49 protein-coding genes, 1 tRNA gene and 1 pseudogene (1 of these 51 running past the window's edge) are annotated in these 56,066 nt (G+C 67.9%); 25 read left to right on the top strand and 26 right to left on the bottom strand.

The genetic code is table 11. The annotated features are described in order from the left end of the window. Window positions 1–134: 134 nt before the first annotated feature. The gene (locus AC1DQJ_RS09045) at window positions 135–1,622 is read left to right on the top strand and encodes a methyl-accepting chemotaxis protein (protein WP_477602390.1); all 1,488 of its coding nucleotides are present in this window, start codon (window positions 135–137) and stop codon (window positions 1,620–1,622) included. A gap of 9 nt (window positions 1,623–1,631) precedes the next feature. On the opposite strand, the gene AC1DQJ_RS09040 is transcribed toward AC1DQJ_RS09045, so the two are convergent. From AC1DQJ_RS09040 to AC1DQJ_RS09020, 5 genes are all read right to left on the bottom strand, one after another. Then, window positions 1,632–2,003 (bottom strand): DUF1801 domain-containing protein, encoded by a 372-nt coding sequence (locus AC1DQJ_RS09040; protein ID WP_477602389.1) that lies wholly within the window; start codon window positions 2,001–2,003, stop codon window positions 1,632–1,634. Further along, on the bottom strand, window positions 2,000–2,425 hold the full coding sequence (locus tag AC1DQJ_RS09035; RefSeq protein WP_477602388.1) for a DoxX family protein: 426 nt from the start codon (window positions 2,423–2,425) through the stop codon (window positions 2,000–2,002). Before AC1DQJ_RS09035 ends, AC1DQJ_RS09040 begins: the two co-directional genes overlap by 4 nt. Before the next feature lie 26 nt (window positions 2,426–2,451). Next, the gene (locus tag AC1DQJ_RS09030) at window positions 2,452–2,901 is read right to left on the bottom strand and encodes a VOC family protein (RefSeq protein ID WP_477602387.1); all 450 of its coding nucleotides are present in this window, start codon (window positions 2,899–2,901) and stop codon (window positions 2,452–2,454) included. A gap of 105 nt (window positions 2,902–3,006) precedes the next feature. Next, window positions 3,007–4,263 carry an RNA polymerase sigma factor gene (locus AC1DQJ_RS09025; protein ID WP_477602386.1) on the bottom strand — a complete coding sequence of 419 codons (1,257 nt, stop codon included), beginning with the start codon at window positions 4,261–4,263 and terminating at the stop codon, window positions 3,007–3,009. Next, on the bottom strand, window positions 4,260–4,625 hold the full coding sequence (locus tag AC1DQJ_RS09020) for a YciI family protein (protein ID WP_477602384.1): 366 nt from the start codon (window positions 4,623–4,625) through the stop codon (window positions 4,260–4,262). The genes AC1DQJ_RS09025 and AC1DQJ_RS09020 overlap by 4 nt, the downstream gene beginning before the upstream one ends. 334 nt (window positions 4,626–4,959) lie before the next feature. Here AC1DQJ_RS09020 and AC1DQJ_RS09015 point away from each other — a divergent pair, with 334 nt between their 5' ends. Then, window positions 4,960–5,718, top strand: coding sequence for a MipA/OmpV family protein (locus tag AC1DQJ_RS09015; protein WP_477602382.1), 759 nt, complete (start codon window positions 4,960–4,962; stop codon window positions 5,716–5,718). 67 nt (window positions 5,719–5,785) lie between these two features. Next, window positions 5,786–6,148 (top strand): DUF2200 domain-containing protein, encoded by a 363-nt coding sequence (locus tag AC1DQJ_RS09010; protein ID WP_477602380.1) that lies wholly within the window; start codon window positions 5,786–5,788, stop codon window positions 6,146–6,148. Between the two features lie 9 nt (window positions 6,149–6,157). On the opposite strand, the gene AC1DQJ_RS09005 is transcribed toward AC1DQJ_RS09010, so the two are convergent. Together AC1DQJ_RS09005 and AC1DQJ_RS09000 are read right to left on the bottom strand one after the other, a co-directional pair. Continuing rightward, a complete protein-coding gene (locus AC1DQJ_RS09005) occupies window positions 6,158–6,910 on the bottom strand; it encodes a LytR/AlgR family response regulator transcription factor (protein WP_477602378.1) in 753 nt (250 codons plus the stop codon). Beyond that, window positions 6,907–8,031, bottom strand: a complete 1,125-nt coding sequence (locus tag AC1DQJ_RS09000) for a sensor histidine kinase (protein ID WP_477602376.1) — start codon at window positions 8,029–8,031, stop codon at window positions 6,907–6,909. The genes AC1DQJ_RS09005 and AC1DQJ_RS09000 overlap by 4 nt, the downstream gene beginning before the upstream one ends. A 222-nt stretch (window positions 8,032–8,253) precedes the next feature. On the opposite strand from AC1DQJ_RS09000, the gene AC1DQJ_RS08995 reads away from it, so the two are divergent. Next, on the top strand, window positions 8,254–10,008 hold the full coding sequence (locus tag AC1DQJ_RS08995; protein WP_477602374.1) for a tetratricopeptide repeat protein: 1,755 nt from the start codon (window positions 8,254–8,256) through the stop codon (window positions 10,006–10,008). Between the two features lie 6 nt (window positions 10,009–10,014). On the opposite strand, the gene AC1DQJ_RS08990 is transcribed toward AC1DQJ_RS08995, so the two are convergent. The 4 genes from AC1DQJ_RS08990 to AC1DQJ_RS08975 all read right to left on the bottom strand — a co-directional run bounded on the left by AC1DQJ_RS08990 (window position 10,015) and on the right by AC1DQJ_RS08975 (window position 11,952). Beyond that, window positions 10,015–10,380: a hypothetical protein gene (locus AC1DQJ_RS08990; RefSeq protein WP_477602372.1), complete on the bottom strand. Its 366-nt coding sequence runs from the start codon at window positions 10,378–10,380 to the stop codon at window positions 10,015–10,017. 126 nt (window positions 10,381–10,506) lie between these two features. Continuing rightward, a complete protein-coding gene (locus tag AC1DQJ_RS08985; RefSeq protein WP_477602370.1) occupies window positions 10,507–11,193 on the bottom strand; it encodes a Crp/Fnr family transcriptional regulator in 687 nt (228 codons plus the stop codon). Between the two features lie 65 nt (window positions 11,194–11,258). Further along, window positions 11,259–11,582: a UrcA family protein gene (locus AC1DQJ_RS08980; RefSeq protein WP_477602368.1), complete on the bottom strand. Its 324-nt coding sequence runs from the start codon at window positions 11,580–11,582 to the stop codon at window positions 11,259–11,261. A 106-nt stretch (window positions 11,583–11,688) separates the two neighbouring features. Beyond that, window positions 11,689–11,952: a DUF4180 domain-containing protein gene (locus AC1DQJ_RS08975; protein WP_477602366.1), complete on the bottom strand. Its 264-nt coding sequence runs from the start codon at window positions 11,950–11,952 to the stop codon at window positions 11,689–11,691. Window positions 11,953–12,212: 260 nt separating this feature from the next. On the opposite strand from AC1DQJ_RS08975, the gene AC1DQJ_RS08970 reads away from it, so the two are divergent. From AC1DQJ_RS08970 to AC1DQJ_RS08950, 5 genes and pseudogenes are all read left to right on the top strand, one after another. Continuing rightward, window positions 12,213–12,434, top strand: coding sequence for a hypothetical protein (locus tag AC1DQJ_RS08970; protein ID WP_477602364.1), 222 nt, complete (start codon window positions 12,213–12,215; stop codon window positions 12,432–12,434). 60 nt (window positions 12,435–12,494) lie between these two features. Further along, window positions 12,495–13,376: a LysR substrate-binding domain-containing protein gene (locus AC1DQJ_RS08965; RefSeq protein WP_477602362.1), complete on the top strand. Its 882-nt coding sequence runs from the start codon at window positions 12,495–12,497 to the stop codon at window positions 13,374–13,376. Between the two features lie 94 nt (window positions 13,377–13,470). Then, entirely contained in the window at window positions 13,471–13,896 is a 426-nt protein-coding gene (locus AC1DQJ_RS08960) for a hypothetical protein (RefSeq protein ID WP_477602360.1), read from the top strand. Between the two features lie 64 nt (window positions 13,897–13,960). After that, window positions 13,961–14,470, top strand: a complete 510-nt coding sequence (locus tag AC1DQJ_RS08955) for a DUF1993 domain-containing protein (protein WP_477602358.1) — start codon at window positions 13,961–13,963, stop codon at window positions 14,468–14,470. A 743-nt stretch (window positions 14,471–15,213) separates the two neighbouring features. Next, a pseudogene (locus tag AC1DQJ_RS08950) lies at window positions 15,214–15,321 on the top strand (PEPxxWA-CTERM sorting domain-containing protein); the annotation flags it as partial. Window positions 15,322–15,418: 97 nt separating this feature from the next. Here the strand turns inward: AC1DQJ_RS08950 and AC1DQJ_RS08945 are convergent. From AC1DQJ_RS08945 to AC1DQJ_RS08930, 4 genes are all read right to left on the bottom strand, one after another. Then, window positions 15,419–18,739, bottom strand: coding sequence for a Calx-beta domain-containing protein (locus AC1DQJ_RS08945; protein ID WP_477602356.1), 3,321 nt, complete (start codon window positions 18,737–18,739; stop codon window positions 15,419–15,421). A gap of 187 nt (window positions 18,740–18,926) precedes the next feature. Beyond that, a complete protein-coding gene (locus tag AC1DQJ_RS08940) occupies window positions 18,927–19,847 on the bottom strand; it encodes an isopenicillin N synthase family dioxygenase (RefSeq protein WP_477602354.1) in 921 nt (306 codons plus the stop codon). Beyond that, window positions 19,844–20,698 carry a ribokinase gene (locus tag AC1DQJ_RS08935; protein WP_477602352.1) on the bottom strand — a complete coding sequence of 285 codons (855 nt, stop codon included), beginning with the start codon at window positions 20,696–20,698 and terminating at the stop codon, window positions 19,844–19,846. Before AC1DQJ_RS08935 ends, AC1DQJ_RS08940 begins: the two co-directional genes overlap by 4 nt. Further along, window positions 20,695–21,627, bottom strand: a complete 933-nt coding sequence (locus tag AC1DQJ_RS08930; RefSeq protein WP_477602350.1) for a nucleoside hydrolase — start codon at window positions 21,625–21,627, stop codon at window positions 20,695–20,697. Before AC1DQJ_RS08930 ends, AC1DQJ_RS08935 begins: the two co-directional genes overlap by 4 nt. A gap of 90 nt (window positions 21,628–21,717) precedes the next feature. Here AC1DQJ_RS08930 and AC1DQJ_RS08925 point away from each other — a divergent pair, with 90 nt between their 5' ends. Next, on the top strand, window positions 21,718–21,972 hold the full coding sequence (locus AC1DQJ_RS08925; RefSeq protein WP_477602348.1) for a hypothetical protein: 255 nt from the start codon (window positions 21,718–21,720) through the stop codon (window positions 21,970–21,972). A 77-nt stretch (window positions 21,973–22,049) separates the two neighbouring features. On the opposite strand, the gene AC1DQJ_RS08920 is transcribed toward AC1DQJ_RS08925, so the two are convergent. Next, entirely contained in the window at window positions 22,050–23,417 is a 1,368-nt protein-coding gene (locus AC1DQJ_RS08920; protein ID WP_477602346.1) for a spinster family MFS transporter, read from the bottom strand. A gap of 111 nt (window positions 23,418–23,528) precedes the next feature. On the opposite strand from AC1DQJ_RS08920, the gene AC1DQJ_RS08915 reads away from it, so the two are divergent. Then, window positions 23,529–24,164 (top strand): glutathione S-transferase family protein, encoded by a 636-nt coding sequence (locus AC1DQJ_RS08915; protein ID WP_477602344.1) that lies wholly within the window; start codon window positions 23,529–23,531, stop codon window positions 24,162–24,164. Window positions 24,165–24,166: 2 nt separating this feature from the next. Further along, window positions 24,167–24,934 (top strand): M48 family metallopeptidase, encoded by a 768-nt coding sequence (locus tag AC1DQJ_RS08910; RefSeq protein ID WP_477602342.1) that lies wholly within the window; start codon window positions 24,167–24,169, stop codon window positions 24,932–24,934. Window positions 24,935–24,955: 21 nt separating this feature from the next. Here the strand turns inward: AC1DQJ_RS08910 and AC1DQJ_RS08905 are convergent, their stop codons facing one another. The 4 genes from AC1DQJ_RS08905 to AC1DQJ_RS08890 form a co-directional block, all read right to left on the bottom strand. Next, on the bottom strand, window positions 24,956–25,780 hold the full coding sequence (locus AC1DQJ_RS08905; protein ID WP_477602340.1) for a class I SAM-dependent methyltransferase: 825 nt from the start codon (window positions 25,778–25,780) through the stop codon (window positions 24,956–24,958). Beyond that, on the bottom strand, window positions 25,780–26,472 hold the full coding sequence (locus AC1DQJ_RS08900; RefSeq protein ID WP_477602338.1) for a 4'-phosphopantetheinyl transferase family protein: 693 nt from the start codon (window positions 26,470–26,472) through the stop codon (window positions 25,780–25,782). Before AC1DQJ_RS08900 ends, AC1DQJ_RS08905 begins: the two co-directional genes overlap by 1 nt. After that, window positions 26,469–36,752: an amino acid adenylation domain-containing protein gene (locus tag AC1DQJ_RS08895; protein WP_477602336.1), complete on the bottom strand. Its 10,284-nt coding sequence runs from the start codon at window positions 36,750–36,752 to the stop codon at window positions 26,469–26,471. Before AC1DQJ_RS08895 ends, AC1DQJ_RS08900 begins: the two co-directional genes overlap by 4 nt. A 231-nt stretch (window positions 36,753–36,983) precedes the next feature. Beyond that, entirely contained in the window at window positions 36,984–37,904 is a 921-nt protein-coding gene (locus AC1DQJ_RS08890; protein ID WP_477602334.1) for a phytanoyl-CoA dioxygenase family protein, read from the bottom strand. 242 nt (window positions 37,905–38,146) lie between these two features. Between AC1DQJ_RS08890 and AC1DQJ_RS08885 the strand changes: the two genes are divergently transcribed. After that, window positions 38,147–38,234, top strand: a tRNA-Leu gene (locus tag AC1DQJ_RS08885). 27 nt (window positions 38,235–38,261) lie between these two features. Here AC1DQJ_RS08885 and radC read toward each other — a convergent pair. The 3 genes from radC to sfsA form a co-directional block, all read right to left on the bottom strand. After that, window positions 38,262–39,002, bottom strand: a complete 741-nt coding sequence (radC, locus tag AC1DQJ_RS08880; protein ID WP_477602332.1) for a RadC family protein — start codon at window positions 39,000–39,002, stop codon at window positions 38,262–38,264. A 69-nt stretch (window positions 39,003–39,071) separates the two neighbouring features. Next, window positions 39,072–39,884 (bottom strand): type I methionyl aminopeptidase, encoded by an 813-nt coding sequence (gene map / locus AC1DQJ_RS08875; protein WP_477602330.1) that lies wholly within the window; start codon window positions 39,882–39,884, stop codon window positions 39,072–39,074. Continuing rightward, window positions 39,881–40,615: a DNA/RNA nuclease SfsA gene (sfsA, locus tag AC1DQJ_RS08870; RefSeq protein WP_477602328.1), complete on the bottom strand. Its 735-nt coding sequence runs from the start codon at window positions 40,613–40,615 to the stop codon at window positions 39,881–39,883. The genes map and sfsA overlap by 4 nt, the downstream gene beginning before the upstream one ends. 226 nt (window positions 40,616–40,841) lie before the next feature. Between sfsA and AC1DQJ_RS08865 the strand changes: the two genes are divergently transcribed. The 11 genes from AC1DQJ_RS08865 to welK all read left to right on the top strand — a co-directional run bounded on the left by AC1DQJ_RS08865 (window position 40,842) and on the right by welK (window position 52,244). Then, complete coding sequence (locus tag AC1DQJ_RS08865; RefSeq protein WP_477602706.1) at window positions 40,842–42,020, top strand: polysaccharide pyruvyl transferase family protein; 1,179 nt, start codon at window positions 40,842–40,844, stop codon at window positions 42,018–42,020. Next, entirely contained in the window at window positions 42,017–43,228 is a 1,212-nt protein-coding gene (locus AC1DQJ_RS08860; RefSeq protein ID WP_477602326.1) for a Coenzyme F420 hydrogenase/dehydrogenase, beta subunit C-terminal domain, read from the top strand. Before AC1DQJ_RS08865 ends, AC1DQJ_RS08860 begins: the two co-directional genes overlap by 4 nt. Before the next feature lie 189 nt (window positions 43,229–43,417). Next, complete coding sequence (locus tag AC1DQJ_RS08855; protein WP_477602324.1) at window positions 43,418–44,608, top strand: outer membrane beta-barrel protein; 1,191 nt, start codon at window positions 43,418–43,420, stop codon at window positions 44,606–44,608. Window positions 44,609–44,628: 20 nt separating this feature from the next. Beyond that, the gene (locus tag AC1DQJ_RS08850) at window positions 44,629–45,489 is read left to right on the top strand and encodes a polysaccharide biosynthesis/export family protein (protein WP_477602322.1); all 861 of its coding nucleotides are present in this window, start codon (window positions 44,629–44,631) and stop codon (window positions 45,487–45,489) included. 27 nt (window positions 45,490–45,516) lie between these two features. Then, the gene (locus AC1DQJ_RS08845; protein WP_477602320.1) at window positions 45,517–46,890 is read left to right on the top strand and encodes a Wzz/FepE/Etk N-terminal domain-containing protein; all 1,374 of its coding nucleotides are present in this window, start codon (window positions 45,517–45,519) and stop codon (window positions 46,888–46,890) included. A gap of 17 nt (window positions 46,891–46,907) precedes the next feature. Continuing rightward, window positions 46,908–47,606, top strand: coding sequence for a CpsD/CapB family tyrosine-protein kinase (locus AC1DQJ_RS08840; RefSeq protein ID WP_477602318.1), 699 nt, complete (start codon window positions 46,908–46,910; stop codon window positions 47,604–47,606). Window positions 47,607–47,608: 2 nt separating this feature from the next. After that, window positions 47,609–48,490, top strand: a complete 882-nt coding sequence (gene xrtV / locus AC1DQJ_RS08835) for an exosortase V (protein WP_477602316.1) — start codon at window positions 47,609–47,611, stop codon at window positions 48,488–48,490. Further along, entirely contained in the window at window positions 48,487–49,182 is a 696-nt protein-coding gene (epsI, locus tag AC1DQJ_RS08830) for an exosortase-associated protein EpsI, V-type (RefSeq protein ID WP_477602314.1), read from the top strand. Before xrtV ends, epsI begins: the two co-directional genes overlap by 4 nt. Before the next feature lie 71 nt (window positions 49,183–49,253). Beyond that, complete coding sequence (locus AC1DQJ_RS08825; protein ID WP_477602312.1) at window positions 49,254–50,132, top strand: glycosyltransferase family 2 protein; 879 nt, start codon at window positions 49,254–49,256, stop codon at window positions 50,130–50,132. 2 nt (window positions 50,133–50,134) lie between these two features. Further along, window positions 50,135–51,055: a glycosyltransferase family 2 protein gene (locus tag AC1DQJ_RS08820; protein WP_477602704.1), complete on the top strand. Its 921-nt coding sequence runs from the start codon at window positions 50,135–50,137 to the stop codon at window positions 51,053–51,055. Between the two features lie 88 nt (window positions 51,056–51,143). Further along, window positions 51,144–52,244: a beta-1,4-glucuronosyltransferase WelK gene (welK, locus tag AC1DQJ_RS08815; protein WP_477602310.1), complete on the top strand. Its 1,101-nt coding sequence runs from the start codon at window positions 51,144–51,146 to the stop codon at window positions 52,242–52,244. Window positions 52,245–52,252: 8 nt separating this feature from the next. Here welK and AC1DQJ_RS08810 read toward each other — a convergent pair whose 3' ends face one another. Then, window positions 52,253–53,020, bottom strand: coding sequence for a DUF2334 domain-containing protein (locus AC1DQJ_RS08810; protein WP_477602308.1), 768 nt, complete (start codon window positions 53,018–53,020; stop codon window positions 52,253–52,255). 278 nt (window positions 53,021–53,298) lie between these two features. On the opposite strand from AC1DQJ_RS08810, the gene AC1DQJ_RS08805 reads away from it, so the two are divergent. Next, complete coding sequence (locus AC1DQJ_RS08805; RefSeq protein WP_477602306.1) at window positions 53,299–54,642, top strand: nucleotide sugar dehydrogenase; 1,344 nt, start codon at window positions 53,299–53,301, stop codon at window positions 54,640–54,642. Between the two features lie 48 nt (window positions 54,643–54,690). Here the strand turns inward: AC1DQJ_RS08805 and rfbA are convergent, their stop codons facing one another. Continuing rightward, window positions 54,691–55,575, bottom strand: coding sequence for a glucose-1-phosphate thymidylyltransferase RfbA (gene rfbA, locus AC1DQJ_RS08800; RefSeq protein ID WP_477602304.1), 885 nt, complete (start codon window positions 55,573–55,575; stop codon window positions 54,691–54,693). After that, a protein-coding gene (gene rfbD / locus AC1DQJ_RS08795) for a dTDP-4-dehydrorhamnose reductase (RefSeq protein ID WP_477602302.1) crosses the window boundary here: on the bottom strand, window positions 55,576–56,066 show its 3' portion. It continues 421 nt past the right edge of the window; only the last 491 of its 912 coding nucleotides appear in the window; its start codon lies off the right edge, out of view; the stop codon is at window positions 55,576–55,578. It abuts the gene before it with no gap.

Below are 56,066 nucleotides of genomic sequence, written 5' to 3'. Positions count from 1 at the left end.
CCTGATTGAGTAGAGGTTACTGCCTTCCAGTCAGTCGTGAGGTCGGGATTACGGTTTCGTTTACCTCATCGGTCGCAGCCTTTCGCTTGCATCAAGGTCGCGCATAAGCGGCCGTCCGCTGGGGGGCAGCGAACATGATTTTCAAGAAGAGCAAGGCTCGAGAAGCCGCAGACGTGCAGGTCGCAGAGTTGGAAGCGATCTTGGCGGCGATCCACAAGTCGCAGGCCGTGATCGAGTTCGAACTCGATGGCACCGTCATCCGCGCCAACGAAAACTTCTTCGCGGCCATGGGCTATGCGCCGGGCGAGGTCATCGGGCGCAAGCACAGCCTGTTCGTGACGGCGCAATACGGCGCCAGCGACGAATACCGGGACTTCTGGCGGGCGCTGAACCGCGGCGAATTCCTCTCCGACAAGTTCCACCGGGTGGCCAAGGGCGGTCGCGAGATCTGGCTGCAGGCGACCTACAACCCGGTCTTCGACAAGTCCGGCCGGCTCTACAAGGTGATCAAGTTCGCCACCGACATCACGGCCACCGAGCTTGAGCATCAGAAGCGCGACGCCGAGCGCCGCGCCGCGCGCGAGGAGCAGGTGGTCGCCGTCGAAGGCACCGCCGCGGCGTTGTCGAAGCTGGCGTCCGGGGACCTGACCTATCGCATCGAGGGCCACTTCCCCGCGGAATACGCGCGGCTGCAGGCCGACTTCAACGCGGCGATGGACCGGCTGCACAACGTCATGTCCAACGTCGCCGGAGCCGCCGGCGGCATTCAGTCGGGGACCGACGAAATCAGCTCGGCCGCCGACGACCTGTCGCGCCGCACCGAGCGCCAGGCCGCCAATCTGGAAGAGACCGCCGCGGCGCTCGACCAGATCACCACCACGGTGAAGAAGACCGCCGAAGGCGCGCGGGAGACCCAGGGCGTCGTGAACGCCGCACGCGGCGACGCCGAAGCCTCCGGCGTGGTGGTGTCCGACGCGATCAGCGCCATGGGCAAGATCGAGGCCTCGGCCACCCAGATCAGCCAGATCGTCGGCGTGATCGACGAGATCGCCTTCCAGACCAACCTGCTGGCCTTGAACGCGGGCGTCGAAGCGGCCCGCGCGGGCGACGCCGGCAAGGGCTTCGCAGTCGTCGCCTCCGAGGTCCGGGCCTTGGCCCAACGCTCGGCCGAAGCGGCCAAGGAGATCAAGGCGCTGATCTCGGCCTCGACTGCCCAGGTCGGCTCCGGCGTCGAGCTGGTCGGACGCACCGGCCAGGCGCTGCAGCGCATCGTCGGCGAGGTCGCCAAGATCACGGACCTGGTCAGCGAGATCGCCGCCAGCGCCCAGGAGCAGGCGGTGAGCCTGGCTCAGGTGAACACGACCATCAACGAGATGGACCAGATGACCCAGCAGAACGCCGCCATGGTCGAGGAGTCGACGGCGGCGAGCCACGCCCTGGCGCAGAAGGCCGGGGAGTTGGACCACCTGATGACCCAGTTCGTGCTGGACGAGCGCGGCGGGGCCAGGACGAGGCCCGCGGCGCAGAAGCCGGGCCGGCCGCAACTGCGGGTCGCCGCCTCCGGCGGGGCCGCGCGCAAGCTGCAGTACGACCAGGACGCCGAGGGCTGGACCGAATTCTAGGCCCCAGCCCTAGGCCTTCATCTTCAGAGGGTCGCCGTGCTCGGCGTTGAGCGCGGCGGCCGCTTCTATGAGGGGGGCGACCTCGTCGGTCTCGATCTGGCCGGGCCCGGTCAGCTTGATGGAGGCCATCTTGAAGCCGCCGCTGGGCTCCAGGCGGCTGTCCAGCTCAACCATCTGCGCGCCGCGCCAGAAGGCCAGGGTCATGTGGGTCTTGAAGCCCTTGACCAGGCAGACCGCGCCGTCGGGCGAGGACCACATGGGATGGCCCCACTTGAAGTCCTCGTCCAGGCCCGCCGACCGGGCGGCGGCGCGGACGGTTGTGGCGGCCTCGGCCTGCCAGTCCGGCAGGCCGGCGAGATAGGCGTCGATCTTTGCGGTCATGAAGCGCTCCGGCTGAAGGGGAAGATCGCGCGCAGACGGGGGCTGCGCAGCCACAGGCCGCCCCACAGCGCGGCGCCCAGATAGACGCCGAACAGGGTGTGGCTGACCAGCGGGTCGCCGATCCGCAGATGAGTGGCGATCGCCCCGCCCATCACGCCGGTGAACAGCACCGCGCCCAGCACAGCGGTCCGCGGGTAGAGGTAGAGCAGCAGGCAGATCAGCTCGATGGCGCCGATGGTCGGGCCGAGCTCTGGCGGGTAGCCAAGCTGGATCAGGGTGTCGCGCACGATCTGCAAGTCGATCAGCTTGATCGAGATGTCGAAGAGCATGAACAGGACCGCCAGGGCGGTGAGGATGCGGCCGGCCCAGAGCATGGCTTTGGAGGCGGCGGCGGGCGGAGCGGTGTCGGTAATCGTCGTCATGTGCAGTTCCCCTTCGCGCGCCCAGATCAGGCCGGTTTGACAGTCTGACCGATCGACCAGCAGACGCCGTAGGGGTCGCGCAGGCGGCCGTAGCGATCGCCCCAGAACATGTTCTCGAGCGGGGAGAGCACCTCGGCGCCGGCGGCGACCGCGCGCTGGAACCAGGCGTCGGCGTCATCGACCTGCAGGTGCATGGTGAATGAGTTGGAGGGCTCGTGCGCGAAGCCTTCGCCCATCTCCGGGAAGCAGTCGCAGATGAACAGGCTGCCGCCGTTGATCAGCAGGGCGCAGTGCATCAGCCGCTTGCCGTCCTCAGCCGGGAGCCGCATCAGCTCCTGGGCGCCGAACGCCTTCTGGTAGAAGGCCGAGGCGTCGCTGGCGCCGTCGACGTTGAGGTGGGGGATCACGCCCGAGTTGGGGGTGGTGATGGCGCCGGACATCTCGGCGGCGGTGTCCATCGTGGCGGTGTTGGTCATGATGCGTCCTCCTAAAGCTTGGGCCCGATGCGGGGCGCTTGAAACCAGGACGAACCAGGCCGGCTCAAATCGACAGGCGCGTGGAAGAAAAATGCGGAGCGCCGCTCAGCCCGCCTCAGTGTCCTTGGACAGGTTGTCCAGATGCATGCGGATATGGGCGGCCTCCGGGGCGCTGTTGGCAAGGGCGATGGCCTGGTCGAAGGCGACGCGCGCCTCGCGGTTGCGGCCGAGCTGCATCAGGAAATTGCCCTTGGCGCCGTAGTAATAGAAGTAGCCGGAGAGCTGCTCGGCCAGGGGCTCGATCATGGCCAGCGCCGCCTGCGCCCCCTGGGTCTTGGAGACCGCGACCGAGCGGTTGAGGGTGATCACCGGCGAGGGGGTCATCAGTTCGAGGGCGCCGTAGAGCCGGTCGATCTGCGGCCAGTCGGTGTCCTGAGCCCGCGCGGCGCGAGCGTGCAGGGCGGCGATGGCGGCCTGGACCTGATAGGCGCCGGGCGCAGCGTGGCGCAGGGCCTTGTCGATGAGCGCCAGACCCTCGGCGATCATCGGGCGGTTCCAGCGGCCGCGGTCCTGGTCGTCGAGCAGCACGATCTGGCCATTCTCGTCGAAGCGGGCGGCGGCGCGCGAGTGCTGCAGCAGCATCAGGGCGGTGAGACCCATGATCTCCGGCTCGGTCGGGAACAGCCGCAGCAGCAGCCGGGCCAGGCGGATGGCCTCCTCGGCGAACGGCGCCTTGGCGTCGGCCTCGGCCACGGTCGAGGAATAGCCCTCGTTGAACATCAGGTAGATGACCGCGGCGACGTCGGCGAGCCGCTCGGCGCGTTCGCCCGGGCCAGGAGCCTCGAAGGGCACCTTGGCGCCCGCGACGCGGGCCTTGGCGCGGGTGATCCGTTGCTCCATCGCCGCCTCGCCGACCAGGAAGGCGCGGGCGATCTGCCTGACGCTGAGGCCGCTGACGATCCGCAGGGCGACGGCCACCTGCTGCACGGCCGGCAGGTCCGGATGGCAGCAGATGAACAGCAGCCGCAGGATGTCGTCGCGATAGTCGGACCCGTCGAGCCGCTCGGCCAGCGGCGCCTCGACGTCGTCGAGATCGGAGAGCTTTTCCTCCGAGGGCAGGGCTTCCAGGCGCGCGCGGCGGCGGACGGAGTCGATGCCGCTGTTGCGTCCGACCAGGATCAGCCAGGCGGCCGGATCGCGTGGCGGTCCTTTCTCGGGCCAGGACTTCAGCGCGCGCAGGCAGGCGTCCTGAAACGCCTCCTCGGCCAGGTCCAGGTCGCGGAAGTAGCGCAGGAGGGCGCTGACCGCTTGCGGACGGGCCGAGCTGAGGGCTGCGTCGATCCAGGCGGGGTCTTCTGTCACTTCAGCTCGTTTCCGGGAATGTAGAGGCCGATGGGCCGCAGCTCGTAGGCGCCGCCGGGATTGGCCTTGGCCAAGTCGCGGGCGATCTGCAGGCCGTCCTCAAGATTTTCGACATCGACGATGTAGAAGCCCAGCAGCTGTTCCTTGGTCTCGGCGTAGGGGCCGTCGACCACCAGGTTCTGGGCCTTGCGCAGAGTGGTCGCCGAGGTGGTGGGCAGCAGACGGATGGCCGGGCCGAGCTTGCCGTCGGCGGTGACCCGCTGGTGGACCACGTCGAGCCTGGCCATGACGGCGTCGTCCTCTTCCTTGGTCCAGGCCGAGGTGATCGCTTCGTCGTTGTAGCAGAGGATGGCGTAGAGCATTGGGGCCTCGTTGTTCCTAAGGACGGGCCAGCGCGCCCGTTCCCGACAGGCGTCTCACATAAAACCGCTGGTTAAAACCACGAGGTCCTAGTCGACCGTGCGTCGTGTTTGGTCGCCGGCTTTGGCTTATTCGGCGGGGCGATCCGCTCGCGCCGCCGCGGCCGGGCGATGGAGGCGCGAGCAACCGAACGTTGCGTTGTGCGTTCCCCCGTTAGCTGTGGGCTGAAGGGGGTGCGCATTGGCTAGCGTTCGAGAGCTCGCGGAAGCTCGCCGCGTTGTTCGCCGCCGGACCAGGGCGGCGACCACAGCGGGTCTGCCTTTCATCATCGCAATCGTGTCGGCGTCAGCCGCTGCGGCGCAGGAGATTCCTGCCCCAACGCTGTTCGGCTGGACGCTCGACAGCGTCCGCGCCGGAGCGCGCTATGCGCCAGACTACCTCGGATCGGACGACTATCGGGCCTGGTTCAGCGGCGCGGTGGTTGTGTCCCGGCGCGACGCGGAGCCAGCTCCCTTCGGGGCTCCGGACGACGGAATCAGCCTTGGCCTGGTCGGCAAAGGCCCGCTGACCGCAGGCCTCGCCGGCCGCTGGCGCTCGTCGCGCGGCGACGACGACGACCTTCGCGGATTCGAGAAGATCGACGGCGCCGTCGAGGCCGGCGTCTTCGTCAACTGGTGGCCCGCAGACTGGCTGCGGCTGCGCGCCGAGGCGCGGCATGGCTTCGGGGGTCACGATAGCTGGGTGGGCGATTTCGGCGCCGACGCCATCGTCCATACCGACCGCTGGGCGTTGACGGCCGGACCGCGCCTCGGGTGGGGGGACGAGTCGTTCACCCGCAAATATTTCGCCGTCACGCCGTTGGAAGCCTCCCGCAGTCCGCTCGGCATCCAACCCTTCTCGCCCTCGGGCGCCTCGTGGTCGCCCGGCGTGATTTTGAGCGCCGAGTACCGGCTGAACCCCCGCTGGAGCCTCGAGGCCGTCGGCTCCTACCGGCGCGTGACGGGCGAGGCGGCCGACAGCCCGATCGTCGCAGGCCTGGGCTCGCCGGACTATTTCAGCACCAGCCTCAGCGCTCGCTACACCCTCGGACGATAACGGCGGCGCATCGGCGGACGACCAGCTATCCTGGGTCGGACAAGCTCGGGAACGCCCGGAGGGACGCATGGCGAAGCATCGAATCTACTCAGTCAGCGTCGCGAGCGTCTATCCGCACTATGTCGCCAAGGCGGAGAAGAAGGGGCGGTCAAAGGCCGAGGTCGACGAGATCATCTGTTGGCTGACCGGGCATAACCCGCAGTCGCTGGACCAGCAGCTAAGCGACAAGGTCAATTTCGAGGACTTCTTTGCGCAGGCGCCTCAGATGAACCCGGCGCGATCGCTGGTCACGGGGGTGGTCTGCGGCGTCCGGGTGGAGAACATCGAAGAGCCCACGATGCGCGAAATCCGTTACCTGGACAAACTGGTCGACGAACTCGCCAAGGGGAAGGCGATGGCGAAAATCCTGCGGAGCAGTCCGGTCGGGTAGGGCGCTATGTCAGTCCTGGTAGAGGGACAGGCGCTCGCTGACGGCGTTCACATAGGACGGCCCGACCGCGACGTTGACCCCGTCGTCGAGCACCAGCGAGATCAGCCCCTTGCCGAGGCGCTTGACCTCCTTGACGCGGGCCGGCCGTACGAAGGCCGAGCGGTGGACGCGGACCAGCTCGCTCGGCGGCAGCTTGCGCTCCAGCGCGTTCATGGTCGCCCGGTGGATGTGACTGCGGGTCGGGGTGTGCAGCAGGACGTAGTCCTTGGCCGCCTCGATCCAGTCGATCTCGGTCAGCGGCACGCGCACGTAGCCGGTGCGGACCTGCACCCAGAAACCGTCCGGATCCTCGTCGGCGGGAGACGCCTGGGCGTCCTCGGCGCGGGCGGCGGCGGCGCGCAGGGCCTGGCGGCGGCGGGCCCGCTCGATCGCCTGGCGCAGGCGGTCGAAGCGGACGGGCTTGAGCAGGTAGTCGGCGGCCTCAACCTCGAAGGCGTCGGCGGCGTAGAGTTCGAAGGCGGTGACGAAGACGATCTCGGGGCGGTCTTCCATCGGCAGGGCGGCGGCGACGGCCAAGCCGCTGCGCTCGGGCATCTGGATGTCGAGCAGCACCAGATCGGGCTTCAGGGCTTCGACCGCCTCGGCGGCTTCGCGGCCGTTGCGGGCGCTACCCACCACCTCGATGTCGGGCACCTGGGTCAAGAGGGCGCTCAGACGCTCGAGGGCGGCGGGCTCGTCGTCGACCAGCAGCACGCGCATCATGCCGCGACCCTCCGGCGGAACGGCGCCACGGTGGCGGAGGTCTGCAGCGGCATCCGCACCATGGCCAGGAAGCCGCGGGCCAGCGGGGTGGCCTGCAGTACGCCGCGGGCCCCGAACAGGGTCTCAAGCCGCATCCGCACATTTTTCAGCCCAACGCCGGCCCCCGGACGCGCGTCGGCGGCGGCGGCGTTGTCGCCATCGTCCTGCACCAGCACCACCAGGTCGTCGCCGTCGCGGGTGGCCTCCAGCCGGATGGTCACGGTCGAGCTGGTCGGGGACACCCCGTACTTGATGGCGTTCTCGACCAGCGGCTGCAGCAGGAAGCTGGGGACCACGGCGCTGCGCAATTCGTCGGGGCAGATGAATTCCAGGGCCAGGCGCTCGCGGAAGCGGACGTTCTCGATCTCCAGATAGGCCTGGAGGGTGGCCATCTCGTCCTCCAGCTGGATCATCGCTTCCGGGTCAGCCACCAGGGTGACGCGCAGGAAGTCGGCCAGCTTGGAGAGCATGCTCTCGGCTTCGTCCTTGCGGCCGGTGATGACGGCGGCGGAGACGGCGTTGAGGGTGTTGAACAGGAAGTGCGGGTTGAGCTGGTAGCGCAGGGCCGCCAGGCGCGCGGCGCTGGCGGCGGCGTTGGCCTCGCTGGCGGCGGTGCGCGCATCGGCGAGCTGGCGCTCCTGCTCGCGGACAGTCCAGTTGGCCTGGAGAGTCAGGTAGAGCGCGCTGAGAGTCCCGAAGATCCAGACGAAGGCCGGGGTGTTGAGCAGGGTGCGCATGGCGACGCTGCGGGTCGGCTCGGCCGCGTCCGGTTCGAAGATCGTGCGGAACACGTCCATGATGACGACGTCGCCGAACGACAGGGCGACAGAGGCGACGATGGCGACGCCGGCGACCGCGCCGAACCGCACCGCGTTGGTGCGGCGGCGCATGCGCATGGCGACCATGAACAGCAACACCGAGAGCGCCACGCCGAGCGAGTCGAAGGCCACCAGGGTCATGAACAGCGGCACGGTCATCGCCATGCCGCTGATGGTCGTGGTCGCGGTGAAGAAGAACGCCGACATCAGCCAGACGCCGAACGTGAGCCAAGCCGCCTGCCGGGTTTCTTTGGTCTTGAACATCAGATCTCTTCGCGCAATCGGGCGCAGATTAGCTCATGCGCGCGGGGATTGCGTCCTCCCTGGTCGAGCAGATGGCGTGATTGGTCGATAGGCGGGCATTTCCGACGGCGTTTCCGCCCGTTCAAGACCTTGAATTGCAGCAACAACTTCCGGTTGGCGAGGGAGTGCGCGGTTCGTCTGGTATAGTCCCCAGCGCCGGGGCGGGCCTAAAGGAGATTGGGCTTGGTTGGGCAGATGGAGCGTCGGCTCACTGCGATCCTCGCTGCCGACGTCGTCGGCTATAGTCGGCTGGTCGCCGCCGACGAGGAGGCGACCCTGACCCGCTTCGCCCAGCATCTCAGCGAATTGGTCGCGCCGGCGGTGGAGACCCGCCGCGGCCGGATCATCAAGACCGCCGGCGACGGGCTGCTGGCGGCGTTCGGCAGCGTGGTCGACGCCCTCAACTGCGCCGTCGAGATTCAGCGCGGCATGGTCGCGCGCAACGGTGGCCTGGCCGATCACGAACAGATCCTGTTCCGGGTGGGGATCAACGCCGCCGACGTGGTGGTGAAGGACGACGACATCCTTGGCGACGGGGTCAATGTGGCCGCGCGCCTCGAGGGCCTGGCCGAACCGGGCGGGATCTGGGTCTCGGCCCGGGTGCAGGAGGACACCCAGGGCCGGGTCGACGTCGGCTTCGACGACCTGGGTGAGCAGCCGCTGAAGAACATGACCCGCCCGGTCCGGGCGTTCCGGGTGCTGCTCGGCGCCGACGCCACGTCGAGCGCCACGCCACTGGCGTTGCCGGACAAGCCCTCGATCGTGGTGCTGCCGTTCCAGAACCTGAGCGGCGAGGACGACTACTTCGCCGACGCGGTGACCGAGGACGTGGTGACGGCGCTGTCGCGCTGGCGGTGGTTCTTCGTGATCGATCGGAATACCAGCTTCACCTACAAGGACCGGGTGGTGGACGCCCGCCAGGTCGGCCGCGAGCTGGGCGTGCGCTATGTGCTGGAAGGCAGCGTCCGCAAGTCGGGAACCCGGGTGCGGGCCAATGTGCGGCTGATCGAGGCGGCGAGCGCATCGCAGCTCTGGGCCGACAGCCTGAACGGCGAACTGGTCGACCTGTTCACCCTGCAGGACGAAATCACCGAGCATGTCGTGGCCGCGATCGAGCCGGCCATGCTGCACACCGAGGGCGCGCGCAGCGCCCGCAAGAGCCTGGGTGATCTGACCGCGCTCGACTGCTTCCAGCGCGGCATGTGGCACTTCAACCGGATGACCATGGACGACTATCGCCTGTCCATCGGCCTGTTCCGCCAGGCGATCGACCGCGATCCGGAGCTGGCGCTCGGCTATGTCGGCCTGGCGCGGATGCTCTACGGCGGGGCGATCTACGGCTGGTCGCATCAGCCGGTGGCCGATCTGGAAGAGGCCTGGGAGGCGGCGCGTCACGCGGTGGCGCTGGATGCGCGCGACGCCTATGGCTACTTCGCCCTGGCCGGGGCGGCGCTTTATCTGGGCCGGCACGGGGAGGCGCACGATCAAGCGCGGCGGGCGCTGGCGCTCAATCCCAACTTCGCATTCGGCCACTTCCGGCTTGGCCAGGTGCTGATCTACATGGGGCGGCCGGACGAGGCGGTCGAGCCGATCGAGCGGAGCCTGAGACGCAGCCCCTATGACCCGCAGCTGGGACCCATGCTGCAGCTGCTGGCCTTGGCCCACTATCAGGGACGCAACTATGAGGAGGCCGCCGCTCAGGCGCAGGCGGCGGTGCGCCTGAAGGACGCCAGGGCGGCTTCAATTCTCGCCGCCAGCCTGGCCAGACTGGGTCGGTTCGAGGAGGCGAGGCGCGCCTATCCTCCGGCCCTGCGCGAGCGAGCGCGGACGACCGCGCCGATGCTGGTGACCTACGCCCGGCCCGAGGACGAGCGCCATCTGCGGGAGGGGATCCGGCTCGCCTTCCGCGATGACGACGGCCTGTCGCCGCCGCCGTGAGGAGGGCTATTTGGCCAGGGGGTGGCGGTCGCCCGGATAGCGGCTCTTGGCCAGGACTGTGATGCCGCCGCGCGTGGTCGGGGCGTCGGGGACGTGCCAGACGGTGAGCTCGAAGTCGTAGCCGGGCGCCCAGGCGAAGGTGATCGGAATGGGCGGATCGGCGGTCAGCGCATAGTGCATCAGGCTGCGGACGACGACGTGGAAGGCGCCGGGCAGTTCGCGGATGTAGCCCTCCAGGGCCCGGTGCAGGACCGTGCCTTCTTCGGTCAGGTGGCCGGCCTTGATCGGGTCGGAGCCGGGGGCGAAGTCGGCGGCCCGGGCGGCGAGGGCTTGGATGCGATCCCGGCTAAACGCCACATTGAGATCCGACATGACAGATTCAAGCGCAGGCATAGGTCGTCCCTTCTCTTCAGCAGAAGCGGCGCCTCGCGAACGCCGCGCGGCGTCGAGCTGCACTACCGTACCGCGCTCAAGAGGGTTGCTCTATTAGGGCGAGCCCTAACCCTTCAGCCGGCGGGCGATCACGCCCTGCAGCCGCTCGGGGCTGAGAACCCGGACCCCGGCGGCGGTCAGCTCGACCAGGCCTTCCTGCGCCCAGGCGTTCAGCCGGCGGTTCACCTTCTCGCGCGAGAAGCCGAGGCGGCGGCCGATTTCGGTCTGGGTCAGCGGCACCAGGCCGGAGGCGCTGGCTTGCGCCAGCAGCAGGCGGGCGAGGTGGCCGGCGAGGTCGAGCACCGCCTTGTCGCCGATGTCGGCGTCGGCCGCGCGCAGGCGGGCGCTAAGTTCGACCACCAGGGCGACGGCGGCCTTCGGCTCGGTCTCCAGGGCGTCCAGCAGGGCGGCGCGGGCAATGCGCCAGAGCCGCGAGCGGCGGGTGGCGGCGACGTCGGCCGAGCGCAGCCCGCCGTCGAGGACGGCCATCTCGCCGACCAGGTCGCCGGGGCCCAGCGCGACCAGGCGGATGTCGCGGCCGCCGGGGGTGGAGTTGCGGACCTCGACCTCGCCCTCGACGATCACGAAGACCGCGTCGCCCGGATCGCCGGAGCGGAACAGCATCTGGCCGGGGCTGAGCTCTTGCCAGGCGCCGGAGGCGGCCAGCCGCTCGCGACCGCGCGGCGACAGGCGCGCCAGCACCGCGCTCCGGGCGAGCGCCGCCAGCACAGCCTCTGCGGCCGGTTCGGACATGCGAAAGCCTCCGCGCAGGAACGCGGAGGCTATCACAGCTTGAACAACGGTCCGCCTGGGAGGTCTCAGCGACGGGCCAGTTGGGTGGAGGCGACGGTCGCCGGCGCATAGAGCGCGGTGACCATCGGGGCGTCCAACTTCGCGACCGCCTTGTCGGTCATGTCCTTACGGCATTCCTTCGAGGCGCGGGTGATGCCCAAGGGATAGCCGTTGATCGGACCGCAGAAGTTGTTCACCGCGTACTTGATCCGACGCAGAGCGGCGCGGGCGCCGGGCTCTTCGTGGACATTCAGGTCGCCGACGCGGACACGCATGGTGGCTTCTTCGGCGTGAGCCGCAAATCCCGACAGGGCGAGAGCGGCGAGGGTCGTAACAATCAGACTACGCATGGCTGGCTCCTAGGGGAGGAAGGACCGCTGTGTTGCGGTGACTGCATTCCTAGGCCCGGCCGGCGCTGGCGGCTGTGACTGGGGTCACAGGTCGAAGAACGGTGTTCTAGGTTCGCGCTGCGAGTCGTTCTTCCAGGGCGTCGCGATCGGGGACGAACAAGACCGAGCGGCCGCGATTGGACTCCCTTACGAAGTCGCGCAGCGGATCGCTGGCCGCCACCGCCACGGAGATGTCGCCGAGGATGACCGGGGTGAGGCGGTAATTGACGAACTTCTGCAGCACCTCGCCGGCCAGGCCGGTGGAGAGGCGCAGGAAATCGGCGGAGAGCCGCGCGGTCGGGACCACCACCAACTCGGCGCCGAGCGACAACGCATCGCCGATCAGGTCGCTGCGTCGCGTCCGGAAGCCAACGGCGGACCGTCGGATGCGCAGACCAGGACAAGGCGCCCGGCGATGGTCTCGATCTGGTTCATGAGGACCCTCCTGCTTGCGCCGAGGGTAGCGGGAGCCGGCGCGGGCCGTCGACCCGACCGTATCTGTGAACTCAACTCACGAATAGTCAGCCCATTAGTCGTTTGCCGCGTGACGCCGACTTACTCATCCTGAAGTCACGGAACGAGGGCGGACCCATGCTGGCCGACGAATTTCCAATCATCGAACACCGCGGGCGCAGTATCGCTCAATGGCTTCTGGACCGGGCGATCTACGACCTAAGCTTCGTCTGGGATTGTTACTGGTGGGCGCTGCGGGCGCACGTCGCGGCGACCCAGGGCATTCCACGCTCATGCCTGGAAGACCCGCCGGCCGATTGGCTGCGGGTCCTGCAGGGCCCTGGCGAGCACGATCGGTAAGCCGCACTCGCCGGCCATGGCGTACCCGTATAACGTCGCTACGTCGTGATCTGAGGTCACATGCCGAAACGAGACCTGCCGCCGCTCACCGCCCTGCGCGCCTTCGAGGCGTTCGCGCGGCATGGGCGGATGAACCTGGCCGCCGATGAGCTTTGCGTCACGCATGGGGCGATCAGCCGGCAGGTGCGCAGCCTGGAGCGGCTGTGCGGGGTGCGGCTGACGGCGGGGCCGCGCAACAGCCTGCGGATGACCGAGGCCGGGACCCGGTTGGCCGAGAGCCTGGGCGTGGCCTTCGACGGGGTCGAACGGGCCTTCCTGGCGCTGCGCTCGGCCGCCGACCGGGAACTGCACGTCTCCTGCGTCGGGACGCTGGCCATGCGCTGGCTGATCCCACGACTACCGGTGTTCCATGCCCGCCACCCGGGTCTGAATATCCGGGTGACCGAGGCTTACGGCCCGGTGGACTTCAGCAAGGACCCGTTCGACGCCGCGATCCGGCTGGCCGAGACCATTCTGGGCGAGGGCCTGGAGGCGACGCCCTTCCTCGACAACTTCCATGGCCCGGTGATGGCGCCTGCGCTGGGGCTGATCGGGCTGGACGCCGCGCCGCGCCTGCACACCCGACCCCATCGCCAGGCTTGGCGCGAATGGGCCGACCATGCCGGCGTGCGGGTGGGCGAAGGCCTCGAGAACCGCGAGTACGAACACCTGTTCTACATGCTGGAGGCGGCGGTCGCCGGGCTGGGCGCCGGAGTCTCGCCGTGGATCTATGTGGCCGGCGACATCGCCTCGGGCCGGCTGGTCGCGCCCTACGGCTTCGTGCGCACGCCGGCCCGCTTCCATTTCGTGGCGCCCAGCGCCGCGGCGCGGCCGGTGACGGCGGCTTTCCGCGAGTGGTTGATCGACGAGGCCGCGGCCTCGCCGCCGCCGCCGTCGGCCTGACCATCCCGTCGCGTCTGATGTCCGGCCTGTCGCAAACCCGTGGCGGGCAGACGCCTCGCGCCTAGGTTCGAAGCCCCAAGCAAGGGGCCGCGCCATGATTTTCCTGCTCGCCACCGCCATTCTCGCATCTGAACCGGCCACGGCCGCCTATGAGGTGGTTCGCGCCGGCGACCGGGCCATGGCCTGTTCGCAGTTGATCGCCGAGATCAACGGCATCAACCAGAAGGTCCAGGACCAGCAAACGCGGCAGGCGGCGGCGATGACCGACGCCTCGTCCGGCATGATGTCCGCGTCGGGCATGGGCATGAGCGGGCTGGCGATGAGCGCCCTTGGCAGCCTGGCCTCGCAGGTGCCGTTCGGCAGCCAGGCGCTGTCTATGGGGCGTCAGGCGCAGATGGTGGCCGGAACCAAGAAGATGATGAACCAGATCGAAGAGTCGCAGCGCGAGATCATGGCCATGATCCCGATGCAGCAACGGCTGGATCACCTGATGGAGCTCTATTCCGACAAGGGCTGCTGAGGCCGTTGCGGACCGGCGAAAGCGCGACCATATCGGGCGCACAAGTCCTGCTGGTGGAGCGCCTATGTCCCTGTCGATGTATCAAGCCTCGGTTCCCGTCTTCGCCAGGGGCCTGAAGGTGCTCAAAGCCATGCTCGAAAAGGGCGCCGCGCATGCGGCGGAGGCCGGGGCCGATCCCAAGGTCCTGGTGCAGGCCAAGCTGGCGCCCGACATGCTCGACCTCGCCGGGCAGGTGCAGCGGGCCAGCGACACGTCCAAGCTCTCAGTGCAGCGGTTGAGCGGGGTCGCCGCGCCGGCGATGCCCGACACCGAGGCCACCCTCGACGAACTGATCGCGCGCGTGGACGCCACCCTGGCCTATCTGGACGGCGTGGGGCCTGAAACGCTGGAAGGCGCCGAGGCGCGGACGATCGAGCTTCCGACCGGTGGCGCGCCCCGTACCTTCAACGGGGCCGACTACCTGCTCGGTTTCGGCATCCCAAACTTCTATTTCCACGTGACCACGGCCTACGACATCCTGCGCAGCCAGGGCGTCACGGTCGGCAAGCGCGACTTCCTCGGCGCGGGGCTCTGAGGCCTGAGATAACCCCTTGCTGTGCAAGGATTTTATTGCTCGCGCACAGGGCGAAACCGACAAGAAAAATTCACGGGTTTTCGGCTTCGGGAGGCTCTACCTGAGATAGCTGCCGCTCTGTCTGGGCGGGGGAATCTTGGGGGCGGCCGACGGGGAATGTTCCTGCGCGGCGGGGACCCTGCCTTAGTCAAGGGAAGCCGATCATGGGTCTTGTGAAGTTCTCCGCCGCGCTGGGCGCGGCGCTTGTTTTGGGCGGGCCGGCGCACGCCGCGGTCACCGCCATCGCCGCGCCGAACGCTGCCTATCTGGCCGGCACGACCTTGCTGGAAATCGGCGTCGACGATTTCGAGACGCTGGCCGGGCTGAGCGACGGCGTGCTCAGCGTCGGTTTCGAGACGGTCGAGGCGCGGACCGCCTCGGTCACCTGGGGGCCGTGGGCGGGCGCGCCGGACACCGAAGGCGACATGCCGCGGATCCTCTATGCGGCCGGGATGGACAGCCTGACATTCAGCTTCAGCAAGGCGCTGTCGGTATTCGGCTTCGAGGCCCAGCCGGACTCCTTCGACGTGCGCAGCGTCAGCGTCGATTACTATCTCGGCGGGGTCTATCAGGGCTCGGTCGGCCGCGACGTCGACGGCTTCGCCGGCGCCAGGCTGCTGGCCGCCAATGGCCGCTTCGACAAGGCGGTGGTCAGTGGCAAAGACGGCTTCGCCACTGGGCAGCTGCGCTACGCTCTCGCGCCGACCTCGGCGGTGCCGGAACCGGGCGCCTGGGCGCTGATGATCGTCGGGTTCGGCGCGGCCGGAACGGCGATCCGCATGCGCCGCCGACCACTCGCCTCCGCGGCCTGATCCAGTCGCCTCGAAACGAGAAACCCCGCCGGGCGACCGGCGGGGTTTTCATTTGGCCATCCCCGGAGCGCCGCCCCGGGGATGCCGAAGGCGGAGCTTAGAACAGCCCGCCATTCGTGGCGGTCGCAACGTCGAGCAGGGTGATGGTCCCCTGGCCGGCCCCGCCGAGCGTGATCACCGTATCATTGATCCCGTCGAGGTCGGTGTCCGCGAAGGTGATCGAGGTCACGCGCGCTCCGTCCAGCAGACGCAGCTTGTCGAGGCCGTACTGGAAATCGACGATGATGTCGTTTCCGCCGGACGACTTGCCGAACATGAAGAGGTCCTTGTCGGCGCCGCCGGCCAGGATGTCGTCACCCTTGTCGCCGAAGAGGCTGTCGGTCCCCGCTCCACCGAGCAGGCTGTCGGCGCCGTCGCCGCCGGACAGGGTGTCGGCCCCGGCTCCGCCCGCGATGGTGTCGTCGCCGCCAAAACCCTGGACCGAGTCGTTTGCGGCCGTGGCGGTGAGGTTTTCAGCAAACGAGCGGAAGTCGAACTGGCCGACGACCGGGTCATGGTCGGACAGGGAAGGGTTCACCGCGCCGGTGCGTTCGTTGTAGCCGGTGTTGATGTGGACGACGTCGTAGGAGGCGACGGCGGCCAGTTCCTCATCGACGACGATGTGGTCGATGGCCTGGCTGCGGCCGTCGAAGTCGTAGGTGAAGCGCTCGGCTTCCGGCAATTCGGAGACCGTGAGGTTGGTGAAGCGCTCGCCGCCGACCCGGGCCGATCCGTCGACGTTGACGTAGCCGGTCAGCACTTCCATCGGGCGATAGAAGTAGAACTCGTTGAAGTCGCCGCCGGCGACGATGCGTGCATCGGGGTCGGACGCGGCGATGTGGTTCATCATCGTCCAGAGGTCGTCGGCCACCGCGTTGCGCTGAGCCCAGTCGCCGTTAGCCGGTTCGCCCACGTCGATGTTCTGGTTGGCCTGATAGAAGTCGCCGGACGAGCCGCTCTTCGAGGGCAGGTGGTTGGCCGTGACGTAGACCCTGGAGCCGTTGAAGGTGAATTCGCCGAGCAGCGACTTGCGGGTCGAGGTGTAGTCGGCCGGATTGACGCCGCCGATCTGGTCGTCGCTGAAGGCCAGCTTATCGCCGGCGTCGCGCACGCCGTCTCCGATGCGATCCACGAACTGGCGGCGTTCGGCGATGGTGGCGTTGGCGTCGAGATCGCCGAGCTGCACCCGCTCGGTGTTGTACAGGAAGCCGACGCGGATATTGCCGCCCGGCGCGCCGCCATCGGCGCCGTTCACCGGCAGTTCGTCGACCCACTGGTACTTGTGGCCGGTCGCGGTCGAGACCGCTTGGGCCAGCCGCTCCCAGGTCACCGAGGCGTCCACGCCGCCGGCGGCCTCGCCGTTGTTGTCCTGGACTTCCTCGATGCTGATGATGTCAGGGGAGCCGAGGTTCTGGGCGATGGCCTTGCCCATGTCGTTGAACTTGCCGACGCCTGAGGCGCTGCCCTCGTCGACCTTGGTGTCGTCGCCCGGGTCGAGGTTCTTCACGTTGAAACTGGCGACCCTCAGGCTGCGGGGGTCGTCGGCCAGGGTGACGGTCTCGAACGTGGGCTGCGCCGAGAGGCCGGACGTATCGATCGCGTCGGTGACGTAGACTTTGAGGTTCACGTAGTCGAAATCGACGATCCCGGTGACGTCGCCGATCTTGTCGCCCATGGTCAGCAGCTGGTCGAAGTTGGCCGTCCCGGCCCGTCCGGCGCCGGAGAAGTCGAGCTCGACGATGTCGGGGTTGGTGTCGCCGTCGTGCAGATGGCGGCCGCCGCGGATCGTGCCGTCATCGGTGGCGGCGGTGTCGGGCGGCGAGAGCGCCGGGTCGCCGCTGACCGTGTAACCCCCGCGGGCGTTGATCTGCACGGCGTCGGCGTGAACTTCGGAATAGGCCTTGAAGCGGACGGAGTCGTCCTGACCGGCAACATAGCCGTCGGCGACCACCATGTTGGGGATGGTGACGCGCATGCCTTCGACGGTCTCGAAGAAGTCGAGGGCGTCGTTCTCGGGATCGAAGGTGTCGCCGACGCCATCGACGGAGTCGGTGTAGTCCGGATTGTCGTCCGAGAGGATGGTGTTGGGGATCGCCTTGCCGGCCGAACCGTCCAGCACCAGGGTCGGCAGCGGCACGGCGCTGTTCGACTGGGCGATAATCGACGGATTGGTCAGGAAGGTGCGCGGCAGGTTGTCGAACGACCTGTACTCGATCACGTGGGCCTCGAGCGTCACCGTCTCGCCGACCGTGATCCCGGCGAAGTCGCCGCTGTTCATCTCCGCGCCTTCATTGGCGTCGTTTCGGGTCATCACGAAGATGCCTTCCGAAGTGCGGGAGTCGGCGTCCCAGTCCGCGGTCTCTTCGGAGATGAAGAAGCCTTGCAGGGGGCCCTCGTCGTCGATGCCGGTGACGACGGCCTGGACGGCCACCTTGGTGGTCGAGACGGCGTTGAAGCTGCTGATGCCGTCGGCGGCGAGGATGGGGCTGAAGAACGCTGTGCCCTGGATGTCGTGGATCTTGGTCAGAGCCGGCGTGCCGGCGTCGTCGTTTTGGATTACGCCCACGCCCTGTGCGTCGCCGATCTGGGCGCCGCCCGTGGCGTTCGAGAGGTTCAGGAACACGGTCTCGTTGGCCTCGGCGGCGGTGTCGCCGTTGACGGTGACGCTGACCGTGGCGGTGTTCTGGCCGGCCGCGAAACTCACCGTGCCCGTAGCGGCGACATAGTCCGTACCGGCGCTGGCCGTGCCGTTGGCGGTGGCGTAGTCGACACTGAAGGCGTCCGGGCCGCCGGTGCGGGTCAGGGTGTAGGTCAGGACGCTTGTCCCGGTGTCGCCCTCGGTGACGCTGGCGTCCGAGATTGTGACGGTCGGGGTCGAGTCGCCGGTCAGGGTCTGGCCGGCGTTGACCTGGCCAGCAGTCGGCGTGCCGAGGACCTTGGTCCAGGTGAAGTCGGCATAGTCGTCGCCAGAGCCGACGAGGCTGATCGACGAAGTGTTGGGCGCATCCGTGCCGTTCTCGACGGCCGGGCCGATCGAGGTGCTGGTCATCCCGGCCGCCGGGCCGTTGGTGGCGGTGAACGTGCCGCCGTAGCTGATGAACTGCACGACGGTCCCGTTGTAGACCAGGGCGATGGCGTCGGGATTGCCGTTCTGAATGCCGTTGGTCGCATAGCTCAGCGACTTGAAGCCGAAGCCCGTGCCGGTTTGGTCGGTCAGGACCCCGGTCAGGGCGTCGGTGTCGTAGCTCTGACCGTTCGAGCCGTTGTAGAGCACGATGCTGTAGCCGGCGAGACTGGTCCCAGCTGCGCCGGCGATCTCGATGAACTCGCCGGAATCCGTGCCGGAATTGTCGTAGTGGAACTCGTTAATCCAGACCATCGCAGTCCCCCAATGGCTTCGCGCGCGCGGCGCAGAGACGAAACGCCCGGCGGGGATTCCGCCGGGTTGGGGAACTGGTTAACGAGCGCCAATGACGCTACCATGACGTGTATTTGACGGTTCGTCCAACGCGGCTATTTGAGCGATGAACTGGCCGTCGAGGCCGCCCGAGGCTGACGAGGTTCGCCTACTTGGCGAGGCCGATCTCGCGCAGGCGTTCGGCCAGGAACTCGCCGGCGGTGATCTCCGGCCACTTGGCGCCGTCGCCTTCGCAGGAGGCCAGGCACTTCAGTGACACGTCCGAGGCCGGGTGCATGAAGAACGGCATCGAGTAGCGGCTGACGTTCGGGCCCTGCGGATTGACCACGCGATGGGTGGTCGAAGGGATGAGGCCGTTAGTCAGGCGCTGGAGCATGTCGCCGCTGTCGACGATCAGGTTGCGCGGCTCGGTTTCCACCGGCAGCCAGGTCCCGTCGCAGTCGAGCAGTTGCAGGCCCGCGCCCTTGGCCGCGACCAGCAGGGTTATGAAGTTGATGTCTTCGTGGGCGGCAGAGCGCACGGCGCCGTCCGGCGCGTCTTCCGGCACGGGCGGATAGTGCAGGACCCGCAGGATCGAGGTCCCGGCGGCGACCTTGTCGTCGAAATAGTCCGAGGGCAGGTCGAGCTTGGGCGCCAGGGCGGTGAGCAGCACCCGGCCGGCCTCGTCGAGCGCCGAGAACAGGGCGCTGAAGGTATGCTGGAAGGCGGGAACCTCGGCCGGCCAGACGTTGGCCGGGAAGTCCTCGGCGGGCAGGCCCGGCGCCGGTTCGCGGCCGATCTGCCAGAACTCCTTGAGGTCGGGCAGCTGGGAGTCGCGGGCGTGCTCGGTCCCGAACGGCGTGTACCCGCGCATCCCGGCGGCGTAGTGCCGCTTGGTCACATAGGGAAGCTCGAAGACCTCGGCGCTGTGCTCGTAGGCGGCCTCCAGCAGCTCCTCGGGCACGCCGTGGTCGGCGAGGATGATGAAGCCGTAGTCCTGAAGGCCGGCCATCAGGGCGTCTGAGAAGGCGGCGCGCTCGGCCGGCGCACCCTGGGTGAAGGCCTTGAGGCTGAGTGTGGGAACGCTCATCGATCGCCCTCCAATCGGGCTTCCACCTCAGCGCGCGTGGGAAGCGAAGGTTGCGCGCCGGGGCGGGTGGCGCTCAGGCCGCCGGTGGTGCAGGCGAAGGCGAGGGCGGCCGGCGGCGCCTGGCCCTCCAGCAGCGCCAGGGTGAGGGCGGCGACGAAGGCGTCTCCGGCCCCGGTGGCGTCGATGGCGGTCACCGGCGGCGGCGCGGCGGCGGCGATCAACTCGCCGGCGCGGTAGAGGCCTGCGCCCCTGGCGCCCCAGGTGACGGCGATCAGGCCGGGCAACCGGTGCAGGGCCTCGCCATAGAAGGCGGCCTCGGTCTCGTTGACGACGATGAGGTCGGCGCGGGCCAGGGTCTCGGGCGGCAATGGCGCGGCGGGGGCCAGGTTGAGGCAGACGAAGCCGCTGGCCTGGGCCACGGCTCTGGCGACCGTCTCGGCCGGCAGCTCGAGCTGGCAGATCAGGGCGCCGTGCGCGGCGGTGGTCAGGCGCTCGGGCGTGAAGGCGGCGTTGGCGCCGGGGGCCACGACGATCTGGTTCTCGCCGTCCCTGGCTACGGCGATCAGGGCGACGCCGGTGGCCACGGCGCTGTCGACGGCGACCAGGGAGAGATCCACGCCTTCGGCCTCCAGCAGAGCCAGGGCTTCGTCGGCCATGGCGTCGGCGCCGACGCGGCCGACCAGCACGACCTCGGCGCCCAGGCGGGCGGCGGCCAGGGCCTGGTTGGCGCCCTTGCCGCCGGGGTGGCGGGCCAGGGCAGCGCCGGTGACAGTCTCGCCCGGGGCGGGCAGCTTGTCGGCGCTGGCCACGAAATCCAGATTGACCGAGCCGATGACGGTGATGCGGGTCATCGGGCGAGCCGTTCGTTCAGCAAGGCGAAGACCCCGTCGGCGTCGGCCTTGGTCGCCCACTGGATTCTGGCCGTGGCCGGATCGGGCAGGCGGAACTCCACCGCCGTGTGGCCAAGGGTCAGCGAGGATCTGGTCTCGACCTTCAGGTCGCAGGGCCGCAGGGTGAACAGCTGCGGCGCCAGCAGATAGGCGATGACGCAGGGATCATGGATCGGCGCGCCGACCCCCCCGACGATGTCGCGCTCGATGGCGTTGGAAAAGGCCAGCAGATCGGCGCTCGCCTGGGCCGCAGGAGTCTTGATGGCGGCGATGGCGGCGGTGCGGGCGGGATCCGAGCGGACCTGGTGAGTGACGTCGAGGCCCATCACCACGCAGCGCACGCCGGAGCCGAAGACCATCTCCGCCGCATGGGGGTCGGCATAGATGTTGTACTCGGCCGAGGCGGTGATGTTGCCGCCCTCGCTGCGCGCGCCGCCCATGACCACCACGGGGCCTAGGCGCGGAACGATCGCCGGCTCAAGTCGCATGGCCAGGGCCAGGTTGGTCAGCGGCCCAGTGACCGCGACGCTGACCTCGCCCGGCGCGTGCGCCATGACCAGGTCGGCGATCACGCTGGCGGCGCGCCCGTCGGCGACGCCGGTCGCGGGGGTGAAAGTCGACAAGGTCCCAAGGCCGGTCTCGCCATGGAAGTGGTCGGCCGCGATCGGCTGGCGGACCACAGGCGCGTGGGCGCCGGCGTAGATGGGCACGTGCTCACGCCCGGCGATCTGGCGGATGATCGCGGCGTTGCGCGCCGTGAGGCCGGCGGCGACGTTGCCGGCGACGGTGGTGATGGCGAGGATTTCGAGGTCTTGCGGCGACGCAAAGGCCAGGAACAGGGCGACGGCGTCGTCGACGCCGGGGTCGCAATCGAAAATGAGTTTGGTCACCGGGCCATTCTCAAGAGGAACGCGGCGGACGGCAAGCAGGCGTGCTGCAGTCGGCGCTGCTAGGGTGTGGGCAGGCAATAGGAGCTGGCGATGGCGAATGACGGGCGGCGGCTGTCGCCGGAATTGATGGGGCGGGCCGTGGCTCTGCTGATGGTGGCGGCGGCGATCTTCGTGGCGCCGCCGGCGAAATTCTGGCTGGCCGGTGGCGGGTGCGCCCTGGCGGCCGCGGTGTTCCTGGTCCAGGCGGCGACGGGGCGGCCGGTGCGGCGGGCCCGATGGCTCAATCTGGTGTTCGGCGTGATCTTCGCCGCGACGGCGGTGTGGCTGGTGTTCCTGAGACGCTAGAGAAAAGGGCGGAGGGGTGACCCTCCGCCCTTCCAGGGTTCCTAGCGCGGAGGAGTGAACCCCTCCGCCCTGGCAGATCAGCTGACCATTTCCTCGCGGATGGTCTTGCGGGCCACCCAGAAGAGGGCGAAGGCCACGAAGCCGAAGCAGGTCGAGATCATCAGCGCCCAGCGAACGCCCTGGGCGGAGCCGAGGCCGACGCTGTTGGCCATCAAGTCGGACAGGATGCCGACGGCCAGCGGGCCGAGGCCCAGGCCGATCAGGTTGATCGTGAACAGCAGGATGGCGGCGGTGGTCGCGCGCATGTGCGGCGGCACGATCGACTGGCCGATGGCGTAGACCGGACCGTACCACAGCGACCCCATCAGGCCGTTGATGACCAGGATCCAGAGGGCCACGGAGGCCGACGGGACGCTGACCGCCAGGATGTAGACCGGCACGGCCAGCAGCGAGGCGAAGGCCGGGACGACGACGTAACCGCGCAGGTCGGTCTTGGCGTACTTGTCGGCGATCTGGCCGCCGAGATAGGCCGAGATGGCGCCAGCGGTGCCGCCCATCAGGCCGAGCGCCAGGCCCAGGAAACCGATGGACTGCAGGCCGAAGTTGTCGGCCAGGCCTTTGATCTCGTCGCCGTGCACGCGCAGGAAGAACGAGGCGGTGAACGGGGCGTGGCCATAGCCGATGAAGGCCTTGATGGCGGCGCCGAGGGCGATGAGCCAGAAGGTCTTCTTCTTGCCGAGATACTTGAGGGTCTCGCCGAAGCTGGCCTGGGTCGCCTGGATGGCGGCGGAGTGCTGGGCCATCACCTTGCGCGGTTCCTTCAGGGTGAACCAGCAGAGCAGGGCGAACAGGATGCCGGGAGCGCCGGCCACCAGGAAGGCGACGCGCCAGCCGTAGGCGTCGGCCACCAGCCCGCCCATGACCAGGCCCAGAAGCCCGCCAAGCGGCGTGCCCATCGAGTAGAAGGCCAGGGCCGAGGCGCGCTTTTCCTTGGGCACGTAGTCGGCGATCAGGGAGTGGGCCGGCGGGGTGCAGCCGGCTTCGCCGACGCCGACGCCGATGCGGAACAGCACCAGCTGGGCGAAGTTCTGGGCCGCGCCGGACAGCGCGGTGAAACCGGACCAGATCGCCACCGCGGTGCCGATGATCAGCGGACGGTTGCGGCGCTCAGCCATGCGGGCGATCGGAATGCCCAGGACGGTGTAGAAGATGGCGAAGGCCAGGCCGCTCATAAGGCCCAGCTGCCAGTCAGCCAGACCCAGGTCGTTCTTGATCGGTTCGGCCAGAATATTGACCACCGCCCGGTCGAGGAAATTCACGATGTAGATCCCCAGGAGGAGGAACATCGCGTACCGGGTGTAAGAAGCGGAGAATGGAGCTGCGCTGACCGTGGAGGTGACGGGCGGTGCGGCCGGATCAACCGACGGCGCGGCGGTCTCGGTCATAAAAGCGTTTCCTGCGATAAGGGTCGAACTGAGTTTCTTATTGTTGACCCCACACTAGACGAGGCAGGGGGGGCTTGGGCAATAGGGGGACGTAGCGAAAAGGAGCGGCCGATGGAACTCGTGATCGGAACCAAGCGGTGGTCGACCTGGTCGCTGCGACCATGGCTTGCGCTCAAGCGCACCGGCGCAGGCTTCACCGAAACCACCATTCCGCTGCGCCAGGACGAGGGACGCACCGAGGCGGCGATCTTGCCTCATTCGCCGTCCGGGTTAGTTCCGGCCTTGAAGGACGGCGATCTGATCGTCTGGGATTCCCTGGCGATCTGCGAATATCTGGCCGAGAAGTTCCCCGCGGCGAAGCTGTGGCCGACCGACCCGGAGCTGCGCGCCCTGGCCCGCGCCGCGGCCAGCGAAATGCACTCCGGCTTCCAGTCGCTGCGCGGCGAATGCCCGATGGCGTTGGAGGCCGAGCCGAAGGTCACGACCCTTTCGGAGGCCACCCAGAAGAACGTGCGGCGAATCGTGGCGCTGTGGTCGGGTCTGCTGAGACGGTCGGGCGGGCCGTTCCTGGCCGGCGAATGGTCGATCGCCGACGCGTTCTACACGCCGGTGGCGACGCGGTTCCGGACCTATGGCGTGCACCTGTCCGACTATGGCGACGACGGCGCCTGCGGCGCCTATTGCACGCGCCTGCTGGCGACGCCGGAATTCGTCGAATGGGAGACCGCGGCTCGCGAGTCGATCTGAGTATGAGCCGGCGGGTGCGCATCCTGCTGGGCCTGCTCGCCGCCGGGGTGCTGGCCGCCTGCTCGGACAACGCGCAGACCGGACGCAGCCAGTTCGCGGTGGTGCCGGACGAGGCCCTTTTGCAGATGGCCGACCAGTCCTGGAGCGATCTTAAGAGCCAGACGCCGGTTTCGAGCGACGCGGCCATGCAGGCGCGGCTGGAGCGGGTTGGCCGCAAGATCGTTGCGGCCAACGGGCGCGACGACCTGGACTGGGAGTTCGTGGTCTTCGACCGGCCGGAGGTCAACGCCTTCGTCCTGCCCAACGGCAAGGTCGGCGCCTTTCGCGGCCTGATGGAGCTGGCCAAGGACGATGACGAGTTGGCCGGCGTGCTGGGGCACGAGGTCGGCCACATCCTGGCGCGCCATCCCTCCGAACGCGTCAGCCAGCAGTTGGCGGTGCAGGTCGGGGTCGGCGTGGTGCAGGCGGTGCTGTCGAACGGCGATTACGCCGAGCACGCTTCGGACATCGCTGGAGCGCTGGGCACGGGTGCGATCTACGGCGTGATCCTGCCCTATTCGCGCAGCCATGAGCTAGAGGCCGACCGGCTGGGCGTCGAGCTGGCGCAGCGGGCCGGGTTCGATCCGGCCGGGACGCTGAGGTTCTTCCAGCGGATGGCGGAGGAGGGCGCGAAACGCCCGCAGCCTCCGGAGGTGCTGTCGAGCCACCCGGCCGACGGACCGCGGCTGGAGGCGCTGGGGGAGGCGGTGGCGGCGTTGCCGAAGGGCTAGGCTGCGAACTGAAGCAGACCCCTAGGCGGCCTTGACGCCGATCATCAGCATCCAGCGAACGCTGGGCGTCACCAGTTCCTGCTCATAGGCCACCGTGAAGCCGGCCTGGCTCAGCCGGCGGCGGTGGTTGTGGGAGAAGGAATTCTCCCAGCCATGCGCGAAGGACTCGGTCTGGCTGGCGAGGTCGTGGTCCGGCGCGACCGGCTCGACCAGTGCAATCGCCGCCGGGGCGGCGCGCCCCAGCGTCTGCAGCAGATTGTCGAAGCTGGCCTGCGAGAAGTATTCCAGCACCCCGCCATTGGAGAACAAGACGGTTCCCGGCTGCGGATGCGCCGCGAGCCAGGTCTCGGCGTCGGAGTGGACGAAGCTCAACGGGCGGCCGGCCTGCCGGTGATTTGCCGCGGCGCGTGCGACGACGGCCTCATTGATATCCAGGCCGACCGCCTCGCGGATCTGCGGCAGACGCTCGGCGCAGTAGGCGAGAACGCCGCCATCGCCGCAGCCGATTTCGACCAGGCGCATGAAGCCGCCCTCGGCGATCACCTTGGCAAGCGCATCGACGATGATCGCGTGGTGGTCGCGAAACAGCTGGAACCGGGCGTCCTGGTGGTGGTCGTGAAACCGGTCGCCGGATTGGCCCTTCCAGAACGCCGCGAGGGCCCCTTCGATCGAGGCGGCGTCGCCCTTCGACTGGGCGTCGAACAGGCGCGCACGAACGATAGCGCGCTTAACGGCGGCCGCGCGGTCGGGGTTTCGGTTGTCGTCGATCTCCTGGGCGAGGCCGGGCAGGGCGAACTCGGCCGCGCGGCCGACCAGGACCTTCAGCGCATCCTTGGCGCGGTTCATCAGAGCGGCGCCGGACCGCGCCTGACGGCGACGCAGCAGATGGCCTGCGGATGGGCCAGGCGGACGAACTGCAACTGGGCCGCCGGCGCCAGCGGCCTGCGGTAGCCGACCGGCCAGCCGTCCGACAGCTCCAAATCGATCTCCTGGGGTTCGAGCATCAAGCCTTCGCCGGTGAGCTTCATGCGCGCCTCCTTCGCGGTCCAGTAGGACAGGAAGCAACGGATCCGGTCGTCGGCTCGCACGGCCGCGAGCGCCTCCTGTTCGGCCGGGGTGAGGCAGGCCCTTGCCAGGTCGTCCAGATGGCCCGCGAGTCCGTCGGCGCGGTCGATGACCTCGACGTCGATACCGACCTCGCCGCCCTCGGCGATGGCGATCACCGCCCGCGCCCCGGAATGCGAGAGGTTGAAGTGGGCTCCGTGGTCGGGAAGCATCGGCTTGCCGCCGTCGCCCACCGCGATCGGCACCGCGCTAGGCGCAAAGCCCAGGAACGCTCCCAGCCGGCGACGCAGCCGTCCGTGGGCCCGAACATAGCGGTCGCGGTCGCGTTGGAACACGAAGCTCGCGGCGCGAGCCTGCTCGTGAGCGTCGAGTTCGGCATAGGCCTCGTCCAGCGCGATATCGGCGTCGGAATCGAGGTCGCACTCGTCGATCTCAATCCGTAGGCCGCTCACGTCGATGGCCCGGCCGTTCATGGCTTGGCGAGGGCAGCGTCGATCCGCGCGTCCATGAAGGCGGCGAGGCGTTCGGCGTCTTTGCCCTTGAGCATTTCGAGGTGATTGCAGTCGGACCAGGTGCGTTCGATCTTCGCCGTATCGATGAAGCCGTCCCAACCGAGATACGGATAGGCGGCCACAAACCGCTTGGAGGCGAGGGTGACCTCCTTCGACAGCACCAGGCTGGCCGCGCCCGCATAGGGGCCGCCCTTGTATTTCTGGGCCGCCGTCAGCCAGGCGAGCATGCTGCGATGGCTGCGCGCCAGGGTGGGCCGCAGGACGCCAAGCGCGTCGAGCCCCCAGCCGCGGAACAGACGGTTGCGGACCTTCGCGGTCGCCCGCTCGCGCAGCAGCGGAAGGCCGTGCTCTCGCAGCAGCCGCATTTCGTCTTTCAGCCGCTCCGACAGGGTGACGACCAGGGGGCCGTCGATCGCCTCGGCCTTTTCGCGGGCCGCTGCTCCTGGCGCGTAGGTGTCGAGCAGGATCAACTCGGCCACCTGCTCGCCGGCGGCGCTCAACTGGCGCGCCATCTCGAACGCGGTCATCGCGCCGGCGGAATACCCGGCCAGCAGATAGGGGCCGGTGGGTTGGTGGCGGCGAATGTAGCGGATGTGCTCGGCCGCCATCGCCTCGATAGTGTCATGCGGCGTATGGCCAAGTACGCCACGGGTCTGGAGGCCGACGACCATCCGTCGGCGGCCCAGCAGGGCCCCAAGCTCGACCAGGTTGTTCACATTGCCGCCCGCGCCGCCGATGAAGAACAGGGGCTTGGCCGCGGTTCCAGAAGGCCCGGCATGGATCACCGTCGTGGTGTCCCAATCGGCCTCTCTGTCGAGCTTGCCGGCTCGTCCGCCGGACCCCGGTTGCGCTTCGCCGAGCACCTCGGCGAGCTCGCGGATCGTCGGATGGGTGAACAGGGTCGAAATGGGCAGGTCGGGCCCGAACCGGCGGCGGATCCGGTCGAACAGGCGCACCGCCATTAGCGAGTGTCCGCCGAGGTTGAAGAAGCTCTCCTCCACGGAGAGGACTGGTCGCTGCAGGATGTCGGTCCAGATCGCGGCCAGCTCGACCTCGAGATCCGATTGCGGCGCCACAGCCGCGGCCGCCTCGGGCGCCGCGAACGCTTCGCCAAGCAGCGCCCTGCGGTCGACCTTGCCATTGGGCGACAGCGGCAGCTCCGGCACCAGATTGATCGCCGCGGGGATCAGGTGGCGCGGCAGGCGCTCGCCGAGCAGGCGCGTCAGCCGCTTGCTGGAAAGACTGTCGTCCGTGCAGACGACGAAGGCGACCAGCCGTCCGCCGTCGGGGCCGGGCTCGTGCGCCACGGCGGCCTTGAGCACGCCGTCGATCTCCTGTAGCCGCGCCTCGATCTCAGCGGGCTCGATCCGGAAGCCGCGGATCTTCACCTGGTCGTCGCGGCGGCCCAGGAACTCGATGGAGCCGTCCGGCAGATGGCGGCAGACGTCGCCAGTCCGGTAGAGACGGGCATCCACATCGGCGCGTTCAGGCTGTCCGGAGACTTGGTCGTCGGGGAAGGCCTGCACCGTGAGGTCCGGCCGATCCAGATAGCCGAGCGCCAGGCCGTCTCCGCCCACGACCAGTTCTCCAGGCACGCCCGGCGGCACGAGTTGGAGCCGCTCATCGACGATATAGGCCCGCGTGTTGTTGATTGGACGGCCGATCGGAACCGAGGTCGCGCGGCGATCGAAGTCACGCGGAATGCGGTAGCAGCAGCTGAAGGTCGTGTTCTCGGTCGGCCCGTAGCCGTTGATCAGGGTGGTGTTCGGCAGCGCGGCCTGGGCGCGGGCGATGTGCGACACGCTCAGCGCTTCGCCGCCGGCGAGCAGTTCCTCCACGCCCTCAAGCACGCTCGGGTTCTCGTCGATGATGGTGTTGAAGAGCGCCGCCGTCAGCCACAGCGTCGTGACGCCGGTCGACTTCAGGATCTCGCCGAGCCGCGACAGTTCCGGCAGCTGGTCCCCCGGTGGGACGACCAGGGCGCCGCCGTTCAGCAGCGCGCCCCAGATTTCGAACGTCGAGGCGTCGAAACTGGCCGGCGCGAGGTGGGCGATGACCCGCGTGTCGTCGAGATGGACATAGTTGGCGCCGAGCACCAGCCGAGCGACCGCGCGCTGGGGTACGACCACGCCCTTTGGCGCGCCGGTCGAACCCGAGGTGTACATGATATAGGCGGGGTCGGCGCCTGCCGATGCGGTTGCGTCGAGGTCCTTCAGAGTCGGGCGTATGGCCGGCTTGTCCATGCAGATCACGCCGCCGTCGACGGGATCGAAGGCGGCGGCCAGATCGCTGGTGGTCAGCAGGGCCTTGGCCTTGCTGTGCTCGAAGATCAGTTTCGCGGCCGGGATCGGCGCGCTGGCCTCGATCGGGACGTAGGCGGCGCCGGCCTTCAGGGTGGCCAGCATGCCGACTATCAGGTCTGCAGACCTGTGGAGGCGCAGGGCGACGCAGTCGCCGCGCCGGACACCGGCCCGCCGAAGCTGGGCCGCCCAGTCATCGGACAGCCTGTCGAGTTCGCCATAGGTGATCGGGCGCCGCGGAATCGTGTCGGTCGGCGATCCGGCGACCAGCAGGGCGGTCTTGGCGGCATGGCTGCTGGCAACGCCGCGGAAGATGTCGGCGAGGCCGGAGTGGCGCGGATAGTCCACCGCGCCGCCGGCCCATTCGCCCAACAGACGCTCGCGGTCTTGGTCCGCGATCAGCGCCACGCCGGCCAGCGGCGCCTCCGGTTCGGCGGCGGCGGCGGCCAGGAAGCGGATGTACTCCTCCATCCGGCGCTGCATCGTGGCGGCGTCGAACAGAGCGACGTTGAACGTGCACTGCAGTTCGAGATTGGCGTCCTTTTCCACGAAGTTCAGGAACAGGTCCAAGTTCTCGTAGGCGCGCCCGACCGAGCCGGCTTCGACCTCGAGGTCGGCGAAGGTCATGCTGGTCGAGGCGGGATCGAGGTTGACCGCGACAGACACCAGCGGCGCCCACTCGGCGTCGCGGTGCGGCTGGATTTCCTGGACGAAGGACAGGAAGTCGAAGTTCTGGTGCTCCAGCGCGTCCAGCACGGACGCGCCGATGCCGCGCAGGTGAGATCCCAGCCCCCCGTCGAGGTCGGTGGACAGACGCAGCGGCAGGAAGTTCACGCAGTGCCCGACCAGGCTCTTGCCGCTCATCAGCGGCTGACCAGCGGCCGAGAACCCGATCGGATTGTCCCGCACGCCGGTCAGGCGGGTGAGGTAGGCCGCGAAGCCGCCAATTAGCGAGGCGAACAGTGTCGTTCCATTGGCCTTGGCGACAGCGCGCAGGCTGGCGACCACCGCGGGGTCGAGGTTGATCTCGATGCGGCGGGCGGCGTAGTCGCGGCGCTTCGGACGCGGGCGGTCGCTCGGGAACTGCACCCGCGGCAGCGCGCCGCCATAAAGCTTGAGCCAATATTCGCGGGCTTCGGCGCGGGCCTCGCGCTGTTCGGCTTGGCCCAGGAAGTGGATGTAGTCGCCGAGTTGGTGCGCCGGCGCGAGCGCCGGAGCCCGGTGGGCCTTCTGCGCGGCGTACAACTCGCCCAGATCACGCAGGAGCACGCCGCAGGACCAGCCGTCGGCGATGACGTGGTGCACGCAGAGCAGGACGAGATGCTCTTCGTCGTTCAAGCGCACGACCTTGCAGCGCACGAGGGGACCGTTCACGAAGTCGAAGGCCGTGGTGACCTGCTCGCGCCGGGCACGTTCGATGTGGACGGCTTGCTCGGCCGCTGACAGGCCGCTGGCGTCGACGAGGGACAGCGGCGTGTCGATGGACGGCCGGATCGTCTGGGTCAGGCCGTCCCGGTCCGGGGTCGAGCGCAGGGCCTCGTGGCGATCTGCCAGATCGATCAGGGCCGCCTTGAACAGGTCGAGGTCGAAGGCGCCCTTGAGCCGCAGCGTGCTGCAGAGGTTGTAGGAGCAGGAGGCTTCCGGGCTGAACTGGGCCGAGACCCAGATTTCCTGCTGGCCGGTGGCCATCGGAATGCGCCGAGCGGTGTCGGGGTCGCGGCCGTCCAGCAGGCCGACTTCCATCAGCGCCGTGGCGCTTTCCATGAACGCGTCGCGGATGGCGGCGAGATCAGCGTCGCTGTGCGCCGTGGTCAGGAAGATCGGGCGGCCCTCATAGGTGAGGATCCCGCGGTTGCGGAGTTCGAAGAACAGGAGGTCGGCGTATTCCTGGTGCTCGGTGAAGGTGACCCGCAGGACCGAGGCGAACTGCTCGACCTTGATGGGCGCCTTGGCCCGCCTCAGGAAAACGTTGAGCTCGCGCGCCAGTCCGGCTGAGCGCGCGTTCAGGCGCTCCTGCAGTTCGGGGCCTTCGCGCTTGAGATGTTCGAGCGTCGCCTTGGCGGCGGCGAGCGCCATCGGATGCCGGACGAAAGTGCCCGCGAACCAGGTCATGTCGGCGGTCGGCACCGACTGGTCGCCGAACTCCCAGAAACCGCCGTCGAGGGCGTCCATGTACTCTGCGCTGCCGGTGACGATGCCAATCGGCAGGCCGCCGCCGGCGACCTTGCCGTAGGTGGCCAGGTCTGCGCGAACGCCGAACAGCGCTTGGGCGCCGCCGGGATGGCTGCGGAAGCCGGTGACCATCTCGTCGAAGAGCAGCGGGATGCCCAGCTCCTCGGTCAGCTTGCGCAATTCGTGCAGGTACTCGCGGGGCTGGAAGTCGGGATTGCGGCTGCGGACCGGCTCGACCAGGACCAGCGCCAGGTCGTTGACGTTTTCCCGGATGACGTCGAACGCCTCCTGGTCACCGTACTGCAGGATGATGGTGTTCTGCACCGCCTCATAGGGGATGCCCGGCGCGCTGGGGAACGTCGCCATGCGGCTGCCGGTCCCGCTGCCGCGCACCTGCATCTCGTCGAAGATGCCGTGGTAGTGGCCGTCGAACTTGGCGATCTTCGACTTGCCGGTCACGGTCCGCGCGATGCGCACCGCTGCAAGCACGGCCTCGGAGCCGGTGTTGCAGAACGCCACCCGTTCCATGCCGGTCAGTTCGGAGACGAGCTCGGCGACCTCGCCGGCCAGGACCGTCTGCGGGCCGATGGCCAGGGTCCTGTCGATCTGGTCGCGGATGGCCTCGACGATGAAGTCCGGCTGGTGGCCCAGGAAGGTCACGCCGTACCCGGAGACGAGGTCGATGTACTCGTTGCCGTCGACGTCCCAGACCCTGGAGCCCTTCGCCTGGTCGGAGAGGACCGGGTAGACCATTTCCTTCCAGCGTGACCGGAAGCCCTGGACGGTGCGCGGGTCGGCGAGGACGGCGCGCGACGCCTGGGCCGAGAGCTTGGCCTTGGGTGTGCGCTCGACCGTGCGGGCGATCAGGCCATCGATATAGAGTTCCTGCTCGGCCGTAAGCTCGGTCGAGGCGGTCTTCTTGATCTTGGCGATGCCGGGGCTGTCTTCGGACAGGCTCGGCGCAGGAGCGCCAGCGCCTCCCAATGACGCCGTCGAAGCCGCCGGGACAGGCGCCTCGATCGGACCGATGTCGGCGTCGGCGGCGAGCTCGCCATCGATGTAGCCGGCCAGCGCGTCGAGCACGGGCGTCGTCTCGATCAGCTGGCGGGTGGTCAGGCGGATGCCGAACGCCTTCTTGAAGGCGGCGTTGGCCTGGGTGAGGAACAGGGAGTCGAAGCCGAGTTCCAGGAACGTCGCGTGCGGATCGATCAATTCGATCGGCAGGCCGCTCAGCTTGCAGACGATCGCCTTCAGCTGAAGCAGAATCCGCTCGCGCCGCGTCGCGGGAAGGGCGTCGGCGGGCAAGGCCTCGGCCACGGCGGCGACGATCGGCGCGCTGGCGACGGGGACGGCGGCGGTGTCGTTGGCGGCGAAGGGCACGGCGTCGACCCAGTGCCGGGTCCGCTCGAAAGGATAGGTCGGCAGGGGGACGCGCCGACGCGCCTCCGCCGTGAGGCTCGCCCGGTCGAGCACGCCGCCGGCTAGCCAGAAGCGGCCCAGGGCGGCGAGCAGGAACTCGGAGTCGGGCGCGGTCTCCTGCGGATGGCGGATCGTGGCGATCACCGTGTGGCCCGCGCCACGGCGCAGGTTCTGGCGGGTGAGGGTGCTCAAGACCTGGCCGGGGCCGATCTCGAGGAAGATGCGTTCCGGATCCTCAAGCAGCTTCGACACGCCGTCCGAGAACAGCACGGTCGAGCGCAGGTGGCTGACCCAGTAGTCCGGATCGGTGGCCTGCTCGTCGGTGATCCAGTCGCCGGTCAGGTTCGAGAGGAACGGGCGCTTGGGCCGATGGAACGTGACGCGCTCGAGTTGGTCGCGGAAGTCGTTGAGGATCGGCTCGACCAGAGTCGAGTGCGCGGCGACGGCGATGTGCACGTGGCGGGTTTCGACGCCCTCGGCGGTCAGGACGTCGGCGAGGACCTGGACGGCCTCGACCGGGCCTGAGACCACGCACTGGTCGTCGCGGTTGATGGCGGCGATCGAGAGCTCGGCCGGCAGCCGTTCGCGCAGCGCGGCGGCGGTCATCGGCACGCTGAGCATCGAGCCCGGCTCCAGCGTCTCGAACAGCCGGCCGCGGCACATGACGATGTCGAGCGCGGCCTCGAGCGAGAACACCTCGGCCAGGCAGGCGGCCGCGTACTCGCCCATGCTGTGGCCGATCATCGCGTCCGGCTGCACGCCGACCGCGAGCCAGGCGCGCGCCATGGCGTACTCGACCGCGAACAGGGCCGGCAGGGCGACGGACGGGCGGTCGAAATCGCCCTCGGCCTGGTGGATGGCCTCGATCAGCGACTGACCGGTGCGCGCCTCATAGATGCGGCTGCATTCGTCCAGCGCCTCGCGGAATTCTGGATGGGCGGCATAGAGCTCGCGGGCCATGCCGGCGTATTGCGAGCCGCCGCCCGGGAACAGGAAGGCGACCGGAGGCGCGTCTCCAGCGGCGCCGCTGCGCAGGGCCTCGCCGGGGGCCAGGCGACGCAACTTGGCGATGGCGTCGGCGCGGTCGGTGCAGACCAGCCCCATCCGCTTTTCGAAGCGCCGACGGCCCACCCGCAGGGTGTGGGCGACGTCGGCGAGATTGGCGTCCTCGTGGCGCTCCAGCCAGTCGGCCAGATCGGCGCAACGGCGGGCCAGCGCGGTGTCGGTGCGCGCCGAGAGCAGCAGAAGTTGAGCTCCCTCGGCCGGCGCGGAAGCTTCCTGAACAGGCGCCTCTTCCAGCAGGAGGTGCGCGTTGGTGCCGCCCAGGCCGAACGAGCTGATCCCGGCGCGCCGCGGCTTGTCCCCGCGCTTCCACTGGATCGGCTCGGCCGCCACGAAGAACGGCGAGCCGCCGAAGCCGATGGCCGGATTGGGCGCAGTGAAGTGCAGGCTCGGCGGGATGACCTCGTTCGTGAGCGCAAGCGCGGCCTTGATCAGGCCGGCGGCCGTCGCGCCGGCGTCGAGATGGCCGATGTTGGTCTTGACCGACCCGACCGCACAGAAGCCGGTCTGGTCCCCGCTGGCTCGGAAGGCGCGGGTCAGGCCTTCGATCTCGATCGGGTCGCCCAGCACGGTGCCGGTGCCATGGGCCTCGATCATCGAGACCGTGTCGGCCGAGACGCCGGCCTTGTTGTGGGCGTCGGCGATGACGCTGGCCTGGCCAGACACGCTCGGCGCGGTGAAGCCGGCGCTGGAGCCGCCGTCGTTGTTGATCGCGGTGGCCAGCAGGACGCCATAGACGTGATCGCCGTCCTTGAGGGCGTCGTCCAGGCGTTTGAGCGCCACCATCGCCACGCCGCTGCCGCGCACCATGCCGTTGGCCCGGGCGTCGAACGCCCGGATGTAGCCGTCCGGCGACAGCGGGCCGCCCTCTACATAGTGATAGCCGACCCGAGTGGGCGACAGCACCTTGGCCCCGCCGGCCAGGGCGACGTCGCACTCGCCGCGGCGCAGGCTCTCGGCCGCCATGTGGATCGCCACGCCAGAGGTCGAGCAGGCCGTCTGCACCGTGACCGCCGGGCCGCGCAAGCCCAGCCGATAGGCGATGTGAGTGCAGGGGAAGTCGCGCTCGTTGCCGATGAGCATGTTGTAGTCGGCGGCGCGCTCGCGCAGGGCCGGATGGCTCATCAGGTTGTTCAGCAGATAGGCGTTGCGGCCGACGCCGCCGAACACGCCGATACGGTCGGAGCCCTGCTTGGGATCGACGCCGGCGTCCTCCAGCGCGGTCCAGGCCGCTTCGAGCAGGATCCGCTGCTGCGGATCCATCAGTTCGGCCTCGCGCGGGGTAAAGCCGAAGAAGGCCGCGTCGAAGCTGTCGGCCTCGTCCAGCGGATAGGCCGCGGCGACGTAGTCGGGGTCTTCCAGCAGCGCCGGGTCCTCGCCTGCGGCCTCCAGATCGGCGCGGGTCACCTCCACCCGGCCCGAACGGCCGGCGAGGATCATGTCCCAGAAGCTCGACACATCCGGCGCGCCGGCGAAACGGCCGGCCAGGCCGACGATGGCGATCCGATCGTCCGCAGTCGCCGATTGCGTTTTGGCAGTAACGACTGGCGCCTCGGCCGGCCGAAGGCGCTGGTCCGCGATGCGGGCGATGTTCTCCACGGTGGGCGCGTCGAAGAATTCGGCCACCCTCAGATGCAGGCCGCGTTCGCGGCGGCAGATCTCGAGAAAGCGCATGGCGAGCAACGACGTGCCGCCCAGTTCGAAGAACCGGTCGCGGCGTCCGACCCGGTCCAGCCCGATCAGGTTCCGCCAGGTCTCGGCGATGAAGCGTTCGAGGTCGCCGCGCGGCGCGGCGAAGGCCTGCTCGAGGTCCGGCCTTTGGCGTCTGGGCGCGTTCAGCGCGGCGCGGTTCAGCTTGCCGACCGCGGTCAGCGGCAGGCTATCCAGCACTGTCCAGGACGACGGAACCATGTAGGCCGGGAGCCGGTCCTCGGCGTAGCTGCGCAGTTCGGCCAGGCTCGGCGCATCGTCGCGATCGGCGGCGACGAGCCAGGCGAGCAGGCGGCGGTCGTCGGCGGTCTCGCCCGCGGCGGTGACGGCGACATCGGCGAGCTTCGGATGGCCCTTGAGTACCTGCTCGATCTCACCCAGCTCGATGCGGTGGCCGGCGATCTTGACCTGCATGTCCTTGCGGCCAAGGAACTCGATGTCGCCGCTGGGCAGCATCCGCACCTGGTCGCCGGTGCGGTAGATCCGGCCGCCGGGCAGATCGGCCCGCTCGATGAAGCGTTCGGCGGTCAGCTCAGGACGCTCGTGATAGCCGAGCGCGAGACCGTCGCCGGCGATGCAGAGTTCCCCGGCCTCGCCGACCGCGACGGGATTGAGGTCGTCGTCGAGGATGGCGATGTCGGTGCGCTCGATCGGGCGGCCGATCGGCACAGAGGTCATGTCTTCCGGCAGCTCGCGCGGGATGCGGTAGCAGCAGGCGAAGGTGGTGCACTCCGTCGGGCCGTAGCCATTGACAAGGTTGGCGGCAAGCGCGGCGTTCGCCTTGCGGACGTGCTCGAGCGACAAGGCCTCGCCGCCGACGAGAAGCTCCTCGATCCCCGCCAGCATTCCGATGTCGACGTCGACGATCGCATTGAACAGCGAGCTGGTGAGCCACAGCGTGTTGATCTGGGCCGTTTCGAGGACGGCGCGGAGGCGGGCGAAGTCGGGCAGGCCGCTGTCGGGGTAGATCACGCAGGTCCCGCCGTTCAGCAGGGCGCCCCAGATCTCGAAGGTCGCGGCGTCGAACGACACCGGCGCCATCTGCAGGATGCGGCGATCGGGTCCGAACTTGGTGTAGGTGGCCCCCACGGTCAGCCGGGTGACGCCGCGATGCGGGGTGACGACGCCCTTCGGCGTTCCCGTCGAACCCGAGGTGTAGATGACATAGGCCGGGTCGTCGGCGCTCGCGTTCGGCAGCTTGGCCATGGAAGCGGCGGGGGCGGCGGCGATCTCGATGGCGCGAACGCCCTCGGCGAGGAAGTCCGTATCGAGGCCGGGCGAGAGCAGGATGAAGCCGATGCCGCTGTCGCGCTGCATGAAGTCGAGGCGCGGGGCCGGGTAGGAGAGGTCGAGCGGTACATAGGCGCCGCCGGCCATGAGCACGGCCAGCATCGCCACGACGACGTCGAAGTCACGGTTGGTCGCGATGCCGACGCGGTCGCCAGGCAGGACGCCACTCGCCAATAGCGTGCTGGCGAGAGCTTCGGCGCGGGCCTGAAGCTCGGCGTAGGTCAGGATCTCCGTCGGGGCGCCTTCGGGATGCCCAAGTGCAAGCGCCGCGGTATTCGGGCTGCGCAAAACGCATTCGCGAAACACGGTCGTAATTGCAGAGGTGTTTGGGCCATCTTCGTTGGTATTCCAACCAAGATGCCGAGCGCCCACTTCGATATTCATAGCCCCAAAACAACCCTCCTGCGACGAAGCCTATGTCCAAAGCGACCAGGTCCAAAATGGAATCTCGTCGGAATTGAATGGAAGCTGCGTCGTGTGCGATATTTTGCTTGGATTTCTGAGCAATTACAGTGAAGTTTAGGCGCGTTTCAGGCGTAGAAGTCGGCCTCTGATCCGGCCCACCCACCGATAGATAAACTCGCTGACGCTATCGGTCCGGTTGAGGTGGAGGGCCCAGGCGAACAGCGGCCGATAGGGCTGCGGCAAGCGCTCAAGCATGGCCGGTGTGACCCGAACCTGCGGCTTGCGCTCATACCCCGGGCTCTCGACGTACCAACTGCGATGGAAGCTGAAATAGACGGTCGGCCGCACCGGGCCCGAAACATTGGCCCCGCCGCGATGGAAAATGCGCGCGTCGATCAGCAGGGCCGACCCCGCACTGAAGGGCGTCCGCAGGGGCGGGGCGGCCGTGGCCTCGGCCTGGTTGCGAACCCGATGGCTGCCCGGCCAGAATTCCGTGGGGCCCATGTCCAGCGTCACGTCGATCAACGGGATCAGCAGGGTCATCGCGAACGGCGGCAGATCGATCTCGGAATCCAGACCGCCGAACAGGAAGTTGGAGTCGCGGTGGAGGATCTGAGGCCCTGCTCCGGGATGGGAAATGACCACGCCCATCTCGCCGATGATCACTTGCTCGCCCATCAGCTCCTTCACGATGGCGAGGATCGAGGGCGCTGCGAAAAAAGCTGGATTGGCTAGCGGGCCATCGATGGCGATGGGAACCTGAGCCCTCAGGGGGTCGTCCTGGAAGCGGCGATAGAGCGCCTTTTGGCCCGCCGCCATGTGCACGTCGTGGCGGACTTTGAAGTCTTCGAGCACGGCGGCGACGACTTCGGCCGGGATCGCATTGCGGACGATGATGCCGCCATTTCGACGCACGGACGCCGCGGCGTCCTGCAGCCAGGCCTTTTGTTCCGACGGCGTTAGGTCCGCAGACATGGCGTTCCGCGCCAGATCCTCTGCGTTCACGCCGCTCATGGTGCGTTCGGCTAGAGTCATGTCTTCTCCGTGCCGGCGGCCTTGAATCCGTGGCGGCTAAGTCCTGACGTTCCCCCATCGCCCTCGCAGCGAGCCGAGCACATATTTGACATATTTACGTTATCTGACAAACGGCAAGTCGCATCGCTCGCGGCGCGAGTCGTCGCTGGCCCCCGGCGCGGCGAAGTCGGAGCGCGACACGGGCCCAGCCTGCCGCCTGCTTGGCCTGGATACGGACCGTCGCTATAGAGGCCTGGCAGCGCGCGGGCGTGGCGGAATTGGTAGACGCAACGGACTTAAAATCCGTCGAGCCTTAGGCTCTTGCCGGTTCGACCCCGGCCGCCCGCACCAGCCTCGTTTCGAGCGCGCCCTAACGTCCTAGAACAAGCCCAGAGCCCTGAAACTGGCGACGCCGTCGCGGCCGACCACTAGATGGTCGTGGACCGCAATGCGCAGCGAGCGAGCCGCCTCGACCACCTCGCGGGTCATGGTGATATCGGCCTGCGACGGCGTGGGATCGCCCGAAGGGTGGTTGTGCACCAGGATCACGGCGCTGGCCGACAGCTCGAGCGCCCGCCGCACTGTCTCACGCGGATAGACCGGCGCATGGTCGACCGTGCCACGGTTCATCACCTCGTCGGCGATCAACTGGTTCTTCTTGTCGAGGAACAGCACTCGGAACTGCTCGCGCGGTTCATGGGCGAGCGCGAGCTTCACATAGTCCAGAAGTTGGCTCCAGGAACTGATCACCGGGCGTTTCTGGACGGCGGCGCGGCCGATGCGCAGCGCGATCTCCTGCATCAGCGTCAGGTCTAGGGCCACGGTCTCGCCCACGCCCGGAACGCTGCGGAGCTCGGGGATCGAAGCGGCGAGCACGCCCGCCAGCGAGCCGAAACGCGAGAGCAGCGCCTTCGCCAGCGGCTTCACGTCGCCCCGCGGCAGGGACCGGAAGAGCTGAAGCTCCAGCAGTTCGTAGTCGGGCAGGGCGTCGAAGCTCTTGCCCGCACGCTCGCGCAGCCGCTCTCGGTGGCCCAGGTGCGGTGAGCGGGCGGCAGGGGCGGGCGCGCCGGTCCACAAGTCCGCCAGCGGCGCCTCGCCCAGGTGTCTGGGTCCGTGCATGCGAACAATGTTCGCTATTTGTTCGGTATTGGCAAGGGGCGCCAAGCGCGCCCCTGCCTAGTCGCTGTCCTAGGCGATGGTGGGCTGGAAGATGCCGGTGGGCGAGTCCGTGAAGATCTCGTAGCCGGTCTCGGTGACGCCGATGGAGTGCTCGCACTGGGCCGACAGCGACTTGTCGCGGGTGACCGCCGTCCAGCCGTCAGCGAGCAGCTTCACCTGGTATTTGCCGAGGTTCACCATCGGTTCGATGGTGAAGAACATCCCCGGTTGCAGGACTTCGCCGGAGCCCTTCTGGCCGAAGTGCAGGATGTTCGGCGCGTCGTGGAACACCTTGCCCAGGCCGTGGCCGCAGAAGTCGCGGACCACCGAGCAGCGCATCGACTCCACATACTGCTGGATGGCGTGGCCGATGTCGCCGGTGCGGGCGCCCGGCTTGACCTGGTCCAGGCCGCGCTGCAGCGCTTCGTAGGTCACTTCGATCAGGCGCTTGGCGCGGGGCGCGACCTCGCCGACGCCGTACATGCGGCTGGTGTCGCCATGCCAGCCGTCGACGATCACGGTGACGTCGATATTGACGATGTCGCCGTCGCGCAGCACCCGCTCGCCGGGAATGCCGTGGCAGACGATGTGGTTAGGCGAGATGCAGGTGGTTTTTCCGTAGCCGCGATAGAACAGGCAGGCCGGAATGGCGCCGTGGTCCAGGATGAACTCCCGGGCCAGATCGTCGAGCTTCTCGGTGACCGCGCCGGGAACCACATGCGGGGTCAGCATGTCCAGGCACTCGGCGGCCAGCTTTCCAGCGCGGCGCATGCCTTCGAAACCTTCGGCCCCGTGGATGCGGATCTGACCGGTGCGATGTTCGGCGTCGAGGACGTCGGTCATGGGTATGCTCTCTCGGCTTCCGTTGGCGCCGCATCGCGCCACGGAACGGGGCGGGCGATGCGCACGGCGCTGGGGCTTATGTCGCAATCATAGCAGAGAACTTCAACGCCTGCCCGGGCCGCGTCGATCAATCCTGCCGCGTATTTTGCATCAAGGTCGGCGCAGGCGGCGAAGCTGTCGCAGTCGGTACGTTGGACCACGAACAGCATCACCGCGCGGTGGCCCTCGGCTACCATGGCCTTGAGTTCGGCCAGATGCTTGAGCGAGCGGGCGGCCACGCAGTCCGGGAACTCGGCCAGCGTCCCGCTACGGCGCAGGTGGACGTTCTTCACCTCCAGCCAGCACGGCGCGCGGCCCTGGTGCTCGAGCAGGAAGTCGACCCGCGAGGCGAGGCCGTATTTCACTTCGCGCCGGTGGCTCGCATAGCCGCTGACCTCTGGAATGGCGTCGGCCGCCAGGGCCTCGGCCACCAGCCGGTTGGGATGCATGGTGTTGACGCCGACCATGCCGCCGTCGACCTCGACCAGCTCCAGCGTATGGGCGAGCTTGCGTTTCGGATCGTCCGACTTCGACAGCCAGACCGGCAGGCCCGGCATGTTCAGCCCGAGCATCGCGCCGGGGTTGGGGCAGTGGGCGGTGAGCGCGGTCCCGTCATCCAGAACCACATCGGCGAAGAAGCGCTTGTAGCGGCTGACAAGCTGTCCGTGGACGAGCGGCTGGGGAAAATCCATGAACGGCGGGTCCGTGGTTGAGCGGCGCTGATTTAAGGGACCTGACCGCCGAGAGCTAGTCATGGCCCGGGAGTTCCGGTGTTCGCTGGAACGGGCCCGCCTTCTGGCCAGGTTCGCATATGGCTATTGCGCCGACGCTTACGATCCGTTTGGAACTAAGGGGCTATGGACCGCCAGTCGCCGTTGGCGCGCCGTCACGAGTTTGAGGATCAGCCGCTTGGCCGCGATGACTAAGCCGCTCCGCATCGGGTTGCTCTGGCACTCTCCGAGTTCGGGCAATCTGGGCGTCGGCGCCCTGACGATCGCCAACCTGGCGATCGCGCGCGGCGTGGCGCGGGACATGGGCCTGGAGCCCGAGTTCCTGATCATGGGCATGCGCGAGGCCAACCGCGCCTATCTCAGCGAGGCCGAGGCCGGGCGCTATCCAATCGATACGCGCGTTCTGCTGTCGCCCGGCGGGTTCTGGTCGGCTGTCGGGGGGATCGACGGGGTCCTGGACATCGGGGCGGGGGACAGCTTCGCCGAGATCTATGGCCCAAAGCGCTTCGCGTTCCTGTGGCTGACCAAGATGATGACCTTGGCGCGTGGGAAGCCTCTGCTGCTCTCGCCGCAGACCATCGGGCCGTTCACCAAGTTCGGCTACAAGCTCCTGGCCAAGCGCGCGCTCGAGGGCGCCAGCGCGGTGGTCGCTCGCGATCAGGCGTCCTTGGAGGCGCTGGGCAAACTGGCGCCTCGCGCCAACGGCGCGCTGTCGGTGGACGTCGCCTTCGCCTTGCCGTTCGAAGATCGCAGCGCCGAGCGTGGCGGCCCGCGGCTGCGCGTGGGCGTGAACGTCTCCGGGCTGCTGTTCAACGAGGCGGAGTCCGGCCGCAACCGCTTCGGCCTCGGCTTCGACTACGCCGGCCTGATGCGCGACTTTCTGCGGACGCTCGCGGCGCGGCCCGACGTCGAAGTGCATCTGGTTACCCATGCCCTTCATGCGACCGACCCTTGGGACGACGATGGCCGGGTGGCCGATCGTCTGGCCCAGGAATTCCCCGGCGTCGTTCGGGCCCCGGACTTCGTGGGCCCCTCCGAGGTCAAGTCCTACATCTCCAGTCTCGACTTTCTGGTGGCGGGACGGATGCACGCCTGCATCGCCGCCTTCTCGACCGGGACGCCCGTGGTCCCCATCGCCTACAGCCGAAAGTTCACGGGCCTGTTCGGCACGCTCGGCTATAAGTGGCTGGTTCCGGTCTCCGGCATGAAGGAGCAGGAGGCGCTGGCCTTCCTGCTCGACCGGCTGACCCACCGTGACGAGCTGCGAGAGGATATCAGGCGGGGGATGTTGAAGGTCGACGCCCTGCTCGAGGTCTACCGCGCCGAGCTGCGGAAGTTCTTCGGAAGCCTGGAGCGGCGTTCATGACGTCGCCGACGGTCGACCGCGTCCTGAAAGGGCAGCTCTGCACCGGTTGCGGCCTTTGCGCCTCGGTTGCGGGCGAGGCCATCCAGATGGAGATGGTCGCCCCAGGCTACAGCCGACCGCAGCAGCGCGGCCCGGTCAGTCAGGGGGCCGAAGCCGCCATCGCGGCCGCTTGTCCCGGCGCGGTGGTCGCCGAATGGGACAAGGCGGAGAACGTCCATCCCTATTGGGGGCCCTGGCTGCGCGTCGCCACCGGGCATTCGCTGCGTCCCGACGTCCGATACGAGGGATCGTCCGGCGGCGCCTTGTCGGGACTGCTGATCCACGCCCTGGAGACCGGTCTGGTGGATCGCGTCATCCACGTGCAGCCTGACCCCGAGCAGCCGACCCGCAACCTCGTGGTGTGCTCGCGCACCGCCGCCGAGGTGCTGGCCGGGGCCGGCTCGCGATACACCGCCTCCTCGCCCTTGGCGCAGATCGACGCGGCGCTTTCCGAGGGCGGGGCGATCGCCTTCGTCGGCAAGCCGTGCGACGTGTCGGCCCTGCGCCGCCTGGCGCAGGTGGACGCGCGCGTTGGTCGTCACGTCCCGATCATGCTGTCATTTTTCTGCGGCGGCATGCCCAGCCATGACGGGGTGGACCGCATCCTCTCGACCATGGGCGTCCGTCGCGAGGACGTCGTGGCCTTCCGCTATCGCGGCCAAGGCTGGCCCGGGAAGACCGCGGCCACCACCCGCGACGGGCAGGTCGCCGAGATGGACTACGCCGACAGCTGGGGCGGGCATCTGTCGAAGGAAGTCCAGTTCCGCTGCAAGATCTGCCCTGACGCGGTCGGGGGTGTGGCCGACATCGCCTGCGCCGACGCCTGGTACGGCGGGGAGAGCGGCTATCCGACGTTCGACGAGCAGGACGGTCGAAGCCTGATCATCTCGAGGACGCAGGCCGGCGAGCGCCTTCTCAGCAGCGCAATCGGCGCCAGGGACATCGAGGCCGAGGATCTCGACATCGAGGAGATCGGCCTGATGCAACCGTCCCAGGCGCGCAGAAAGCGCCTGATCGTGGCTCGCACCGCGGCGCTCGTGGTCACCGGTCAGCCGAAGCCGGTCATGTCGGGCGTGCAGGTGATGGAAGCCGCCAAGCGCGGATCGATCGGCGATGCGGTGCGGAACTTCGCCGGAACGGTGCGGCGTATCATATTGGGCCGCCGCTAGTCCGCCTGGGTTAGCGTTGCGCGGCGGGTCACGCGTGGAGCGGCGCAAAAACGTCCCAGCCGGAGCCACACGGGGCGGCCTTCCTGGCGCCGATTTTGCTGCTTTTTACGGTGCGCTTGCAAGAACGGCGAGATATCACTCCGTTAGCTATTTGCAGCCTATCTGGCGGGGTCGAGGGGGAGCTTGAATATGGTCTACGGAAAAGTGGTTGCTGGGGTCGCGCTGTGTACCGCGATCACGTCATCTACGGCCCTCGCGCAGGAAGTTCGCAAACTTGATTTCACCCTCGGTGTTCAAGTCGAGCACCACAGCAACGTCGCGCTGACCAACGATACTCAGGCAGCCCTGCGTGGGCTGACCCCTGAAGACACGATCTTTACGCCGACCGCCGCGATCGATTTTTACCAGCCCCTCGGCAGGCAGGGCCTCTTTCTGCGCGGCAGCGTCGGCTATGCGTTCTACGAGACCAACGACGACCTCAACCGCGAGCAGTTCGACCTGAGTGGCGGCTTCAGCGGTCGCGCGGGCCCCTGCGCGGGCAGGCTGACGGGCGACTACAACCGCGGCATCAACCGTATCGACGATCCGATCCTGATCGATGCGGAAAACGTCCAGGAAATCACGCGCGCCACCATCGAGGTTGGATGCTCGCGGGAGACCGGTCTGGGTGTTGTCGGCTCCGCCTCGAAGGAATGGACTGAAAACGAAGAGCCGCTCGCCAAGCAATCGGATTCCGAGCGCGACACGGGGATGGTTGGGATCAGCTATTCGCGACCGACGTTCGGCTCCGTGACCCTGTTCGGAAGCATGGAGAAGGTGGAGTATCCGAACCGGCTGATCGACGATGGCTACGATCTGAGCGCCATCGGCCTCACCTATTCCCGCATGCTCGGCGCGCGAATTCAGGGTGAGGTCTCGGTGGCCTACACCTCGGTGGATCTGCACGCGCCGACGCTGCCCGGCTTCAGCGACGATAATTTCGAGACGACCGCCTATTCGGGGAGCCTGACCTACCGAGCCAGCAGCCGCCTGAACCTGCAGGCGTCGTTCGACAAGTCGGTCACCCCGTCGTCGGGGCTTGGCCGGTCCTATGACGTCAACGAGGTCTACCAGTTCTCGGGCGACTACAGCTTCGGCTCTCGCATCAACCTTCGCTTGGGCGTGGCCCGGGCCGAGCACGATCTGGAGGGTGGATTTGCCTTTCCGACCATTCAGCTGACCGATTCCACGACCGATGCTTTCTATGCAACGGCGACTTACCAACAAAGCGAACGTCTAGCCTTCAAATTGACGGGCGGGGTGGAAGAGCGAAACACTAATGCGCCCCAGTTCGACTATACGAACAATCGCGTCGGCGTCGGCGTCGACGCCAAGTTTTAGATCGAGGCGGAAGCAAGCTCATGGCTATTCGCGGTTCCAAGGTCAGGATCCTCGCCCTTTGTCTGCTGGCGGCTAGCGCCCCGCTGACCGCCGGCGCACAGCCCGCAGCGGGTGTTGCGCCGCCGGTGTCGCCGCTTCCCAAGGCTGGCGCGCCGCAGGCTCCGGCCGCGGGCGGAATGACTGCGGACACGGAATATGTCCTGGGTCCGGAAGACGTCATCGAGGTCGAGGTCGTCGGCCAGCCCGACAAGGGCCGCGCCCGCGTCTACACCGACGGCACGGTCCAGCTGAACCTGATCGGCAAGATCACCGCGGCAGGCAAGACCCCTCGTGAACTGGGCGCCGAAATCGCCGCCGCGCTGCGCGCCGGCGGCTTCTACGCGAACCCCGCCATCAACGTCGAAGTCATAAGCTACGCCAGCCGGTATGTGACCGTTCTGGGCGCCGTGACCTCGCCGAGCCTGGTGCCGATCAACCGCTCGTATCGCCTTTCGGAGATCCTGGCGCGCGTCGGCGGCGTGCAGGAATCCGCGGCCGACTACCTCATCCTTCGTCCCGAGACCGGCCCCGAGCGGCGCTACGAGATCGCCGACCTGTCGGCCGGGGACTCCACCAAGGATCCATTCGTTACGCCGGGCGACAAGATTTTCGCGCCAGTCGCTGAGATTTTTTACGTTTCTGGGCAAGTAAATGCCCCAGGCCCGTTCTCTATGAAGACCGGGCTGACGGTGCGGCAGGCCATCGCGCGCGCCGGCGGTCTGACGGCTTCGGGCTCGGACAAGAAGGTCCAGGTCACGAGGGCCGGCAAGAAAGTTAAGCTGGACGCGGAAGCCCTGGTGCAGCCGGGCGACGTGCTGGTTGTCGGTGAGCGGCTTTTCTAGTGCGGCGTTGAGCCGGAGGTATATGAAATGAGCCTCGTCCAATTTCTCCGAATTCTGTGGGCTCGCCGTGGGGTCATCCTCGCCACGACGATCTGCACCTGCATCGGCGCTCTGATCGCAATCCTGATCGTGCCGCCGCGGTACGAGGGCGTCTCGCGCGTGATGCTCAACATCCTGAAGCCCGATCCGGTGACCGGCGAGTTGATCGGCGGCGCCGGTGCGCGCACCTACATCGCCACCCAAAGCGAGATCATCAAGGACGACGAGGTGGCCGGTCGCGCAGTGGACGCGCTTGGCTGGGCCTCCAGTCCGGACATGATCGCCAGGTATCAGAACACTGGCAACACCAACGGCATGGATATCCGCCGCTGGTTGGCCAAGCAGGTCGTGGCCGGCACGATCGTCGAGAACGTCGGCGGCACCAACATTCTGGAAATCCGCTATCAGTCGTCCACGCCCGCCGCGGCCAAGACGATGGCGAACGCGCTGCGCGACGCCTACATCGAAACCACCCTGGACACCCGCCGCCGCGAAGCGGCGCGCACCGCCGACTGGTATGAGGTGCAGGCCGAGAAGGAACGCAAGCTTCTGACGGCGGCCGACGCCGCGAAGACGGCCTTCGAAAAGGAGAACGGCGTTGTCATGCAGGGCGACGTCGATGTCGACACCGCCCGGCTGCGTGCGCTCTCCGGCCAGGCCGGCGCCCCGCCGGCCATGGCGATGCCCGCCATGCCGGTCTCGTCTGCTTCCGGCGCGCAACTCGCTCAGCTCGACGCCGCGATCGCCCAGGCGTCGAAGAACCTCGGCCCGAACCACCCACAGATGGTCCAGCTGCGCGCTCAGCGCGCGACCTTGGCTCAGGTGGTGGCGCAGGAAATGGCGGCGTCCCGCGCCGCCGCCGGCGCTGCGGCCAGCGCCGCCAACGCAAGCGCCGGCGCGCTCCAGCGGGAAGTGGTCGCACAGACCACCAAGGTCATTGAGAAGCGCGACAAGATCGAACGCCTGAACCAGCTTCAGGCCGAGGTCACCATGCGGCGCGAGCAGTACAACAAATCGATGGGCCGTATTGCCGAGCTTCGCCAGGAAGCCTCCGTCGCTGACGCCGGCATTTCCACCCTGGCTGAAGCGCTGATGCCGGAGAAGCCGAAGTTCCCGAACAAGCCGCTGATCCTCGGCGGCGCCCTTGGGCTCGGCTTCGGCCTGGGTCTGATGCTCTCGCTGCTGCTCGAACTGTTCGGGCGGCGGGTGCGCAGCGTCGAGGACCTGCGGTCGGCGCTCGATGTCCCGCTGCTCGCGATCATCGACGGTCCGCCGTCCGCCAAGCGCAGCCTGAGCCTGCCGAGCCTCGGCGGAGGCGGCAAGCCGCGCGCCAAAGGGCGCGGGAAACTAGCACAAGCATGATCCAGGAAACGCAACTGATGGACGGATCTGTCAACCTCGACGGGCCCTCCCCGGGGACCAGCCTCGTGGTGCGCGACGTCTACGGCTTCTCGCCCGAAATCGTGATGCTCTCCGAGCCGCACAGCGCCCGCGCGGAGGCCGTGCGGACCCTGCGGACCCATCTCATGGCCCAACACGTCGACAGCGGCCACCGTGGTCTGGCGGTCTGCGGCGCCAGCGCTGGCGTGGGGGCCACCTTCACCGCGGTCAATCTGGCCGTGGCCCTGGCGCAGATCGGGACCAAGGTCCTGTTCATTGACGGCGACCTGCGAAACGCTGGCGTCGATCAGTTCATCCGCCCGGCCAAACCGGTCCCGGGGCTAGCGGCCTGCCTGGCCGATACGCAGAGCGACTACTCTCCGTACATCCAGCGCGACGTCGTGCCCAACCTGTCCGTGATGTTCGCGGGGGAGGTCAGCGGTAACGCCCAGGAACTGCTGGCCAGCGAACGCTTCGCCGAAGTCGTCGAGCGCTGCCTGCGCGAATATGACGTGACGCTTATCGATACGCCGCCGGCCAACACCTGCGCCGACGCTCGCCGCATCTGCACCGTCACCGGCTACGGCATCATCGTGGCCAAGCGAAACGTGTCTTTCGTGAATGACATCAAGGTCCTCGCGGCGCAGCTCGAGGAGGACAGGGCGCATGTGGTCGGCACTGTCCTGAACGAGGCCTAGGCATGACCTCGACGATCGCAAGCGTGGCCGACGAGAGGACGCCGGGTTTCAACATTTGGTCGTCCTTGCCGCTCCTCATCGGGTTCGGCCTGCTGGCGGTCCCGACGGTGATCACGCTCGGCGAACAGGTGTGGTCTCGCGAGGCTGGCGCGCATGGACCGATCGTGCTTGGGACCGGCCTCTGGCTGGTCTGGAGGCGGCTTCCGGAGCTTCGGGCGACCGGCAAGCCGGGGCCTGCCTGGCTGACCGTGCTGATGATGGCGGCGTCGCTGCCCGTCTACGTTTTCGGCCGCGCCTATGACTTCATCAGCCTGGAGGTCGTGGGTCTCTATGGCGTGGCCATGGCCTACCTGCATTCGCGGTTCGGCCTGCACGCCATGCTCAAGAATTGGTTCCCGCTGTTCTATCTCGGGTTCCTGGTCCCGCCGCCGGGCTGGTTCATCGACAGCATCACCGCGCCGCTGAAGCTGTTCGTGTCCTATGTCACGACGGGCGCCTTGCAGGCCGTCGGCATCCCCGTGTTCCGCGAGGGCGTCACCCTGATGATCGCCCAGTACCAGCTGCTGGTGGAGGACGCCTGTTCGGGCATGAACTCGATTACCGGCCTGGTGGCGATCAGCCTGTTCTATATCTACCTGCTGCGGAACGCCTCCTGGCGCTACTCGCTGCTGCTGGTGGCCTTGGTGATCCCGATCGCGGTGGTCGCCAACATCATCCGCGTGGGGACCCTGGTGCTGCTGACCTACTTCTTCGGCGACGCCGTGGCCCAGGGCTTCCTGCACATGGCCGCCGGCCTGCTGCTCTTCACCTCGGCCCTGCTGCTGGTGTTCCTGGTCGACAACCTGATTTCGTACTTCGTGGGCCGTGGGGAGAAGGCGGCATGATCGCCCGTCGTGACCTCTTGATCGGCGGCGCCTGCGCCGTCGCGGCCGGGACCGCTTACACCCTGCGTCCGCGCAAGCGGCTTATCCTGCTGACCGGCGCCAAGATGGCCGACATCCTGCCGCTGAAGTTCGGCGACTGGTCTGCCGAGAAGTCCGATGGACTGGTCCAGCCGAAGACTGAGGGCGCGCTGGCCTCGCGGCTCTACAGCGAGATGGTCGGGCGGGTTTATCATCAGGTTTCGACCGGGGTCGAGGTGATGATGCTCATCGCCTATGGCGACAACCAAAGCGATATGCTGCAGCTCCATCGACCGGAGGCCTGCTACCCGGCTGTCGGGTTCAACATCGTCTCCAGCGTCCCGGCCGTGCTGAAGCTCGACAACGGCGCGGCGGTTCCGGTGCGGCACGTGGTGGCCGCGGCCCAGGGGCGGCAGGAGAACATCCTCTACTGGACCCGGCTTGGGGAGTACCTGCCGGAAACCAGCGACGAGCAACGCAGGGTTCGTCTGGCGACTGCGATGCAGGGCTACATTCCAGATGGCGCGCTGTTCCGCTTCTCCGTGGTCGGCGCCGATTCCGAGGCCGCGTTCCGCCTGTTGAACGAGTTTGTCCCGGCGCTGCTCGAGCAGGTCCCCGCGGCCAAGCGCCAGGCGCTGGTCGGCACCCGCCTGGCCAAGGTCATGCAGGCCTAGGCGCTCGCCTTGTTCGAACACCTGCCTATGCGTCTCGATCCAGGCCCGGCTCCGGTTGGGCTAGGCGCGTGATGTCCGCCCCCCGCGTCAGCGTCATCATTCCACATTATCGCGACCTCGCGGGCCTTGAGATCTGCCTGCAGGCCCTCGCCCGCCAGACCTATTCCGCCGACGACTTTGAAGTGATCGTCGCCGACAACAATTCGCCGGAAGGTCCGACGGCCATCGAGGCGGCGATCGCCGGCCGCGCCCGCCTGACCGTCGTGACGGAACGCGGCGCGGGGCCAGCCCGGAACGGCGCCGTCAGTCTCGCGCGCGGCGAGATCCTGGCCTTCATCGATTCCGACTGCGTCGCGGAGGCGAAGTGGCTGGAGGAGGGGGTTGCGGGCCTCGCCGGCTACGACTTCGTCGGCGGGCGCGTCACCGTGCTGGTCGACGATCTAGCCCACATGACCGGCCCCGAAGCGTTCGAGCGGGTCTTCGCCTTCGACTTCGAGACCTACATCAACAAGAAGGGCTTCACCGGCTCGGGCAACCTCTTCTGCCCTCGGACCGTGTTCGACAGGGTGGGGGGGTTCCGCACTGGTGTCTCGGAAGACGTCGAGTGGTCCCATCGCGCCCGCGGGATGGGCTTCCGGCTCGGCTATGCGCCCCGCGCCATCGTCGGCCATCCGGCTCGCCGGACCTGGGGCGAGCTGACCAGCAAGTGGGCCCGGGTGAACGCCGAGACCTACGGGCTCTATCGCACCCGCCCGGGCGGCAATTTGCAGTGGTTCGTGCGCAATCTGGCGCTCCCCATCTCGGCGGTTGTTCACATGCCAAAGGTGTTCGGCAGCGATCAATTGAACACCCTGGGCCAGCGCATGACCGCGCTCAGCACGCTGTTCAGGCTGCGGCTGTGGCGGTTGAGCGATGCGCTCGGCCTGCTGCGCGCGAAGGGCGAACAGTGAGCATGCACGTCGCCGTATCGATCGTCGGCTTCCGTAATCGCGACGACATCGTGCGATGTCTGGCGGCGCTCGAGCGCTCCAGCCATACCGACTTCGAAGTCATCATTTGCGAGAATGGCGGACCGGAGGCGTACGGTGCTCTGACGGAGGTGCTGCCGGCGCAACTTGCTGGCGGGCAACGCGTCCGCGCCGTGCTGGCGTCTGGGAACCTGGGCTATGCGGGCGGGGTCAACGTCTGCCTGCGCGAGACGCCCGAGGCTGACGCCTGGTGGGTGCTCAATCCGGATACGCAGCCGGAACCCGACGCCCTGGCCCTGACCGTTGAGCGATTGGCGGCCGGAGACTGCGAGGCGGTCGGCTCGACAATTTTCCTGTCCGACGGGCGGGTGCAGTCGCACGGCGGGCGCTGGACGCCCTGGCTGGCGCGCTCGGAATCCCTCGGCCACGGCAGCGCACTGAGCCAGTTGCCCGACCCGGACTGGGTCGAGAGCGCGCAGAACTATCTGAACGGCGCCTCGATGCTGATCGGCCGACGCTTCCTGGAAGTCGTAGGACCGATGCGAGAGGACTACTTCCTCTATTGTGAGGAGGTGGAGTGGTGCTTGCGGGGCGTGCAGCGGGGCATGCGCCTGGGCTTCGCGCCCAACGCCCGCGTGCTGCACTATGTCGGCACGACAACGGGATCCTACGACGCCATCACCCAGCGGCCGCGCACGCCGGTCTATCTGAACGAGCGCAACAAGATGCTGACGACGTGGGACCGCTATCCCCGTCGCATGCCGGTGGCGGCCTTGTCCTCCTTGCTGCTAATCTTCGTACGCTTCGGACGTGCCGGAGCGTGGCGTCAGGTCGGCTACGGATTGGCCGGGTGGGCCGCGGGGCTTGCAAAGGTTCGGGGTGCGCCCCGTTGGCTGGCGACCTGATATCGACAACGACGGTCGCGCTTCCTTAAGCCAATCCCGTCAGACTTAACGCTGCGCACAGGTTGACCCGGCATAGGCATCGGCGGGCATGAGAGTGGTGACGAACCTGGAAACGATCGACAGGGAGCGGGACGGCGGCGCCGAGGTGCTCTATCCAGCAGCATCGGCCCCTCGTTCGGCACGGCGCCTGAAGGTCTGTCTTGCCGGCTCGGGCGGCGGCCATGTGCGCCAGCTTCTCGACCTTGAGCCGGCCTGGTCGGCGCACGACTATTTCTTCGTCACCGAAGACACCGCTCTTTCGCGAAGCATCGCCGAGAAGCACCGGGCGCTGTACGTCCCCCATGTCGCCCTGGGCCAGGCGCGCCTCGGCTCGCCGCTGAAGATGGCCGGAGCGGCGGTGCGCAGCTTCTTCGCCTCGGCGAGCGTCATGCTGCGCGAGCGTCCCGACGTGTTGATCAGCACTGGCGCGGGCGCGGTCTATTTCCCGCTGGTTTGGGCCCGGCTGCTGGGCGCCAAGATCGTGGTGATCGAGTCCTTTGCACGCTTCGACAAGCCTTCGGTGTTCGGCCGGCTCTCGGCGCCGCTGGCGCATCGCAAGGTCGTGCAGTCCCAGGCTTTGTCGGCTTACTGGCGAGACGCGCCGGTGTTCGACCCCCTCAAGATGCTGGACACGCCGCCGCCGCCGAAACGTCCGCTGCTGTTCGCGACGGTTGGCGCGATCCTGCCCTTCGATCGCATGGTCGAGATGGTCGCCGAGGTGAAGGCGCGGGGCGAGATCCCCGAAGAGGTGATCATCCAGACCGGCAATGGCGGCCTGAAGCCGGAAGGTCTGGAGACGCTCGAGACCCTGCCGTTCGACACTATGCAGTCGACCCTGCGCGACGCCGACATCGTCGTGTGCCACGGCGGCACCGGCTCGCTGATCACGGCGCTTCGGCAAGGCTGCCGGATCATCGCTGTGCCGCGCCTGTTCTCGAAGGGCGAGGTCTATGACGACCACCAGGCCGAGATTACCGAGGCCTTCGCCGAGCGCGGCCTGATCGCGGTGGCCAACACCGCCGACGAGCTGTCCGAGGCGCTGAAGCTGGTCCGCAACCGGCCGCCGCAACCGGCCACCAGCGATCCGTCCGAGTTGATCGGACACCTGCAGACGCTGCTGGCCGAGTGGGGCGGTCCGCCGCGCGGCTGAAGCCGGCCTCAGGCGGCCAGGTCGCCCAACCGATGGAAGCTGGCCTGGGGATAGCGCACCAGCTGCGCCACGATGGCGGCCAGCTGGTCAGGCGCGTCCTCGTAGACCTTGTGATGGAACATCATGCCGACGGTGGCGTCATGCCGGCCGGCCCGCTCGAGCGCGGCGTCGAGCTCGGCGGCGGGGCAGGTGATCCAGCGGCCGTTGTCGACGGCGACCGAGATCGAGATCTCCCGCAGCTTGGCTTCCGGGCGCTCATGGCCGTGGTACGAGATGCCATGATGGCGGATGCTGGAGAGCTTCAGCTGTCGCCCGAGCGCATAGGCGAGCCGGTGGTGCGGGCTGGGGTAGCAGGCGGCCGAGAAGACCGTGTGGCCGGCCGCCGCAGCCGCCAGGATCGTCTGGCGATCGAACTTGTGTTGCGGCGGCGTGAACAGGGAAATCTCCCGATCCTCGCCCAGGCGGTCGCGCAGGATGCGGAGGCCCTCGCTGATATCTGCGGCCTGCTGCGAGTAGGTCCGCTCGGGACCGAACTCACGCTTCAGGGACTTGCCGCGCAGCACCATCTTGTGATGCAGCCCGTGCTGGCCGAACTCGATCAGGCCGGGGTTGGCGCGTTCGATCTGGAGCAGATACTCCGCGCATTCGGCGGTCAGGCCCGCAGGGATGATCTGATAGCTGACCGGAATGCCGGCTTCGACGAAGGCCTCGACGAACATCTTCAGCGCGGGCGTGAGTTCATCCACGTCATCGTCGCGGATGAAATAGCGGGTCACCGGTGGGGATATTGAGCTGGTCATGAATACCGCGCGCCGGAGATGGCAATATCAGTCGATGAAACTGAACTTTACGTGCTGATCAAGCGTAAACGATCCGCCGATCGCGCACCCCACATGGGGGGCGGCCGGCCGCGGTCCAGAGCGAACCGTGATCATCGACTCATCGCAACTTAAGGATTTCCCGTCTATTGCGATGCGGTAGAGAGGGGCGCGTTTTTCTTCGCACGGCGACGATTACAGAGCGCTCCGTACGTAGGCTGAAAGAAGGATATCCCGTGTCTCAACCCGACGCCCAGTTCGAGACTGTCCTGCGCCGCCTGACCGAGCGGAATGCGGTCGTAGGCATCGTCGGGCTCGGCTATGTCGGCCTGCCCTTGGCGCTGGCCTGCATCGACGCCGGGTATCGCACCATCGGGTTTGACGTGAACGCCCGGCGCGTGGACGCGATCAACAACGCCGAGCAGGTGATCAGCTATATCCCGGCCGACACCATGAAGGCGGCGATCGACAGCGGGCGCTTCCAGAACACCACCGACTTCACGCGGCTGGGCGAGGCCGACGCGATCCTGATCTGCGTGCCGACGCCGATCACCAAGCATCGCGATCCGGACCTCAGCTTCGTCAGCGACACCGCGGCGACTATCGCCAAGACCCTGCGCCCCGGGCAGCTGGTGGTCCTGGAGTCGACCACGTGGCCAGGCACCACCACCGAGATCGTCCAGCCGCTGTTGGAAGCGACCGGGCTGAAGGTGGGCCAGGACGTCTTCCTGGCCTTCTCGCCGGAACGCGAGGACCCGGGCAATCCGCACTTCGGGACCAAGACCATCCCCAAGGTCGTCGGCGCCGACGACGCACATTCGCGCGAACTGGCCGTGCAACTCTACGAGCGCCTGGTCTCCAAGGTCGTGGCGGTCTCAAGCTCTGCCGCCGCCGAGGCGACCAAGCTGACCGAGAACATCTTCCGGTCGGTCAACATCGCCCTCGTGAACGAATTGAAGATTGTCTACGACGCCATGGGCGTCGACGTCTGGGAAGTGATCTCGGCCGCGGCGACCAAGCCGTTCGGGTTCATGCCGTTCTATCCGGGCCCGGGCCTTGGCGGTCACTGCATCCCCATCGATCCCTTCTACCTGACCTGGAAGGCGCGGGAGTACGGGATGGAGACCCGCTTCATCGAACTGGCGGGGCAGATCAATTCCGGCATGCCGCGGGTGGTGGTCGACCGGCTGGCTCAGGCGCTCGACAAGGCTACTGGCAAGGGCCTCAACGGCGCGCGCATCCTGCTAATGGGCGTGGCCTACAAGAAGAACGTTGACGACATGCGCGAGAGCCCCTCGCTGGTGCTGATCGAGCAGATCGAGCACCGCGGTGCGGTCTGCGACTTCCACGATCCGCACATCCCGGTCATTCCGAACTCGCGCGAGCACGCCAGCCTGGCTGGACGCGTTTCCACCGCGCTGACGCCGGAAGCGGTCGCCGGCTACGATGCGGTGCTGATCTCCACCGACCATGACGTGGTCGACTACAAGGTGATCGAGGGCGCAGCCCAGCTGGTGGTCGACACGCGCAACGTCTTCGCGCGGCTTGGCCTGTCGATGGACAAGGTGGTCAAGGCCTAAAGACCCCGCAGCGCCCCGCCAAACCGGCGGGGCCGCTCCGACCCTTCGCTAGAGGTGGCCTCTGGGCCCGCGCTCGGCGATCTCGAGCAGATAGCGCCCATAGGCGGTCTTCTCGAACAGCTTGCCGCGGGCGCGCAGGGCGTCGCGGTCGATGAAGCCGTTCACATAGGCGATCTCTTCCAGGCAGGCGATGTGAACGCCCTGACGCTTCTGGACCGCGCGCACGAACTCGGAGGCTTCCACCAGGCTCTCGTGGGTGCCGGTGTCGAGCCAGGCATAGCCCCGCGATAGCTGCTCCACGAACAGGTCGCCCAGTTCCATGTACATGCGGTTGAGATCGGTGATCTCCAGCTCGCCGCGCGCGGACGGACGGACCTTCTTGGCCAGCTCGACGACGCGGTTGTCGTAGAAGTAGAGGCCGGTGACCGCCTGGCGCGACTTTGGCTCGGCCGGCTTCTCTTCCAGGCTGATGGCCCGGCCGGTGTCGTCCAGTTCGACCACGCCATAGGCCTGTGGCTGGTCGACTTCGTAGGAGAAGATCGTCGCGCCGTTGTCGCGGGTGGCGGCGTTGCGGAGCAGCTGGCTCATGCCGGCGCCGAAGAAGATGTTGTCGCCGAGCACCAGCGCCGCCCGCTCGTCGCCGACGAAGTCCTCGCCGATCAGGAAGGCCTGGGCCAGGCCCTCGGGCTTCGGCTGGATCGCGTACTCGATGTTGAGCCCGAAGGCCGAACCGTCCTCGAACAGCCGGCGGTAATTGTCGATATATTCGGGCGACGAGATGATCAGGATGTCGCGGATGCCGGCCAGCATCAGCACCGACAGCGGATAGTAGATCATCGGCTTGTCGTAGATCGGCAGCAGCTGCTTGTTCACAGCCAGCGTCGCCGGGTGCAGCCGGGTCCCCGAGCCTCCGGCCAGGATGATGCCCTTCATCTAGTCTACCTGTCCTTGTTTGGCGGGGAGCAGCGCCTCGATGATCTCCTCGACCGCCACCCGCCAGGGGCGCGGCGTAATTCCGTAGTCCCGCGCCAGCTTGGCGACTTCCAGCTGGGAGTTGGCGGGCCGGCGAGCGGGCGTCGGATAGTCGACCGTGCCGATCGCCTCGACAGTGGGGGCGGGGTGGCCGCGCTTAGCCGACATCTCGAAGATCGCCCGTGCAAACTCGCACCAGGTGGCCTCGCCACCATTGACGAAATGATAGGTGCCGGTCGGCGCGTCAGGCGATGCGATCATACGCTGGGTGATAGCGAGCAGGGTGGCGGCGATGTCGGCGGCGCTGGTCGGGCAGCCGCGCTGGTCGGCGACCACGCGCAGCTCCGGCCGGGTCTCGGCCAGCCGCAGCATGGTCTTGACGAAGTTCGCGCCGTGCGGGCTGACCACCCAGGCGGTGCGCAGGATGACATGGCGTGGATTGGCGGTGCGGA

The organism is Phenylobacterium sp. P4_E10, assembly GCF_056401675.1.
The sequence above is the reverse complement of the archived record's forward strand: the minus strand, read 5'-3'. Positions and strand labels throughout refer to the sequence as shown.

Coding starts and splice junctions, on each gene's coding strand:
- AC1DQJ_RS09045 (WP_477602390.1), top strand. CDS start 135: ATGATTTTCAAGAAGAGCAAGGCTCGAGAAGCCGCAGACGTGCAGGTC.
- AC1DQJ_RS09040 (WP_477602389.1), bottom strand. CDS start 2,003: ATGACCGCAAAGATCGACGCCTATCTCGCCGGCCTGCCGGACTGGCAG.
- AC1DQJ_RS09035 (WP_477602388.1), bottom strand. CDS start 2,425: ATGACGACGATTACCGACACCGCTCCGCCCGCCGCCGCCTCCAAAGCC.
- AC1DQJ_RS09030 (WP_477602387.1), bottom strand. CDS start 2,901: ATGACCAACACCGCCACGATGGACACCGCCGCCGAGATGTCCGGCGCC.
- AC1DQJ_RS09020 (WP_477602384.1), bottom strand. CDS start 4,625: ATGCTCTACGCCATCCTCTGCTACAACGACGAAGCGATCACCTCGGCC.
- AC1DQJ_RS09010 (WP_477602380.1), top strand. CDS start 5,786: ATGGCGAAGCATCGAATCTACTCAGTCAGCGTCGCGAGCGTCTATCCG.
- AC1DQJ_RS09005 (WP_477602378.1), bottom strand. CDS start 6,910: ATGATGCGCGTGCTGCTGGTCGACGACGAGCCCGCCGCCCTCGAGCGT.
- AC1DQJ_RS09000 (WP_477602376.1), bottom strand. CDS start 8,031: ATGTTCAAGACCAAAGAAACCCGGCAGGCGGCTTGGCTCACGTTCGGC.
- AC1DQJ_RS08990 (WP_477602372.1), bottom strand. CDS start 10,380: ATGTCGGATCTCAATGTGGCGTTTAGCCGGGATCGCATCCAAGCCCTC.
- AC1DQJ_RS08985 (WP_477602370.1), bottom strand. CDS start 11,193: ATGTCCGAACCGGCCGCAGAGGCTGTGCTGGCGGCGCTCGCCCGGAGC.
- AC1DQJ_RS08980 (WP_477602368.1), bottom strand. CDS start 11,582: ATGCGTAGTCTGATTGTTACGACCCTCGCCGCTCTCGCCCTGTCGGGA.
- AC1DQJ_RS08970 (WP_477602364.1), top strand. CDS start 12,213: ATGCTGGCCGACGAATTTCCAATCATCGAACACCGCGGGCGCAGTATC.
- AC1DQJ_RS08965 (WP_477602362.1), top strand. CDS start 12,495: ATGCCGAAACGAGACCTGCCGCCGCTCACCGCCCTGCGCGCCTTCGAG.
- AC1DQJ_RS08960 (WP_477602360.1), top strand. CDS start 13,471: ATGATTTTCCTGCTCGCCACCGCCATTCTCGCATCTGAACCGGCCACG.
- AC1DQJ_RS08955 (WP_477602358.1), top strand. CDS start 13,961: ATGTCCCTGTCGATGTATCAAGCCTCGGTTCCCGTCTTCGCCAGGGGC.
- AC1DQJ_RS08945 (WP_477602356.1), bottom strand. CDS start 18,739: ATGGTCTGGATTAACGAGTTCCACTACGACAATTCCGGCACGGATTCC.
- AC1DQJ_RS08940 (WP_477602354.1), bottom strand. CDS start 19,847: ATGAGCGTTCCCACACTCAGCCTCAAGGCCTTCACCCAGGGTGCGCCG.
- AC1DQJ_RS08935 (WP_477602352.1), bottom strand. CDS start 20,698: ATGACCCGCATCACCGTCATCGGCTCGGTCAATCTGGATTTCGTGGCC.
- AC1DQJ_RS08925 (WP_477602348.1), top strand. CDS start 21,718: ATGGCGAATGACGGGCGGCGGCTGTCGCCGGAATTGATGGGGCGGGCC.
- AC1DQJ_RS08920 (WP_477602346.1), bottom strand. CDS start 23,417: ATGACCGAGACCGCCGCGCCGTCGGTTGATCCGGCCGCACCGCCCGTC.
- AC1DQJ_RS08915 (WP_477602344.1), top strand. CDS start 23,529: ATGGAACTCGTGATCGGAACCAAGCGGTGGTCGACCTGGTCGCTGCGA.
- AC1DQJ_RS08910 (WP_477602342.1), top strand. CDS start 24,167: ATGAGCCGGCGGGTGCGCATCCTGCTGGGCCTGCTCGCCGCCGGGGTG.
- AC1DQJ_RS08905 (WP_477602340.1), bottom strand. CDS start 25,780: ATGAACCGCGCCAAGGATGCGCTGAAGGTCCTGGTCGGCCGCGCGGCC.
- AC1DQJ_RS08900 (WP_477602338.1), bottom strand. CDS start 26,472: ATGAACGGCCGGGCCATCGACGTGAGCGGCCTACGGATTGAGATCGAC.
- AC1DQJ_RS08890 (WP_477602334.1), bottom strand. CDS start 37,904: ATGACTCTAGCCGAACGCACCATGAGCGGCGTGAACGCAGAGGATCTG.
- radC (WP_477602332.1), bottom strand. CDS start 39,002: ATGCACGGACCCAGACACCTGGGCGAGGCGCCGCTGGCGGACTTGTGG.
- map (WP_477602330.1), bottom strand. CDS start 39,884: ATGACCGACGTCCTCGACGCCGAACATCGCACCGGTCAGATCCGCATC.
- sfsA (WP_477602328.1), bottom strand. CDS start 40,615: ATGGATTTTCCCCAGCCGCTCGTCCACGGACAGCTTGTCAGCCGCTAC.
- AC1DQJ_RS08865 (WP_477602706.1), top strand. CDS start 40,842: ATGACTAAGCCGCTCCGCATCGGGTTGCTCTGGCACTCTCCGAGTTCG.
- AC1DQJ_RS08860 (WP_477602326.1), top strand. CDS start 42,017: ATGACGTCGCCGACGGTCGACCGCGTCCTGAAAGGGCAGCTCTGCACC.
- AC1DQJ_RS08855 (WP_477602324.1), top strand. CDS start 43,418: ATGGTCTACGGAAAAGTGGTTGCTGGGGTCGCGCTGTGTACCGCGATC.
- AC1DQJ_RS08850 (WP_477602322.1), top strand. CDS start 44,629: ATGGCTATTCGCGGTTCCAAGGTCAGGATCCTCGCCCTTTGTCTGCTG.
- AC1DQJ_RS08845 (WP_477602320.1), top strand. CDS start 45,517: ATGAGCCTCGTCCAATTTCTCCGAATTCTGTGGGCTCGCCGTGGGGTC.
- AC1DQJ_RS08840 (WP_477602318.1), top strand. CDS start 46,908: ATGGACGGATCTGTCAACCTCGACGGGCCCTCCCCGGGGACCAGCCTC.
- xrtV (WP_477602316.1), top strand. CDS start 47,609: ATGACCTCGACGATCGCAAGCGTGGCCGACGAGAGGACGCCGGGTTTC.
- epsI (WP_477602314.1), top strand. CDS start 48,487: ATGATCGCCCGTCGTGACCTCTTGATCGGCGGCGCCTGCGCCGTCGCG.
- AC1DQJ_RS08825 (WP_477602312.1), top strand. CDS start 49,254: ATGTCCGCCCCCCGCGTCAGCGTCATCATTCCACATTATCGCGACCTC.
- AC1DQJ_RS08820 (WP_477602704.1), top strand. CDS start 50,135: ATGCACGTCGCCGTATCGATCGTCGGCTTCCGTAATCGCGACGACATC.
- welK (WP_477602310.1), top strand. CDS start 51,144: ATGAGAGTGGTGACGAACCTGGAAACGATCGACAGGGAGCGGGACGGC.
- rfbA (WP_477602304.1), bottom strand. CDS start 55,575: ATGAAGGGCATCATCCTGGCCGGAGGCTCGGGGACCCGGCTGCACCCG.